The organism is Glycomyces xiaoerkulensis, from assembly GCF_002798405.1.
Classification (GTDB): Bacteria; Actinomycetota; Actinomycetes; order Mycobacteriales; family Micromonosporaceae; genus Glycomyces; species Glycomyces xiaoerkulensis.
On record NZ_PGGV01000013.1, the window covers coordinates 1 to 56,783 of the forward strand.

Consider the following 56,783-nt stretch of genomic DNA (forward strand, 5'->3'; position numbering starts at 1 on the left):
TTCCGCAAGGCCCTGGAGGAGACGGGCCTGAAGGTGACCACGGCGACGACGAACCTGTTCTCCCATCCGGTGTTCAAGGACGGGGCCTTCACCCACAACGACCGGGACGTGCGCCGGTTGGCCATCGCGAAGGTGATGCGGAATCTGGACCTGGCCGCCGAGCTGGGCGCGAAGGTCTATGTGTGCTGGGGCGGCCGGGAGGGGGCCGAGTCCGGTGGGGCCAAGGACGTGCAGTCGGCCATGGCCCGTCTCAAGGAGGCCTTCGACGTGCTCGGCGACTACGTCACCGAGCGGGGTTATGATATCCGGTTCGCGATCGAGCCGAAGCCCAACGAGCCGCGGGGGCATATCCTGCTGCCGACGATCGGGCACGCGCTGGCCTTCATCGGCCGGTTGGAGCGTCCGGAGTTGGTGGGGATCAATCCGGAGGTGGGTCATGAGGAGATGGCCGGGCTGGATTATGCGGCCGGGGTGCGGCAGGCGCTGTGGCAGGGCAAGCTGTACCACATCGATTTGAACGGGCAGACCGGTCCGCGGTATGACCAGGATCTGCGGTTCGGTGCCGGGAATGTGGGCGGTGCGTTCTGGGCGGTGGATGCGGTCGAGGAGGGGATCGCGGCCGGGCAGTATTCGGGGCCGATCCATTTCGATTTCAAGCCGCCGCGGACCGAGGACGACGACGGGGTGTGGGTCTCGGCGGCGGCGTGTATGCGCAATTACAAGATCCTGCGCGAGAAGGTCAGGGCGTTCCGTGCCGATCCGGAGGTGCGGGAGGCGCTGGCGGCCGCGCGGGTCGACCAACTCGCGGTGCCGACGTTGGCCGAGGGTGAGACCGCCGCCGACCTCAAGGATCTCCGGGTGGATGTGGATGGTCTGGCGGCGAAGGGGATGGCCTTCGAGCGGCTCGACCAACTCGCCCTCGAACACCTCTACGGCATCCGCTAGCCCCGGACCGCAGTCGCCTGCGGCCCCGAGCCGATCTCCGGGGCCGCAGGCACCCCTCCGCGACGGCACTCCCAGAGCTTGACTCGCGATCGCCGGGCTGTTGGAATACCAAACACATCGAAACATCCATGGAAAGCGAACCTCTAATGGCCGAAACTTCCACAGACAGCCGGATCAGGGGGCAGCGGGCGGCCGACGCCACGCTCACCCTCACCCTCGACGGCCGGCCCCTGGCCGGACGAGAAGTCGAACTGGAGCAGACGCGCCACAAATTCCTCTTCGGCTGCATCGGCTTCGACCTCATCGACCACGCCAACGGCACCTCCGCGGACCCGGAGGCCGACGCCCGCAACGCCGAGCTGTGGGAGGGCCTGTTCAACTTCGCCACGCTCCCGTTCTACTGGGGTGTCTTCGAGCCCGAGCGCGGCAAGCCCGACACGCAGCGGCTGCTGAAGACCGCGCGGTGGTTCGCCGACCGCGGCCACCCGGTCAAGGGCCACCCGCTGGCCTGGCACACCGTGACCGCCGACTGGCTGCTCGACCTTGACAACGAGGAGATCGCCCGCGTCCAGGTCGAGCGGATCAAGCGCGAGGCGGGCGACTTCGCCGGCGTCATCGACATGTGGGACGTCATCAACGAGGTCGTCATCATGCCGATCTTCGACAAGTACGACAACGGCATCACCAGGGTGTGCCGCGATATCGGCCGCATCCCGATGGTGCGCATGGTCTTCGACGCCGCACGCGAGGCCAACCCCAAGGCCACGCTGCTGCTCAACGACTTCGACATGTCAGCCGCCTACGAGTGCCTGATCGAGGGCGTCCTGGAAGCCGGCGTCCAGATCGACGTGCTCGGGCTCCAGAGCCACATGCACCAGGGCTACTGGGGCGAGGAGAAGACCCTCGAGACCATCGAGCGCTTCTCCAGGTACGGCCTGCCGATCCACTTCACCGAGACCACGATCCTCTCGGGGCACACCATGCCCGAGCACATCGTCGACCTCAACGACTACCGGATCGACTCCTGGCCCAGTACGCCCGAAGGCGAAGCCCGCCAAGCGGACGAGATCGAGCGCCACTACAAGACCCTGCTGTCGCACCCGTCGGTGGAGGCGATCACCTACTGGGGCATGAACGACGCCGGGATGTGGCTCGGCGCCCCGGGCGGGCTCGTCCGCACCGACGGCACCCCCAAGCCCTCGTACGACCGCCTCCACCACCTGGTCAACGACGAATGGGGCACCGCGCCGACGAGGAAGGCGACCGACGCCGACGGCAGGCTCCGCTTCAACGGTTTCCTCGGCGACTACAAGCTCGCCGTGGACGGCCGGGAAGCGACCTTCAGCCTCGACCGGGCCGGATCGGCGGACGTCACGGTCGCATTTTAGCGTTCGCGGGCGAACAGTCCCCGGACGGCGCCGTAGGCCTGCTTGGGGCGGCGGTACTCGTCGAGGACGCCCTTGTCGTTCATGCTGCGGGGGCGGCCGAGGAGCATGTCCTTGGCGTCGGTGGTCCGGAAGTCGCCGAGTACCCAGATGCTCAGTCCGCTGATCCGGTCCTGCCCTTCGTCCAGGTGCTCGATGACGGTCCGCAGCAGCTCGGCCTGGTATTCCTCGGTCCACATGCCGTGGTGCGCGTCGCGCCACCCGGGCACGGCGCCGGCCCCGATCTCGGAGATGATGAGCGGCTTGTCCTCGTGCCCGGATCCGTCGACGTGCGCTGCGATGCGGTCGAGTTCTCCGGGAATGTCGGCGAGACCGCCCTCGTACCAGCCGGGGTAGCAGTTCACCGCGACCACATCGACCAGGTCCAGAGACAGGTCCTCGTAGACGTGGTTGGAGGCGTAGGTGACCGGCCGCGACGGGTCGAGGACCCGCAGCTCGCGAAGCAGCTTCTCGTAGGCGGGTCGGTTCTCGGGCTCGTGGCTCGGGCTCTCGTTGAGCACGCCCCACATGATGATCGACGGGTGGTTGACCGCCGCGGCGACCATTTCATCGATGTGCGCCAGTTGCGCGGCGATGAAACTCGGATCGGTGAGCCGCTCGGCCGGGTACTGCCACCCGATCGACTCGCTCCATACGAGAATCCCGAGCTCGTCGCACAGGTCGAGGAACAGCGGGTCCTGCGGATAGTGGCTGCCCCGCACGAAGTTGCAGCCCAGGTCCCGGATCTGCTCCAGGTCCGCGACCAGCAGGCCGGGCGGCTGGGCGTGTCCGAACTGCGGGTGCGACTCGTGCCGATTGACGCCTCGGAGCGTCAGCGGCTCGCCGTTGACGGCCAGTCGCGCGCCTTCGACGCCGACCCGCCGCAGCCCGAACCGCTCGACCATGTCGTCCTCGCCGAGCCGCACCGAGACCAGGTGCAAGGCCGGGCTCGACGGCGACCACGGTTCGGCCCCAGGCAGCTCGAAGGACCTCTCGATCCTCCCCGAAGCCTCCACGTCCACCGACCCGTCGACCACGGTCCGCCCTCCGCACTCGACCGTCAGCCGAACCCCTCGGGCCGGTTCGGTCGCGCTGTAGTCGACCGCCAGCGCCACCCGCCGCGCCTCGACGTCCTCGGTGAGGACCCGCAGCCCGTCGATCCGCACCTCGCCGAGCCGGTGCAGCTCGACCCCTCTGGTGATCCCGCCGAAGTGGTACCAGTCGAAGTAGTCCAGGTGCAGCGGCGATCGCGAGTCGTCGAACCGGTTGTCGACCAGCACCACGACCTCGGCCCACCCGGCCTCGGCGTCTTCGACCTCGGCGAAGAACCGGGTGAAGCCCCCGGCGTGCTCCCGGACGGGACTGCGGTCCCAGTACACCCGGCACCAGTGGTGGACCCCGTCGAAGACGAGCCGGTACCGCCCGGGATCGGTGACCCGCATCCGGGTCCGGTACGCGACCAGCCCGCGTCCGCCGGCGTGCCCGGGCGTGGCGTCGAAGCAGCCGGGCACGGCCATGACGTCGTCGAACACGATCGATCCCGGATCGACCCGGTCCGGGTCGACGTCGCCGAGGAACGCGAAGTCCCAGACACCGTCCAGATCCCGTACCTCGCGCCGCTCATGCTGGATGAATCTGCGGACCACGGCCGCCTCCCGTCGTCAACTCGGCCTGACGAACGAACCCTATGCCAGACGCTTGCCTCTCATCCGTCGCCGCCCGGACGGGCTGGACCACTCGCGCGACCATGTGTGTCGAGAGTCGATCTGTGACACCGTGTCCGTATGGCTCTCCGCATCGAGGACTACGGGTTGATCGGCGACCTGCACACGGCCGCGCTGGTCGGCCGCGACGGCTCGATCGACTGGTTGTGCCTGCCGCGGTTCGACTCGCCTTCCTGCTTCGCGGCGCTGCTCGGTGACGACCGCGCCGGGTTCTGGCGGATCTCGCCGTCCGCCGGCGGGATGTGCACGCGGCGGCGCTACCGCGGCGATTCGCTGATTCTCGAGACCGAATGGGACACGCCTGAAGGGAGCGTGCGCGTCATCGACGCGATGCCGCCTCGCCCGCAGACCGCCGCCGACGTCGTCCGCGTCGTCGAAGGGCTGAGCGGGCGCGTTCCGATGGACATGACGATGCGGATCCGCTTCGGATACGGCAAGATCGAGCCCTGGATCCGGCGCTTCGACGGCCATCTGTCTGCGGTGGCCGGACCCGATGCGGCCTGGCTCGACTCCGACGTGCGTGTCGGAGGCGACCACCGGATCTCGAGCTGCGAGTTCCCGATCGAGGCGGGCGAGCGCGTCTCCTTCGTGCTCACCCACGAGCTGTCCCACGAGCCTCGCCCCACCGCCTCCGACCCCGATGCCGCGATCGCCGAGGCCGAGCGGTTCTGGCACGAGTGGATCCAGCGCATCGACTACAAGGGCCGCTGGCCCGAGGCGGTTCGCCGCTCCCTGATCACCCTCAAGGCGCTCACCTATGTGCCCACCGGCGGCATCCTCGCCGCTCCCACCACCTCGCTGCCGGAGCACATCGGCGGGGTCCGCAACTGGGACTACCGGTACTGCTGGCTGCGCGACGCCACCTTCACCCTGCAGGCACTGCTCGGCACCGGCTACATCACCGAGGCCCGGGAGTGGCGCGAGTGGCTCCTGCGCGCGGTCGCCGGCGATCCGTCGGACCTCCAGATCGTTTACGGCCTCGACGGCTCCCACTGGATGCCCGAGTACACCGCCGACTGGCTCAGCGGCTACGAGAACTCGGCCCCGGTGCGGATCGGCAACGACGCCTCCGGCCAGTTCCAGCTCGACGTCTGGGGCGAGATCCTCGACGGCCTGCACGTGGCCAGGTCGGCGGGCCTGGAGGTCGACCAGGACGCCTGGCGCTTGCAGCAGGCGCTGCTGCACTTCCTGGAAGGGAACTGGAGCGAGCCCGACGAGGGCCTGTGGGAGGTGCGGGCCCAGCGCCGCCACTTCGTCCACTCCAAGGTGCTGGCCTGGGCGGGCTTCGACCGGGCGGTCCGGGCGGTGGAGCAGTTCGGGCTCGACGGTCCGGTCGACAGGTGGAGAACCCTGCGCGACCGGATCCACAGCGAGGTGTGCGAGCGGGGCTTCGACGCCGACCGCGGGACCTTCACCCAGTTCTACGGCTCGGACGGCTTGGACGCGTCGCTGCTGCTCATCCCACAGGTCGGTTTTCTGCCTTGGGACGATCCGCGGGTGGTCGGCACGGTCGAGGCGCTGCAGCGGGAGCTGTGCCGCGAGGGGTTCCTCCAGCGGTACGATCCGTTCGCCGACGGCGGCGTGGACGGGGTGCCCGGCCATGAGGGTTCGTTCCTGGTCTGCTCCTTCTGGCTGGTCGACGCCCTCGGCGGCATCGGGCGCCGCCGGGAGGCGGTCGAGCTGTTCGAGCGGCTGCTCGAGGTCCGGAACGACCTGGGCCTGCTGGCCGAGGAATACGATCCGGCGGTCGGCCGGCAGCTCGGCAACTTCCCGCAGGCCTACAGCCACGTCGGCCTGGTCAACGCGGCCCGCCGGCTGAGCGAGTCCGAGCCGTCCGGCCGGGACGTGCGCGCCGGGGGCGACTGAAGGGTCATTCCCCGGGAGGGTCGGCCCGCATGGCCCGCACCAGCGCCGGCAGCCCCTTGGCCAGGCCGTCCCGCTCGTCTTCGGTCATCGCCGCGATCCACCCCAGGTAGCGCTCGTGGAGATTGGCGCCCATCCGGCGGTGGAGCCGCCGTCCCTCGTCGGTGATCTGGAGGCGGTAGAGGCGCCGGTTGGCCGGATCGCGCTCGCGCACCAGCAGGCCGTCCGATTCCAGGTCGGCCACGAGGCGGCTGACGGTGCTCTTCTCCAGACCCAGCAGCTCGGCCAGTTCCCGCTGCGAGAGCCCGGTGCCGCCGTCGAGTTCGTGGAGGGCGAACAATTGCGACGGCGACACCGGATGTTCGGGCGAAACCCGGTCCATCAGCGCCACTCCGGCGCTGCGCACCAGGTCCATGAGCAGATGGTGCAGGTGATGTGATTCCACGGACCCTCCGGTCAAAGAGTTGTAGCCGTCAACCGTATACCGTAGACTCAAGGAAAGGTTGCATAATACAACTATTGGAGGGATCGTGAACCACCGGCATCCGGGCCATCACGGCGCTTTCGAGGGCCGTTCGGCCAAGCGCTACCGCTTCCTGGCCCACCGCCTCCTGCGCGGCCTCTACCGCCGGATCGCCCGGGACCTGTCGGCCTCGGCCGAACCGGACGCCCGCGTGCTCGACGTCGGCACCGGGCCGGGGGTGCTCCTGGCCGAACTCGCCCGCGCCCGCCCCGACCTGCGGCTCACCGGCATCGACCTGTCGGCCGACATGGTCGCCGAGGCCGGGCGCGACCTCGGCGGCCGCGCCACGGTCCTGACCGCCGATGTCGGCGCCCTGCCCTTCGGCGAGGGCTCCTTCGACGTGGTGGTCTCCTCCTACAGCTCCCACCACTGGGACGACCCGGCGGCCGGGGCCGCCGAGATCGCCCGGGTGCTGCGTCCGGGCGGCCGCCTGCTCGTCTACGACTTCGACCGCGCCCCGTTCGACGAACTGGGCGGCCCGGCCGGGCTCGAGGCGGTCGGCCGCTCCCGCTTCCGCACCGGCTGGATCCCGATGCGCAGCAGGCGGTTCGAGGCGGTCCGCTCCGGGGACTGAGCCGGTTGCGGCGGCCTTCTGGGATCGCTTCCACCCCGCCGTCAGGGAATCGAGTGGAATCGATAAGATCCGCCTAGCCAACAGTTCGATAGGAGTCGATGTATGCGACGCGGGTTGATCGCAGTTGCCGCCGTGGCGGCTCTGGCCGCCGCTGCCTGCGGCAGTGAGGAAGCACCTGACGGCCCCGAAGAGGGGTCGAGCGAATCCGAGGTCCCCCAAGCCACCGACCAGTGGGAATCGGCGGGGGAGCTGGACAACATGCCGCCCGAGGCCACCGCGGAGCTCGAACCGCCGGTCGCCCCCGAGGCGATCGCCGGCGCCTTCGGCGACGCCGGTCTGGGCGACGGCGAGGCGGCCGACCTGGGCACCGACGCCGAGTCCTGCGACCTGACCGACTGCGTCCGTGCCTTCGAGTCCGGGGAGACCACGGTCATGATCTACATGTCCGAGGAGATGGCCGCGGACGCATCGGAGGCACTCGAGGACAACTTCGTGTCCGGGCCGGTCATGCTCCACTACGCCGCCTCGGAGACCCCCGAGGACGCCCGCGGCGACTACGAGGCCGCGCTGGCCGACGCCCTGGAGTAGTCCCGGGACCGGGCGGGGTGAGCACCGCGACCGCGGCCGATACCGGGCGCTCAGGGCAGCTCGACGGTCACCGTGGCGCGGTGCTCTTCGAACCGCGAGACGCGCAGCGCGATCTCCAGTTCCCACTCGCCGGCCAGCGGCAGTTCGAGTTCGGCCAGGTAGGAACCGGGTTCGGTCCCCGCCTCCATCTCGGCCACTATCGGGCCGAAGTCCTGTTCGGGCAGGGTGGCGTGGACCGTCGGCGCTTCCTCGGGCTCGGTCGGGTGGCCGTCGGCGAGTTCGAGCGTCAGCGTGTTCGGGCCCGTCCGGGCGGGTGACAGGAGCACCGCGGCGGTGTCCGGACCGAGCTCCAGCTCGGTCGCGAACTCCTCCGGTGCGGCTTGAGGTTCGGTCTCCGGTGCCGCCTGGTCGGGACTGAGGCTCACCAGCGCGCCGGTCAGGGCGATCACCAGGCCGACGGCCGCGGCCTCGGCGGCGACGAGCCGCCGCAGACGGCGCAGTCCGGCCCGTGCGTCCCCGGCGCGTTCGATCATCGGGACCAGCCGAAGCCGGTTCCACGCCGCCGGGGCCAGCGCCGCGCCCACCAGCCCCAGCTTCACCAGCAGGAGTCGGCCGTGGTCGCTGCCGAACAGGCTGCCCCAGTCGCGGTGGATCATGAACGCCATCGCCAGGCCGCTCGCGCCCAGCACGGCGACCGTGCCGCCGGCCCAGGCCGAGAATCGGGCCACCACCGACGCCGGCCCGGTCGCGTCGCCGCCGTGCCGGTGCACCCCTCGGAGCAGGATCAGCAGGCCGGTCAGGCCGCCGGCCCAGATCGCGGCGGTGAACAGGTGCAGGACGTCGGAGCCGACCATCAGCCACTCGGGACCGAACAGCCTGGAGTGTCCGATTAGAACTGGAGCGGCCAGGGCGGCCGCGGCGGCGGTCAGTGCCGCGGGTCCGGACCACGATCGCCGGATGCGGGTGTGGCACCACCAGGCCGCGCCCACGCCCAGCGCGGTGACGGCCGCGATCGCCACCGAGGCCGCCTGCGAGGAATCGCTCCAGGCGCCGAGGTCGAGTACCCGGCTCAGCGGTAGGCCGAGGCGGTCGAGCGCGCCGATCGGCACCGCGGCGGCCGCGGCGGCGACGGCGGTGACTCCCGCGATGCCGAGCACCCGGTGGCGCGGGTGCGGCAGGCGCTGCTGGCGTGCGATCGCGACCCGGAAGAACACCAGGCCGGTGAACACCAGCAGCCCCAGGTAGTGGAGCGCGTCGGCGGCCATGACGGGGGCGCGCCCGCCCGAGTCCGGCTCGACGGGTACGACCGGATCGGCCGGTTCGACCGGTTCGCTCGTCTCGGCCGGTTCGGCCGGTGCCGGGCCCTGGTCGACCGAGAACGAGACGGCGCCGGCGACGGGGTGGCCGTCGGCCGAGACCACGCGCCAGGACAGGGTGAACCTGCCTTCGCCGAGTCCGGGCGGCAGTTCGAGGACCACGTCGTCGTCGGCGGCCGTCGCGGTCACCGGGTGTTCGCCGCCGTCGGCGTCGACCAGGCGGGCGGCCTCCTCGACAGGCGAGACCGGTTCGTTGAAGTGCAGCGTGACCGCGCTCGGCGCCTCGTCGAGCTCGGCGCCGTCGGCGGGGTCGGTCGACAGCAGCGAGGCGTGCGCTCGCGCCGCCGTGGCCGGCAGCACCGCCAGCAGGAGGCCGAGCGCGAGCAGCGCGACCGCGTAGGCCGGTCGCGCCGCCCGCGTCCGGGGAGGGGTGGCCGGGGAGGTCACGGGTTCCGACGTCCTCTGAGGAGGCCGAAGCCGCCGAGCAGCACGCCGAGGGCGCCCAGGGCGAGCGCGACATAGGTGAGCGTGCCGCCCGAGGACTCGTCGGCGGCGTCGTCCGCGGCGGTCTCGCCGTCGTCGTCAGCGGCCGGCTCGGCCTCCTGCGCGGCCTGGCCGGGGGCGGTGACCTCGATGAAGGGCGCGGGCTCGTCGAGTTCGTCGGGGTCCTGGCCGTCCTCGGCGATCTGGATCCAAGCGTGCTCGCCTTCGGGGCAGGACTGGACCACCGGGAAGTGGAGCGTCTGTCCGGCGGTCTCCTCCGGCAGGCGCAGCGAGAGCTCGAAGACGTCCCGGTAGCCGTCGGGCAGGGGGTCGTCGGTCGTGTAGATCACCTGGCCGACCCGCTCGGTCACCTCGTTGCCGTGGCTGTCGGCGACCGGTTCGTCCAGGGTGGTGTCGACCTTCTCGATCTCCCAGCCGGCGTTGACCGTCGGCGACACCGACAGGATCGGTTCGGGGATCTCGATGGCGACTTCGTTGGTGGGTTCGTCCTCGCAGCCGTGGCCGATGCTGAAGGTCAGCACGGTGTACGTCCCGGCAACGGTGTTGTCGGTTTTCACCGTGGCGTGGGCGGACGCCGGGGAGGACGGTCCCGCGATCGCGGCGGTGGCGGCGAGGCCGACGACGGCGGCGCGGGCGAGGAGTCGTTTGGGATTGCGTTGCATGTCGGTTTCCTGCTTTCGGGAAGTGTCTGAGGGCGCGGTGGCCCAAGGTGATGGGGATGGGAGGGCCGGGCCCGCCGGGCCCGGTCAGCGGGAGTGCGTCTGCGGCCAGCGGGGAGGTCCGCGTCGGCCCACTGCACCGATCGGGCCGATCAGCGCCTGCGGCAGGCGTCGGCGGGCGAGGCCGGTCGGCGTCGGCGGCCGCGGGGGAGCGGCCTCGAAGGCGGGCGCGGCGCCGACCCGGGGCCACAGGCGGTCGGCCAGATGAGGGAGGGCCGGTTCGATTCGCGCCGCCCAGAGTGCGGCGGCGCCGGCCGCGGCGAGGTGGAGCAGAGCCATCGGCACCGGCCGGTGCTCCATCTGGGCGCTGTGGACGGCGTCGCCGTAGGAGAAGACCAGGTGCATGCAGCCCTGGGCGAGGGCGACGGCGGCGAGGAGCCGGGATGACCCGCCGCCGGGCCGAACCGCGAACCGGTGGACCAGCACCGCGATGCCCGCGCCGAGCAGCAGCGCCGCGGCCGAGGGCGCGCCACCGCCGCCCCAGGTGTGCGCGACCGCCGAGGCCGGGACGAGGACCAGGGCGAACACCACTGCCCGGAGCGCCGTACCGGGCGCCTCCTTGATGAACACGCTCCCATGTTCCCAAAAGATTTAAAATTATCAATACTTATGAGGGTCTCATTTCGTACCGATCGGGCGAGACGCTCATGTCCGCTTGCGGCCCCAAGCCTGGAACAGCACCGCCGTCGTCGGCGTCCCGACCATGCGCACCGCGCTCCTGCGGCCGAAGATCCAGGCGACGAAGTCGGCCACCGACGGCCGGATGCCGCGCAGGGCCGGGTCCACACCGCCTTCGGCGCAGCACCGGACCAGCTCGGCCCGGTCGACCAGGAGCGCCGGGTCGTGGACACCCCGGGTCGCCACCCGCGGGATCCGCTCGGCGAGCACGATCGCGAGCCACCGGCACAGCCGGGTCGCCGCCAGCGTGTCGACCACGAGCAGCCCCCCGGGCCGCAGCAGCCGGCACGCCTCGGCGACCGCGCCGGGCAGGTCCGGCACGTGCTCGAGGATCTCGCCGGCCACCACCACGTCCGCGCACCCGTCGGCCAGCGGCACGGCCGCCACGTCCCCCCGCACCCCGGACACGCCGTGGTCGGCGGCCTGCCGCAGCGCCTCGGCCGACAGGTCCACCCCGAGGTGCCGGTAGCCCTTCCCGGCCAGGTGCGGTGCCAGCAGCCCGGCTCCGCAACCGAGGTCGACCAGTACCGCCTCCGGCCGCGGCGCCTCCGGCACCAGTTCCGCGCGGGCCGCCGCGAGCCAGTGCAGCATCGCGAACACGCCCCGCGGCCGCCACCACTGGTCTGCCAGCCGGTCGTAGAGCGCGGGGTCGCCCCGCTCCAGTCGGTCCCGCGACCGAGCCGTGAAACCGCGCATGGACCGAGAATGGCACACTGGCAGCCGTGAGCCAGTCGTCGGCGACCCGGGCAATGCTGCGGGCCTCCCATCCGCTTCCGGCTCTCGCCGTCACCGCCGTCGCCGCCGGACTGGCCCTCGGCACCGGACGCCCGGCCGCGGCCATCGCGGTCCTGGCCGCCGCCGTGCTGGCCGGCCAGCTCTCGGTGGGCTGGCTCAACGATCTGGTCGACGCCCCGCGCGACGCCCGAGTCGGGCGCCCCGGCAAACCCGTCGCCACCGGTGAACTCGCGCCGGGGACCGTGCGAGGCGGCGTCGCGGCGGCCGCGGCCGCCGCCGTGGTCCTGTCGCTGTTCTCGGGCGCGGCCGCCACCGGCGCCCACCTCGCCGCCCTCGCCTCGGCCTGGGCCTACGACCTCGGCCTCAAGTCCACCGCCGTGTCGGTGCTGCCGTTCGCCGTCTCATTCGGACTCCTGCCCGCCTTCGTCGCCCTCGGCTCGCCGGGCGCGCCGCTGCCACCGGTCTGGCTGACGGCCGCGGCCGCCGCGCTCGGCAGCGCGGCGCACTTCGTCAACGCCGTCCCCGACCTCGCCGACGACGCCGCCACCGGCGTGCGCGGCCTGCCGCACCGCCTGGGGCCCTTCGCCGGCAAACTGCTGGCAGCGGTGCTGGTCCTCACCGCCTCGGCGCTGCTGGCGGTCGGCCCGGCCGGACCGCCCGCACCACTCGCGACCGCCGCCGTCCCGCTGTCGGCGCTCGTCCTGGCCGCCGGACTCCTGCTGGACCGGCGCCCGCGCTCCCGCGCGGCCTTCCGCGCGGTCATGCTCGTCGCCATCCTCGACGTCGCGCTCCTGCTCCGAACCGGAGTCCCGACCGGCTGACCCGAACGGGCCTTGTTTGCCGGGCCCGTTGCGGGGACACTGTCCGGAAGGCGGCCAACGCACCCCGGCGTCCCGGCAGGAGGAGTGAACGCCAGTGGCAGAACCAGAACAGCACCCCGACGGCGACCGCGCACTCGCCCTGGCGCGGGACCTGGCGCCCGGCCTCGCCGAGCGCGCCGCCGCCCACGACGAACGAGGGCGCTTCCCCGAGGACGACTTCGCCGACCTCCGCGCGGCCGGACTGCTGGGACTCATGACCCCGGCCCGGCTGGGCGGATTCGGCGCCACCTTCGCCGACTACACCCGGGTGGCCGCCGAACTCGCCCGCGGGTCCGGCTCCACCGCCCTGATCTACAACATGCACGCCTCGGTCACCGGCGCCCTCGCCCAGACCCCCGACGACCTGGTCCGGCAACTGGGCGCGCCCGAGCGCTACTTCGCCGCCCGCGACAAGGCCCTCGCCGCGGCCGCCGAGGGCGCCCTTTACGGGGTCGCCATGAGCGAGCGCGGCAGCGGATCGCGCCTGTCGCGCACCCGGACCGCCTACCGCCGCACCGAAGGCGGGTACCGGATCACCGGCGGCAAGGCGTTCGTGTCCGGCGCCGGACACGCCGACGCCTACCTGGTGACCGCCCGCGACGCCGAGGCCGCCGAACCGCTGGTGTCCTACTTCCTGGTCCCGGCCGCCGACGGCATCGGCGTCGAGGAGACCTGGGACTCGCTCGGCATGCGCGCCACCGGGAGCCACGACGTCCACTTCGATGTGGAGGTCGGCCCCGACGCCCTCCTCGGCGGCATGGAGGGCCTGACCCTGCTGCTGGCCGAGGCCATGCCGCAGTGGCTGGTGGCCTCCTACGCCGCGGTGTACGCCGGCGTCGCACGCGCCGCCGTCGACGCGGCCGCCGAGCACCTCGGCGACCGCGGGCTCGGCCGCCTCGCCGCCGCACGCGCCCGCCTGGGACGCGCCGACGCCGCCGTCGCCGCCGCCGAACTGACCGTCGCCGAAGCCGCCGAGCGGATCGACCGCGCCCCGGGCGAGGACGACACCAACCGCTGGGTCTGGCGCGCCAAGCTCACCGCCGGCGACACCGCCGCCCAAGTGGCGTCCTCGCTGCTCGAAGCGGCCGGAGCCTCGGCGAGCCGGCGCGGGAACCCGCTCGAGCGGCTCTACCGCGACGCCCGCTGCGGCGCACTGCAACCGGCCACCTCCGACGTCTGCGCCGACTGGCTCGGCCTGGCCGCGCTCGGCGACGACCCCGACAACGACGCCGAGGTGCCGCGGTGGTGACCGCCAGGATCGCCGGGACCGGCGCCGGACTGCCTCCCTCCTACAGCCAGGACATGCTCTGGTCGACCTTCTTCCGGAGCCACTTCAACGGCAGCCCCATCGCCCGGCGGATCTTCGACGGCGCCGGCGTCGCCAGCCGCCACTCCGCCACCGACCCGCGCAAGTTCGAGGTCGTCCCCGAGTGGTCGACCGGGCTGCGGATGCGGCGCTACGGCGAGCAGGCGCCCCGGCTCGGCCTCCGAGCGGTCCAGGAGGCGCTGGCCGAGGCCGGCACCGAGCCCGGCGAGATCGGCATGCTCGCGGTCGCCTCCTGCACCGGCTACGGCACACCGGGAGTCGACGTCGAACTGGCCCGGTCGCTCCCGCTCAGCCCGGATGCGCGGCGGCTGCTGGTCGGGCACACCGGATGCCACGCGGCCGTACCCACCCTCGCCGCCGCGAGCGACTACGTGCGGGCGAACGGGCGGCCGGCGGTGGTGCTCTGCCTCGAACTCACCTCGCTGCACCTCCAGCCGGCCACCTCCGAGGTCGACCAGATGGTGGCGCACTCGCTGTTCGGAGACGCCGCCGCGGCGCTGGTCCTGCGACCCGACGACGCCCCGGCGCCCGGCCTGCGGGTGGTGGACGTCGCCGCCCGCACCGACACCGGCAGGCGCGGCCAGATGACCTGGGACGTCACCGATCTGGGATTCCGCATGGGACTGTCCCCGGAGGTGCCCGACGCCCTCGGGGAGCAGATCGGCCCGATGGTGAAGGACCTGCTGGTCCGCCACGGTCTCGACCTGTCCGACGTGCGCGGCTGGGCGGTCCATCCGGGCGGACCGCGCATCCTCGACGCCGTCCAGGAGGGCCTCGGCCTGGACCCGGAGGCGCTGTCGACCTCGCGCGCGGTCCTGGCCGAGCACGGCAACTGCTCCTCGGCGACGGTCCTGCTGGTGCTGCGGGCGATGCTCGGCGCGGGCGAGCCGTCGGGGCCGGTGGTGGCGGCGGCCTTCGGGCCCGGCCTGACCCTGTACGCGGCCCTGCTCGAACCCGCCCCGCCTACTTGATCCCGGTCGTGGCCACGCCCTTGACCAGGAACCGCTGCCCGAACAGGAACACCAGGAACATCGGCAGCAGGGAGACCACGCTCATGGCGAACATCGACCCGTAGTCGGAGCTCGACTGGGCGTCGAGGAATCCCTTCAGTGCCAGCGAGACCGGCCACGACTCCGGCAGCCGCAGGTAGACCAGCGGCCCGAAGAAGTCGGCCCACGTCCAGATGAAGGTGAAGATCGCGGTCGTGGCGAGCGCGGGCACGATCAGCGGCAGGACGATCTGGAGGTAGGAGCGGAAGTGGCCCGCGCCGTCGATGCGGGCGGCCTCGAAGATCTCCTTGGGCAGCCCGCGGATGAACTGGACCATCAGGAACACGAAGAACGCCTCGGTGGCGAGGAATTTCGGGGCGATGAGCGGCAGGAACGTGTTCAGCCATCCCAGTTCCTTGAAGATCAGGAACTGCGGCACCATCATCACCTGGAACGGGAGCATGATCGAGGCGAGCATGATCGCGAAGAACACGTTGCGTCCGCGGAACCGCAGGCGGGCGAAGGCGTACGCCGCCAGGGAGCAGGAGAACAGGTTCCCCGCGATCGCCCCGAAGGCGATGATCGAGGAGTTGAGGAGGAACACGCCGAACGGGAACTGGAGGTCGTTCCAGCCGTTGGCGTAGTTCTCGGTCGTCAGGTCGAGGGTGAAGATGCTGAGATCGCGGAAGATCTCGCTGTTGGGCTTGAAGCTCGACACGAGCAGCCAGATGAGCGGGTAGATCATCACCGTCGACCCCGCGATGAGCATGGCGTGCCGACCGAGCGACCGCGCCGTCCGCCACCGGGACCGGGGGTGCCGCCGCACCGGTGCCTCCAGCGGGGCGGCGGTGGTATCAGTCTTTGTCGTCATAGAACACCCAGTACTTCGAGAGCCAGAAGTTGAACGCGGTGAAGGCGGCGACCACGAGCACCAGGAACCAGGCCATGGCCGAGGCGTAGCCCATGTTGAGCTCGTTGAACGCCTCTTTGTACAGCAGGAGCGTGAAGAACATGGTCGAGTCGGCGGGTCCTCCGGTGCCGCCGGAGACGACGTACGCCTGCGTGAACGCCTGGAACGCGAAGATGATCTGCAGGACGATGTTGAAGAAGATGATCGGCGTCAGCAGCGGGAGCGTGACCGAGGTGAACTTCCGGATCGGTCCGGCGCCGTCGATCGAGGCGGCCTCGTAGAACATGTTCGGGATCTGCCGGAGCCCGGCCAGGAAGATCACCATGGGCGATCCGAACGTCCACACGTTCAGGACGATGAGCGTGCCGAGCGCGAAGTCGGGGTGCCCGATCCACCCCGGACCGTCGACGCCGAACCAGCCGAGCACGCCGTTGATGAGGCCCTCCTTGCCGAACACCTGGCGCCACAGGATCGCGATCGCGACCGACCCGCCCATGAGGCTCGGCAGGTAGAACACCGAGCGGTAGAACGAGAGCGCCCTCATGCCCTTGTCGAGCACCATCGCCAGGCCCAGGGCCAGGGCGAGCAGGATCGGGACGCCCCCGAGCACGTAGACGACGGTGACGCGGAAGGAGTTCCAGAACCGCTCGTCGCCGAACATGCCGGTGAAGTTGTCCAGGCCGATCCACTGGGGCGGCTGCAGCAGGTTGTACTCGGTGAACGACAGGTAGAGCGAGGCCGCCATCGGGCCGATGGTGAGGCCGAACAGGCCGAGCAGCCAGGGGAGCAGGAAGAGGTAGGCCGCCTTGTTGTCGGGGTATTTCTCCTTGGCGCGGGCCTTGCCCTTGCGTCTGCGCACCGCGAGGTTGCGCAGCTCGCCGAGACTGCTCATGGGGACTCCTAGCTCTCGTGACCGCGGGATCGGGGGGAAAGCGGTTGCACGACTGCGTCGATTATGACCGCTGGCAATCCGTTCGTCAATCGGTTGCGAGCCGAAAATATTCGGAGCTGATTCGAAAGTTCCGGTGGCCCGCACCGGCATCCACCTGGTGCGATGGGAGCGCTCCGCTTCGGCAAGCCGTTGACAAGCATCGGATGTGGTGCTAGCTTTCCGGAAAGCGGTTGCAACTTTCGGCTGCCCCGGCCCAGTCCCCAGCGACCGCCCCGGACGGCCCCTCACACGTCCGTATCAGTGGCAACACGGTGGTTTCGCCACCGACGACACACGAAACGAGGCGCAATGACGCGTAGGACACGTTCGCGTGCCGCCATCGGATCCGTCGCCGCCGCGACCCTCCTCCTCTCCGGATGCTTCGGCTCGGACGACGGAACGGCAGGGGAGTACGACCCCGACGAGGAGATCGAACTCGAGATCTCCTGGTGGGGCGACGACGATCGCGCACGCCTCTTCGCCGAGGTCATCGACCTCTTCGAAGAAGAACACCCCAACATCACCGTCGTCGAGACGCCCGTGGGCGCCCCCGACGACCTCTTCAACCGCCTCGCCACCGACTTCGCCGGGGGCGGCGACACCGCCCCCGACGTCTTCGCGCTCGGCGGCGCCAAACCCCAGGAATACGGCGAACTCGGCGCCCTGCTCGACCTGTCCACCGTGAGCGACCAACTCGACCCCTCGGACTACCCCGACTTCTCGCTCACCAACGCCATCGTCGACGACACCCTCTACGGCCTGCCGACCGGCGGCAACGCCACCGCCGCGTTCATCAACTCCAAGATCTTCGAGCAGGCCGGCGTCCCCCTCCCCGAAGCAGGCTGGACCTGGGACGACCTCGTCGACGTCGCCGGCGAGATCGGCAACGCCGACCTCACCAACGAGGCCGGCAATCCCATCTACGGCATCGACCTGCGCATCCAGGACATCATGGGCACCTATGCCGCCCAGGTCAGCGAGGTCGGCATGTACGACTGGGACGGCAAGCTCGGCGTCGACGCCGACCAGATCGCGAGCTGGTACGAGATCGAGCAGGAACTGCTCGACGCCGGCGGCCTGCCCGACCCGTCCATCGTGACCTCCAACTGGCAGCTCCCGCCCGACCAGCAGCCCTTCACCATCGGCCAGGCCGCCATCACCTTCGGATACACCAACCTCATGTCGGCCTACAGCGCCAACGAGGAAGTCGAAGTGCAGATGATGCTCCCGCCCACCGACACCGACCTGTCGGGCATCGCCTTGCTGCCCTCGGCCTTCTGGTCGGCCAACGCCGCGAGCGAACACCCGCAGGCGGCGGCCATGCTCATCGACTGGTTCCTGCACGAACCGGCCGCCGCCGAACTCATCCTCGACACCCGCGGCGTGCCGTTCAACCCCGACACCCTCGAAGTCGTCGCGCCCCTGCTGGAGGGACCCTCCCAGACCGCGGCCGACTACGTCGAGATCATCCTCGACGAGGGCGTCGTCGCCCCACCGCAGCCGTCGGGCGGCCAGATCATGAACGAACTCTCCCAACGGATGGAAGCCGAAGTCCTCTTCGGCCGCATGACCCCCGACGAAGCGGCGACCCAATGGGTCGAAGAACTCGGAGCCGCACTCGAATAACCGCATGGGAGGCGGGCCGGGACACCGGCCCGCCTCCCCGACACCGACACGGGGACACCATGACCGGAGCGATCCGAGCAGCGCTGACCCGACTCCGCACGAGCGACCCGCCCGCCCGCGCCGGCATCCAAGGCACCGGCCTCGGCGACGAACTCGCCCGGACCGCGGTCGCCTTCGCGGCCGTCGGCGGCCCCCTCACCGAACGCTGGCACCGGGCGCTGACCGAACTCGCCCAATGCGTGCGCCCCCTCGGCGGCAGCGCCCCCGTCCTCAACGAGGGCGGCGTCTACGCCGGAACCTGGATCGAGAGCACCGGCACCGTCAACACCGAAGTGCTCGCCCGCTTCGCCCCCCGCATCGCGCGCGACACCCACCTGCTGTTCGCCGAGCACCAGCGCGACGACGGCATGATCCCGTACAAGATCGCCGACACCGGCCCCGGCTTCAGCCAGATCCAGATCGTCACCCCGCTCGCGCGCACGGTCTGGCACCACCACCGCCTCACCGGAGGCGACCGGCCCTACCTCGAGACCATGTACCGCGCGATGACACGGTACGACCACTGGCTCGCGCGATTCCGCGACACGCGCGGCACCGGCGGCGTCGAAGCCTTCTGCACCTTCGACACCGGCCACGACCTCTCCCCCCGGTTCTGGTTCGCACCCGACCGCGCATTCCGAGGCGACGCCCGCCGATGCGACCCCGACTCGCCGACCCTGCCCTATGTGGCACCCGACCTCACCGCCAACGTGGCCTGCCAGCGGTCCTATCTGGCCGTGATCGCCGAGGAACTAGGCGAGGACGGGCAACCGTGGCGGAGCAAGGCCCGCGCCTCGACCGCGGCGCTGTACCGCCAATGCTTCGACGAGGCCGACGGCACCTTCTACGACCGCGACCGCTCGGGGGAGCACGTCCGGGTGCAATCGGATGCGCTGCTGCGCGTCCTGGCCTGCGAGACCGGCGACGAGGGGTTCTTCGCGCGCTCCCTCCGCGAATACCTGATGAACACCCGCAAGTTCCTGGCGCACTACGGCTTCACCTCCCTCGCCCTCGACGACCCCCGCTTCGACGCCGACGCCTCGCGCAACTCCTGGGGCGGCCCGGTCAACCTCCTCAGCCTGATCCGCGCGCCCCAGGCGTTCGAACACCACGGCCACGCCGCCGAACTGGCCGCGGCCACCGCACCGGCGCTGGCCGCGCTGGCCGCGGCCGACCGCTTCCCGCAGTGCCTCGACCCGTGGTCGGGCGCGGCCGGGTTCACGTCGGTGTACTCGCCGTCGATCCTCTGGTTCCTGGACACCGTGGAGCGGAGTTTCGGCGTGCTGCCGCGGCCCGACGGGGAGCTGTGGTTCACCGGCATGCCGCCGACGCGGCTCGGCCACGGTGCGGCCGCAGAGGCGACCGCCTACGCGCGGCGCGCGGGCGGGGTCCACTACGAACTCGCGGCCGACGACGAACGCATCGAGGTGTACCGCGACGGCGCGCTGCGGTTCGCCTTCCCGCGCGGGTGGCGGCTGGTGACCGACGCGGCGGGGGAGGTGCGGGCGGTCGTGGGACTGAGCCCCGCGACCGTCCGGGGCGAGCTCGAGATCCACGGCGCCGCCGGCGGCCCCGAGCACCTGACGCTGGAGGTCGACGCCAACGAACGGGTCGGACTCGATCCCGGGGGCCGCATCCGCGACAGGTCGGCGGTGCCGTTCGTCCCGCCCACCGCCGGCCGCTGACGGGCTCGCCGCTGAGGGACGTCCATTTGGGTTCAGCGCAGCGCGAGGCCGTCCGGACCCTCTTCGACCTCGATGAAGCGGGCCCGCTCGTCGGGCGTCTGGTTCGGCTGGTGCAGCGCCAGCAGCAGCCGTCCCGAGGCGTCCTCGAAGAGCATCCCGTGCCCGCCGTCCCGCGGCCACAGCGCCGCTTTCTCCTGCCGCCACGGTCCGAGGACGCTCCCGGTCTCGGAGGTCGCGACCCCGAGGGCGTAGCCCGACTCGCCCATGCTCGACCAGAGCATCAGCAACCGGCCGTCGGTGTTCCGGTGCAGGAACGGACCGTCGGTCACGTACGCGGTCGGCCCCGGCCGGTCGAGCGGACGCGCCCACGGCGCCTCCGAGGCGGTGAACAGCAGGGAGGTCTCGCCGGCCGTGCCGCGCAGGTCCGGCGTCAGTCGCACCGCCCGGATCTCGCCGTCGCCGACGTCCTTCCACTCGTGGCAGAACACCATGTACGGGACGCCGTCCTCGACGTGCAGGGTGCCGTCCAGGCACTCCCAGTCCCGCGGCGTCAGCGGCCCGTCCGACCAGGGCGCGTACGGTCCTTCGGGGCGTTCGGCGCGCAGCACCTGGGTGCCTCTCCGGTGTCCCTCGGCGGTGAAGGTGGCGAACATGTAGTAGGCGCCGTCGTGGCGGTGGACCTCGGGGGCCCAGAACTGGGTGTGCGACCAGAAGTCCGCGCTGGGCCGGAACGCGGGGACGGGGCCGTGCCATTCGGCGAGGTCGCTGCTCCAGTAGGTGTCGAAGCCGGTCGCGGGGCCGCGCCAGATGTCCGGGTCGGTGCTGCCGAAGAGGTAGAAGCGGCCCTCTTCGGGGACGCGGAGCACGAACGGATCACGGATCTGGATTTCGTTCAGGGCGGGCATGGTCGTCCTTCCGTCGGCTGCACGCCATTCTGCCCGGACGATCGGAGCCGCCCGGAGGAGGCGCCACGGTGGTGTCCGGCCCGATCATCGGGTGGGTGGCCGCCTTCGATCCGGGGAGCTCATCTTGTTGTTCCGTAGCTGCGGCCGAAATGATACTCGAACGCAATTCTTCTTCGAGACCTCCTCGGGTTCATGCGGGCCGAGGCGTATATCCATACAGGAGTATGAGCGAATTGGTCCTCACCGAACACCGGACCCTGCGGAGGAAATTCGCCCCGGGACGTCGGTCGGTGCCGGCCCGGGATGTCGGCCGAGCGGGCGCGCCGCGTCGGCCGAGGTGAGACCGGCCGGAGCGCCGCGGAGACGGGCCTGCATGACTGCTCATTTCAGTATAAATCACTGCAAATCATCCCGAATCGAGTGACTTCAACCATACGCCCCGGCGGTCATCAGGCGTCCGGCCAGGCCAAACGGTCATTTGTGAGTAAGTTTTTCCGGGCGGGCCGGTTACAGACGGCCGAAAATTCCTGTAAGGTTCAGGAGTCGCTCCGATTCGGTATGGATCGAAGAGGCGAAGCGCCAGTAATGGCGGCAATATCAGGCCATATGACGGAAGAGCACAACTAGGCTTAAATCCCCTGGAAGGCACGGCCGCCGGTCTGAGCATCAACATCGCAAGGATATTAAGTAATGGCGCAAGGCACCGTTAAATGGTTCAACTCGGAGAAGGGCTTCGGCTTCATCGCTCCGGAGGACAACGGCCCGGACATCTTCGTCCACTTCTCCGCGATCGCCGGAGACGGCTACCGTTCTCTCGATGAGAACCAGCGGGTAGAATTCGACGTCGAGCAGGGCAACAAAGGCCCGCAGGCCACTAACCTGCGCGCTCTCTAAGCCCCGGCTCTGAGAACACGAAGCCGCTGCCCTTCAGCGTGAAGGACAGCGGCTTCTAGCGTGCCCGGGCCCGCTCGATGAAACCGCACCCCGGCGGCCCTCCCCGAAGCGGTAGTCTCTCGGCTGTGGTGAACGATGAGATGCGCCGGAACTGGAGCGACGGAGCCGGCGGATGGGTCGCCAACGAGGCGATCTTCGACTCGGTGTTCGCGCCGGTGACCGCGGCGGTCATCGAAGCCGCGGCACTGCGGCCCGGACACCGGATGCTCGATGTGGGATGCGGCTCCGGCACGCTGCTGGCCGCGGGCGTCGAAGCCGACGCACGGCCCGTCGGGATCGACATCTCCCCGGGTATGGCCGAGGCGGCGCGGCGCCGCGTCCCGGAGGCGACCGTGGCCGTCGCCGACGCGCAAGTCGCGGACCTCCTCGCCGAGGCGCCCGGTGCACCGTTCGACCGCGTGGTCTCCCGGTTCGGCGTCATGTTCTTCGACGATCCGGCGGCCGCCTTCGCCAATGTGCGACGGGCCTGCGACCCCGAGGCCCGGATGGCCTTCGCCTGCTGGCGAGACCTGGACGAGAACCCCATCTTCACCCTCGGATCCACCGTCCTCACCGAACGGCTCGACCCGCCGCCGGAGGTTCCGGAGCCGGGCGCCCCCGGCCCCACCGCTTTCGCCGATGCCGACCGCCTGTACCCGCTGCTGCAGGAGGCCGGCTGGGGACCGGTCTCGGTCGATCCGCTCGACTTCCAATGCGACTACGGCGCGGCCGGCGGCGACGGGATCGAAGAGCGGCTGGCGACCATCCTCGGCTCCGGCACCGGGCGGCTGGCCCGGGAGCGGCTCCTGCCCCGACTCGGCCCCGACGGCTGGGAGGCGCTCCTGGACGACGTCCGAGCCGAACTGCGCCGCCACCTGGTGGAGGGCACCGTCCGGTTCCCCGGCGCCGCCTGGCTGGTCACCGCGAGCAACGCCGCCCGATAACGGCGCCGCGGGACCGGCGTCGGTCCCCGCCGGTGCGCCGCCGAGGGACCGCAGCGCGGTCCCCGAGAGCCGATAGCCGACCCATTCGTCCATCGGGAGCGCGCCGAGCGAATCGTAGAACGCTATCGAGGGCGCGTTCCAGTCCAGCACCGACCAGTCGAGGCGCCGGTAGCCGTTCGCCACGCACGTGCGAGCCAGCTCGCGCAGGAGCGCGGCACCGTAGCCGCGTCCGCGAAAGGCCGGATCGACGTAGAGGTCTTCGAGGTAGATGCCGTGCCTGCCGGTCCAGGTCGAGAAGTTGAGGAACCACACCGCGATGCCGGCGATGCGGCCGCCGACTTCGACGACGTGCGCGTACACCGCGGGGTCCGGCCCGAACAGGGCCGCCTTGAGATCGTCGACGGTAGTCTCGACCGCATCGGGTTCGCGCTCGTATTCGGCGAGGTCCCTGATGCACTGGAGCATCCCGGGCAGATCACGGGGTTCGGCGCGGCGCAGGATCGCGCCCTCGGCAAGGACGATGTGCTCGCTCATCGCGGACGAGTCTATAGCCGGTGAAACTGCATCGGGCCGTCAGCGCCCTTCGAGCAAGCCTCGTACGTACGCGGCCTGGCCCGCGTGCTGCTGGTTGTCGTTGATGACGCTCACCAAGCGGACCCCGAGGCTCACCGGCGGGTCCCACCCGGTGTCGACGATCCGGTCCAGGTCCGGTGCGGTCAAGCCGCCGACGAAATCCAGCGTCCGCGCGTGGACCGCGTCGTAGTAATCCAGCAGCGCCGCACCCGACACGCCTCGCACCCGGCCGACCTGTTCGGCGGTGTGGCCGTACCCGACGTCCCGGTCGTCCAGCGCCAGACCGAACCGGTCGTTCCATCCGTGCGCGAGCCATACCTGCTCGTGCCCGGCCGCATCGGAGATGTGGTCGTCCTGGATGCGGGCGATGTGCCAGACCAGCCAGGCGATCGGGTTCGCCTCCGGCCCCGGGCGCTCCTCCAGGTCCCGCTCCGGCAGACCGTCCACTACGGCGTGGACCCCCTCCTCGATCCGGCCGAAGGCGTCGCTCAGGAATGCTCCGAACTCCATAATTCGGCCATGTTCCCACAGCGGGGCGTGCCCGCACGCGTCATCGGCGCATTCGACCCCGCCGCGCGAGATAACGCGCCGCCGCGGCTGCGCCGAGGCCGACGACGGCGCCGGTGAGCAGGCGGCCCGCCACCTTGCCGTCGGCCGGGCGGGGCGCGGCGCCGCCCTCGCCGGACGCCGGATCGAGTGCCTCGGCGAGGTGCACGGCCTGCCGGCCGGTCCCGGCCTCGATCTGGGTCCGGCAACTGAAGCCGTCGGCCAGCACCAGCGTGTCGGGGCCGGTGTCTCGGACAGCCGGTAGCAGCGCCTGCTCGGCGCAGTCCATGGAGATCTCGTAGTGGCCGCGTTCGAAACCGAAGTTGCCGGCCAGCCCGCAGCAGCCGGATCGGAGCACCTCGGCGTCCAGTCCGGCCTTGCCCATCACCTGGAGATCGGTCTGGAAGCCCATGACGGCGTGGTGGTGGCAGTGCTTCTGGACCACGGCGGCCCGCCCGAGAGCGGGCGGATCCCAACCGTCCGGCGCGTGGTGCAGCAGCGCTTCGGAGAACGTCCAGAACCGCTCCCGCAGCCGCTGGACGCCCTTGCTCTCGGGCATGAGCTCCGGGGCATCGGCCCGGAAGACCGCCGTGCAGGACGGCTCCAGGCCCACCACGGGGGTCCCGGCCTCGATCCACGGTCGCAGACGGCCGATCGTGCGGCGCAGCACGTTCTCGGCGGTCCGCAACTGTCCAGTGGAGATCCAGGTCAGCCCGCAGCACACCGGCTCCTCCGGAACCGCCACGCGGAATCCGGCCGACTCCAGCACGCGCACCGCGGCCCGGCCGACGTTCGGCTGGAATCGGTTGGTGAAGGTGTCGGGCCACAGCAGCACCGTGCGCGGATCGGCGGGATCGGGCTGGGCGCCCCGCTCGCGGCGCCACCAGGCCTGGAGCGATTCGGCGGCGAACGGCGGGGCCTCGCGCCGGCCGGTGACGCCGGCGAGGCGTTTGCCGGCGGCGGCGATGCCGGGCGCGTGCAGCAGCGCGTTGGCCGCGCGCGGCAGGCGTTGCGCGGCGCGGGCCAGCAGCGGCAGCCAGCCGAGGCTGTAGTGGGCCATCGGTCGCAGGCGTCCGGCGTAGTGGTGGGACAGGAACTCGGCCTTGTAGGTGGCCATGTCGACGTTGACCGGGCAGTCGGATTTGCAGCCCTTGCAGGCCAGGCACAGGTCGAGCGCGTCGCGGACCTCGGTGGACCGCCACCCGTCGCGGACCGGGGAGTCGGCGTGGCCCTGGAGCATCTCGAACAGGAGCCGGGCCCGGCCGCGAGTGGAGTGCCGCTCCTCGCCGGTGACCTGGTAGGAGGGGCACATGACGCCTCCGTCCGGGTCCGGGCGGCGGCATTTGCCGACACCGACGCAGCGCATCACCGCGCGGTTGAAGCTGTGGTCGTCGTCGGGGTAGGCGAAGCGGGTCTCGCTCTCGCGCGGACGCCAGTCGGCGCCGAGCCGCAGGTCCTCGTCGAGGCGGCCGGGGTCGACCACCTTGCCGGGGTTCATGCGTCCGGCGGGGTCGAACAGGGACTTCAGCTCGCCGAACGCCCGGATCACCTCGGGACCGAACATGCGGTCGAGCAGTTCGCCGCGGGCCTGGCCGTCGCCGTGCTCCCCGGAGAGCGAACCGCCGTAGGAGACGACGAGATCGGCGGCGCGCTCCATGAACGAGCGGAAGTCCCGGACGCCCTGGGCCGATTCGAGGCGGAACGGGATGCGCACGTGGACGCAGCCGTGTCCGAAGTGGCCGTAGAACGAGGGGTCGTCGAGACCGAACTCGTCGAACAGGCCGCGAAGGTCTCGCAGGTAGCGGCCGAGATGCTCGACCGGCACCGCCGAGTCCTCCCACCCGGGCCACGCGTCGGGCATGTCCGGGGCGCGGGTGCTCGCGCCGAGCCCGGACTCCCGCGTCGCCTGGAACCGCCGCTGCTCGCCGACGCTCCGGGAGAGCCGCACCGTGCGGTCCTCGGGGCCGCGGCCGAGCCCGTCCAGCAGCCGCCGGGCCCGATCGCGCGCCTCGTCGGCGGTGGCGCCGCCGAGCTGGACCATCAGCCAGCCCCCGCCGTCGGGGAGCAGTTCGATCGAATCGGGGTGGAGGCCCTTGGCGCGCATGAACCCGACCATGCGGTCGTCGAGCGCCTCGACCTGCAGCGGCTCTGCGTGCTCCAGGATGGCCGGCACTTCCTCGGCCGCGGCGATGATGTCGGAGTACCCGAGGACGGCCGTGGTGGTGTGCTCGACCACCGGCAGCAGCTCCAATTCGGCCCGCAGCACCGTCGCCAGCGTCCCCTCGCTGCCGGCCACCAACCGGGCCACGTCGAAACCCTGTTCGGGAAGCAGCGCGTCGAGGTTGTAACCCGAGATGCGGCGCGGTATGTCGGGGAACCGTTCGCGGACGGTGCCGCCGTACTCCTCGCGCAGCCGCCGCAGGCCCTCGTAGAGGCGACCGCGCGAGCCTCCCTCCGCGATGATCCGCTCCAGCTCGCCGTCCGGCGTCGGACCGACCCAGCAGCGCAACCCGTCGTAGGTGAGGATCTCCAGGCGCCGGACGTTCTGAGCGGTGGTGCCGGTGCGCTGCGCGGTCGCCCCGCACGAATTGTTGCCGACCATGCCCCCGACGGCGCATTGCCCGTGCGTCGACGGCCGGGGTCCGAACTCGAGCCCGTGCCCGGCCAGCCGCCGGTTCAACTCGTCGAGCACGATGCCGGGCTCGACCACGCAGGTGCGATCCTCCGGATCGACCGAGACCAGCCGGTCGCAGTGCTTGGTCCAGTCGATGACGATCGCGGTGTTGGTGCATTCACCGGCCAGGCTGGTGCCGCCGCCCCGCGACAGCACCGGCGCGTCGTGCTCGCGGCACACCTCGATCGCGGTGGCGGCCGCCTCCACGGTGTGCGGCACGACGACGCCGATGGGCACCTGCCGGTAGTTGGAGGCGTCGGTGGAGTAGGCGCTCCGGCTTCCGGCGTCGAACCCGATCTCGCCGTCGACCCGCTCCCGCAGGGCGGTTTCCAAGGCTTCCACGGCGCTCGAGGGCATTGAAGTGCGATCTGCGGTCACTGGGGTCGGGTCCTTCCGTTGGCGTGGTGCGGTCAGCCGCATCGGTCCGGTCGAACAGGAGCGACTGGATCCGATTGTGGTAGAAGAACCATTCGGTGTGGCGGAAGCCGGGCCCCTCGGCGCCTACCGGCTCCCGGGCGTCATCTCCTGCGATTTGGTCTTCACACCCTGAACGAACAGGTGCCACGCGTTCGGGTCGCCCTTCAGCAGGGCCTCGGTGGTCGACCTGATCTGGTCGAGGGTGGCGTGCGGCGGGATCGGCGGCACCTCGGGATCGCAGTGGACGTCGAGCACCACCGGCCGCTCGGCCGCCAGCGCCCGGTCCCAGGCGGCACCGAGACCGCCGGGTTCGTCGACGGCGATCGCGTCCAGTCCGAGGGCGCGGGCCGCCTCCGCGTAGGAGACCTCGGGGATGTCCTGCGACTCCTCGAACTTGGGCGTGCCGCTCATCGCCCGCAGCTCCCAGGTGACCTGGTTGAGGTCGCCGTTGTTGAACACGCAGACCACCATCCGCGGATCCTCCCACCGGGAGTGGTACCTCCGGATCGTGAGCAGTTCGGCGAGGCCGTTCATCTGCATGGCGCCGTCGCCGACGAGCGCTACGACCGGACGCTCCGGATGGGCGAACTTGGCGCCGATCGCGTACGGGACGGCGGGTCCCATCGTGGCCAGGGTGCCCGACAGGGAACCGCGCATGCTGCCGCGCATCTTGAGGTTGCGGGCGTACCAGTTGGTGGACGAGCCGGAGTCGGCGGTGACGATCGCGTTGTCCGGGATGCGGCTGGAGAGTTCCTGGACCACGCGCATCGGGTTGATCGGCTTGGCGTCGACCATCGCCTGCTTCTCGATCGTGTCCCACCAGCCGGCCACGTTTCCCTCGACCGTCTCCCGCCACGATCGGTCGCGCTTGCGTTCTAGCTTCGGGATGAGCGCGGCGAGCGCGGCCGCCGCGTCGCCGACGAGATTGACTTCGGTGGGATAGCGCATCCCGATCATGGAACCGTCGAGGTCGATCTGCACCGCCCGAGCCTGGTCGAGATCGGGCAGGAACTGCGTATAGGGCAGATTGGAGCCGACGATCAGGAGCGTGTCGCAGTCGCGCATGAGTTCGTAGCTGGGCCGGGTGCCGAGCAGGCCGATCGCGCCGGTGACCCACGGCAGTTCGTCGGAGAGAACGTCCTTGCCCAGCAGCGCCTTGGCGACGCCGGCGCCGGTGGCGTCCGCGACGGCCTCGACCTCGTGGGCGGCGCCGCGCGCGCCCTGGCCGACCAGGATCGCGACCCTCTCTCCGGCGTTGAGGACCTCCGCGGCGCGGTCGATGTCCTCATCGGGCGGGACCAGGAGCGAATGCGGCAGGTCCGGCGGACTGGAGGGCACGTGCTGGAACTCGTGCTCGGGGGCGTCGTAGGCCTCCTCCTGGAGGTCGGCCGGGATGATGACCGCGGTCGGGGCGTGCCGGGCCTCGGCGGTGCGGAAGGCCCGGTCGAGCGCGTTGGGAAGCTGCTCGGAGACGTTGACCTCGGTGAGGTACTCGGAGGCCACGTCCTTGAACAGCGCCTGGAGGTCGACCTCCTGCTGGTAGTGCGCGCCCATGGCGCTGCGGGCGGTCTGGCCGACGATGGCGACGACCGGCACGTGGTCGAGCTTGGCGTCGTAGAGGCCGTTGAGGAGGTGGATCGCGCCGGGCCCGGAGGTGGCCAGGCACACGGCGGGGCGCCCGGAGAACTTGGCGTGGCCGACCGCCTCGAACGCCGACATCTCCTCGTGCCGGGACTGGATGAACTGCGGCCGGTCGTCGGCCTCGTCGAAGGCGGCGACGATGCCGTTGATGCCGTCGCCGGGGTAACCGAAGACCTGTTCGACGCCCCATTCGCGGAGCCGCTCGAGGACGTGGTCGCCGACTGTATTCGCCATGGCTGTCTCCCTGGATCGCTGCGCGGACACAAGATCCCCGGATTACCCTCGGGCGGCGCGCTCAATCCTCGGGTCCTCGCGCGTTGAGGAAGGCGAGTCGGCCGCGTCAGCTCCGCTCCGGCGGCGGAGGCGGCGGGTTTTCGGGGGACGGCGCCGGAATGAGCAGGGTGAGCAGGGTGTCGACGACGCTGACGTCGGCGGGCAGCCGTTCCTCGGGGGTGCCCACATAGCGCTGCACGGCCCTCTGGTGTGCCACGCCGATGATGATGAGGGCGATCGCACGCAGGTCGGCGGTGTCCCGCACCCGGCCCAGAGCCTGCTCGGCGGTGAGGTAGTCGACCACGGGGATGAGCGCGCGGTGCGGCCCGAAGTCGGCGTTCCGGGTCCGCTCGATGAAGGCCGAGCGCAAGACCGCGTCCGCCTGGATCGCCACCACGGTCGGCATGATGTCGAGATAGAAGGTCTCCAGCGTCTCCAGGAGCGCCTCGAGGTTGGCGCGGACGGTGCTGCGGCCCGCGCGGCGGGCCAGGTCCCGGGCCGCGGTGGTGTACTGGGGCAGCCGCATCGTGATCACCGCCTGCAGCAGCCCCAGCCGGTCTCCGAAGTGGTAGAAGATGCTGGACTCGGCGACCCCGGCGCGGTCGGCGATCCGCCTGGTCGACAGGCGGGCGATGCCGGACTCGGCCAGGACCGCCTCGGCGGCCGCCAGCACCCGCTCCCGGACGCCGGTGCGGGGCCGCCCCGGTTTGGCCGCGCCGGACGGCCGCCTGGCCGAGGCGTCGGGCCGGTCGTCGTCCTCCACGATTCAGCGCCGCTCCTTAGCTCCGATGCCCGTATCGTGTACCATTTACTGAGTATCTGGTCAATAATACCGTGCAGGAGAAGACCTCCATGAGCACATCGGCCGCTGCAGACCAAGACCGCACCCGCACGAACACCTCCACCGCCGGCCGCGTCCTGCTGACCGCGGCCCTGGTCGCGACGCCTGCGGCGCTCGCGATCTTCCTGTTCAACGCGGACCACGCCTTCAATTCCCAGTGGCACCCGCACGCCCGTTTCCACGGGGTGCAACTGGCCGGGTTCGGGATCACCATGTCGCTGCTCGGGCTCTGGCTGCTATGGCGCAGGTCGGCACAGCCGTGGGTCAACGCGGCGACCGGAGCCGCGACCGTGCTCCTACTGTGGATCGCCGAGTTCTACGCCTTCGCCGTGCCCGGAACGGGTCCGGCCCCGGATCCGGACGAGCCCAACACCATCGATCTGCTGGGCGCCACGATCTACGGCAACCTGCTGTTCGCGGGGCTGATGGTCGGCCTGGCGGCGATCGGATACGGACTCATCCTCCGCCGCGGGCGGCTCGCAGACGGCTCGGCGGGCGGCCGTACTCGGTGATCCGCGGGGCTCAGGGGCGGTCGAAGCCGACCTCTCCGGCGAGCTCGTCCAGCCGGTTCACCGCCGCCGTCGGGAACTCCCTCCCGGCGGCGTAGGCGCGGAGTGCCGCCAGGTCGGCGAAGTCCTCCTGCAGCAGGTCCTTGAGGACCTGTCGGGCCTGCTCGGCGTCGGCCACCGGCGCCCAGCCATCGTGGCCGCACCCGATCAACTGTTCCAGTCGCCGGTGGACCTCGGCCGGGTACGCGTCCGTCACCTCGCCGCGATCGAGGTTCAGCGCGTTCGCGTCCCGGGCCCATCCGGAGACGGGGAAGTCGGGTGCCTCGACCACGCACAGCGGCCCGTCCGCCGCCAGACGCGCGGCGAGTTCGAGCTCTCCGGCCTGCGGCAGATAAGCGAGTACGGGTCCGGTCCCCGGTGCCACCCCGCCGCGTGCGAGCGGCGTGATCCGCATGTCCTTGCCGCGCAACCGCTCGAACGCCCGGGCCGACGCCTCGGTCTTGCGGTCGGGACTGAGAACGACGGCCGGAAGTTCCAATGTGTTTGCGCGTCGGATGATCCAGGCCGTCGCGGACGCCGCGGCCGATTCGGGGTCACGGGCCGACTCTGCCGGCACCCACGCGGCTCGGTGGACGGTCTCGGTCTCAGGCGCCCCGTCGCCACCGGCACGCTGCCGCGATGGGAAATCGAGCTGCGGGAGGTCCGAATTCGGAACCGGCGCCTCGGGATCGGCCTGCAGAGTCTCAAGGCGCTCCATCAGGGTCTGCACGAACAGTGGCGGCAGCGCCAGATCCTGGTCCTCGGCGAGCTCGGCCGCCGCCTCCTCCGCGGTCATCCGCCCGGAGCGGACGGTGTCCAGCGCACGGTGAACCCGATGCTGCGTCCCCTCCGTATCGATGACGCCGCGAAGGCTGTCCAGGACAGTCCAATCGAGGGAGCTGAGAGAGGTCATGACCGCCTGAGTTCCCGTTTTCAGGCGGAGTATGCCTCAGACCCGACATCCGGGCGGCCCCCGGCGCGACTGCTCGAGCCGCCACAAGGTTCGCCGTCCACCGTGAACGGCACCGAGCGCGACGGTCGCTCGATCCTGGGTCTACTATGGTGCCATGGGTTTCCGCCGCGTCGCCGCTCTCCTTGCCGCCGTGTCGCTGACCGCCTGCGGATCCGATGCCGACGAGCCGGACGCGCTCGCCGACGACCGGTGGACCGAGTTGTCCCCGGCACCGGCCGAGATCTCCGAGGTCGCCGCGGCCGCGCTGGACGACCGTATCTGGGTGGTGGGCGGGTTCTCCGGCTCCAGCAGCGCCACAACGGGAACGTACGTGTTCGATCCCGCCTCGGATTCCTGGGAGTCGGGGCCGGACCTGCCCGCGGCGGTCCACCACTCCGCGGCGGCCGCCGATGAGGAGCGGTTGTGGGTGGTCGGCGGCTACGGACCTGGCAACAGTCCGACCGATGCGGTGTGGACGATCGAGCCCGGCGGCGACTGGGAGGCCGGTCCGGCGCTGCCGGAACCGCGCGCCGCCGGCGCCCTGGCCTGGGACGGCGACCGCCTGGTATACGCCGGAGGCGTGATCGACGGTGAAGCCACCGACCAGGTGCTGGAACTGGTGGACGGGGCCTGGGAACCGCTGGGGCGGTTGACCGAGGCCCGCGAACACCTGGGCGCCGCCTCGGACGGTGCGGGCTCGGTCTGGTTCCTCGGCGGACACGTCGGCGCACTTGACACCAACATGGGCACGGTCGACTTGGTCACCGGTGAAGAGATCGCCGAAGTGGGCGAGATCCCCACGGCCCGCGGCGGTGTGGCAGGCTTCTACGCCCCGGGGCTCGGCGGCTGCGCGGTCGGCGGCGAGGCCGACACCGGCACCTTCAGCGAGGTCGAGTGCGTCAGCGCCACGGGCGAGACCGCGGAGCTACCGGAGTTGGCGATGCCGCGGCACGGGCTCGGTGCCGTCGTGGTCGACGGTGCGGTCTACACACTGGTCGGCGGACCCGAGCCGCTGCTGTCCTACAGCGACTCGGTCGAAGCGCTCCGGCTCGGCGGCTGATCGTCACCGCTGTCCGAGGTTGCAGCGACCGGGTCGGGATTGGTTTGGAAGGTCGTGGCGGTTACCGTTGTGGCGTGCGGAAACTTCCTGGGCAGTCGCGAATCCGCCTCGTGCCGGCTTGGTAACGGCCGGACTCCGGCGGCTCAGGCGGCCCCGGATTCCCAGATCGCCGCGATGGGGATCGCCTTCATCTTGGCGCCGAACGGCAGCGTCTTGTCGCCGGTGTACAGCACAGCCCCCATCAAGAAGTCGTCGCCGAGCCGGTCGGCGAGGTGCCGCGGACCGTTGCCCCGGCTTTGATTTCGAAGGCGACCACCTGGCGTCGCGGGGTCTCGAGCACGATGTCGACCTCGAGCTTGTCCTTCGTCCGGTAGTGAAACACGGATGCTCGCTGCTCGGACCAGGTGAGCTGGCGCTGGAGCTCCATGGCGACGAATCCTTCGAGAAGCGGCCCGAGTGCTGGGTCCTGGCGGGCGAGCGAGCGGGCGTCGGCCTGGACCTGATGTGCGGCCACGCCTGAGTCGACCAATGCGACCTCGGAGGTCTTCACCGCTCGTGAACCGAGGCTTCGAGTGAACGCCGGAATCCGCTTGAGGGAGTAGACCTCTCGGCGGCTCGCCGGGGAGGATCAGGAAACGTGGGGATCGCGGTAGGCGACTCCTCGGCTCGGTCTACCGACGCACACGTCTGGTCGACAAGGACACGCATCCTTAATCGTATGAGTTGAGCATGATCAGACGGAGAATTTCGCCGTCAACGTGCAATATAATGGCCTAAACCACCTAATATGACGAATTGTACTCAGTACTCGACGGCATGAAACGCATGTTTAGCCGCACCCACCGCAACGTTGACGGTCGCGATGAACGCCGCGGTCCGCGACGAGCGCGATCGCGGCGGTCCATCTCAATGCGGTGGTCATCCTGGCGACGTGAGACCGGCGCCGCTTCACAGCTTGGTCCGTTCGCCGGTGAGGCGGGTGACGACGTCGCCGAGCATCGCCGCGCCCATGACGTGGTCGCTCCCATCGGTGACCAGGGCGACGTGGGTGGTCTCGGCCTGCATGGCGGCCAGTACCCGGTCGAGCGGCGTGGCGCGGTCGAGCCTGACCAGCGGCCGGATCTCGTGGTTGGGCAGCAGTCGGTCGGCTGGGTGGTCGAGCAGGTCCTTGATGTGGGCGTATCCGATGATCTCGCCCGTTTCGGTGACGGGGAAACGCGAATACCCGGTCTCCACACACAGTCGCTGCAGATCCCCGACAGTCGCGTCGGTCGCGGCGCTGACGAGGTCGGGGCTCGGCACCATGATCGACTCGGCGGTGTCCTCGCCGATGGACAAGGCCCCGCTGATCAGGGCGTGGGCCTCGGCGTCGAGCAGGCCTTCCCGTCTGGACTCGGCGATGAATCCGGCGACCTCGTCGGCGGTGAACGCGGAGGCGACCTCGTCCTTCGGTGCGACCTTCAGCAGCCGCAGCGTGTGGTTGGCGATCCAGTTGACCACCACCAGCAGCGGCCTGAACACCGCGACGATGACGTACAGGGGCGGTCCGAGGATCAGCGCCGCGCGCTCCGGTGAGGCGATCGCGATGTTCTTGGGCACCATCTCGCCCACGGTCATGTGGAACGACAGCACGATCGTCAGCGCGATGGCCAGTGCGATCGGATGCAGCCAGGCGCCTGGAACGCCGAGGGCGCCGAGGGGTCCTTCGATGGCGTGGGCGATGGCGGGCTCGGCAACCGCGCCGAGGCCCAAGGAGCACATGGTGATGCCGAGTTGGGCGCCGGCCATCATCAGCGACACCCGCTCCAGGGCGCGCAGGGTAAAGCGGGCGGCGCGCCCGCCGGCGGCGGCGCGCGGCTCGATCTGGGTGCGCCGTGCCGAGATCAGCGCGAACTCGGCGCCGACGAAGAAGGCGTTGCCGAGCAGGAGCGCGATGCCGACTGCCAGTCCGGTCCAGTCCATTACCGCCGGTTCCCTTCAACGGTCGCCGCGTCGTCCGATGCGGGCGCGGCGGTGAGGTGGACGCGGGCCACGCGGTGTCCGTCGATCGCGGTGACTGCCAGTCTCGCCCGCACCGACGTGGGCAGGCCGTCCTCGTCGAGGCGGCCGGTGTCGGTCGCGTCGAGGGCGATCGCGTCGCCGACTTTGGCGAAGCGGCCGAGTTCCTCGGTGATCATGCCGCCGATGGTGTCGGTGTGTTCGGCCTCGGGGAGGGCGACGCCGGTGACGTCGCCGACCTCATCGGGGCGGATCAGGCCCGGCAGTGACCAGGAGCCGTAGCCGAGGCGGCGTGGACGACCCGCGGGCCGGTCCTGCTCATCGTCGATCTCGCCGAGGACCTCTTCGGCGAGGTCTTCGAGGGTGACGATGCCGTCGGTGCCGCCGTACTCATCGACCACGACCGCCAGTTGGAGGCCGCCGCGCAGTTGGGGAAGTACGTCATCGAGCGTCATCGTCGCCGGCACCGCGCTGATCGCGGTCATGATGGCCGTGGCCCGCACCTCACCGCGGCGGTCTTCGGGGACGCCGAGCGCGGCCTTGAAGTGGACGGCGCCGACGATCTCGTCGACCGAGGAGTCCTGGACGGGGAAGCGGGCATAGCCGGTGCGCGTGGTCAGATCGAGGATCCGGGCGGCGGTGGCGTCGGCGTCGACGAAACGCACCCGGGGCCTGGGGGTCATCACATCGGCGGCGGTGAGCTGGTCGAATTCGGTGGCCTGGGTCAGTCGCGTAGCCGCCTCCCGGTCGAGCAGACCTTCGGCCGCCGAGCGGGTCGCGAGCACGGCCAGCTCGGGTGCCGAGCGGGCCGAGGCCAACTCCTCGCGCGGCTCGATGCCGAGGCCGCGGACCATGGCGTTGGAGGCACCGTTGAGCACGACGATGAGCGGGCGGGTCGCTGCGGTGAAAGCTCGCTGCGCCCCGGCTACGGCGCGGGCGATGCGCACCGGCTCTGAGATGGCCCAGTTCTTGGGGATGAGCTCGCCGAAGACCATCTGTGCCACGGTGGCGATGATGAACGCCGCGGTAAGGGCGATGCCGAGACTCGTCGCCTCACCGAGCCCTGCGGCCCCGATCGGCACGGCCAGGAGTGTCGCGATCGAGGGCTCGGCGATGAAGCCGACGACCAGGCTGGTGATGGTGATGCCCAGCTGCGCGCCCGACAACTGCGTCGACAGCGATCCCAGGGCCTTGCGAACCGAGTCGGCGCGCCTGTCGCCGGATTCGGCGGCGCGGGTGATGTTGGGGCGGTCGACGGTGACGAGCGCGAACTCGGCGGCGACGAACAGCGCGTTCAACGAGATTAGGACGACGGCCAACACGACCAGCAGCGATGCCGCTATCACTGCAGGAGGCCCTCCTGCGACGGTGACAACGGGCCGGATCTATGCGCGCCTGAGTCCATACTCACGCAACCTACCGGATCGGCGCCGCACTCGGCCACGCGGTTGCGGCCGCGATCACGGGTCTACGGGTTCGCAGGGCCGGTGGAGGACCGGATCGCTGAAGTGGACAATCGGCCACCCGGCCCCGCTCGCGACAATGCCTTGCGGTGGACATAGAGGTCGTAGCCGATCGCGGGCACCTCGGCGGCCCGCTCCCAGCCCAGACGGCGGTAGGAGCCGGGTGCGTAGCAGTCGGGGCGGGTCCGCGGCCACACCGTGCCGTAGTCCTCGCGGACCAAAGCCGGGAGCTTCGCTCCAAGACCCTGCCCGCGAGCGGCGGGGTCGATCATGACTTCGACGACCTCGAACGGAGTCTCGGCCCACAGCGCGCCGGTCGCCTCCGGGCCGAGGGATCGGCGATCGCTCGGTCCATCAACCGGTCGGGGACGCGCTCAGCGGCGGGCCGCCCGTACGCGAGGCCCGGCACCGATCCGTCCTCGCCGGTGCCGTCGACGCCCGTCGCGCCCGGCCGATCGAGATGCCAGGAGGGACTCCTCGGTCGAGCGGCGCGGCTCGCGCCAGGGCGGGGGCGGTGAAGCAGGTGTTTCTACACCCCAGTCCAGCCCGTGGCGCGGTCGCGCACTGCGGCGGGGTCCAGGTCTCCCAGCCGCGGCACAGCTCGGGCCAAGCTCGTCTCCACCGGCGGGTCCCCCCACTCATCGAAGCACTATCGCCAATAATTTACTATTGCCATATATTTGCAATAAGAGCATGGAGCCCTGGCGTGCCTACCGTCTCGAGCCGCGACCGCCGAACGCGGATACGGGCGTCGAGCGGGCGGGGGATAGGCAAGCCCTGGCTGATGCAAACGAATGGCACGAGCAACTCTTGGCGTCAGGAACCCTGTGCCGCGATCGAAGGAGACCACTTGCATGACCGCCTACACGCTTCCGGACCTGCCCTATGACTACGGCTCGCTGGAGCCGCACATCAACGGCCACATCATGGAACTCCACCACGACAAGCACCACGCCGCGTATGTCAAAGGCGCCAACGACACCCTCGAACGCATCGCCGAAGCCCGCGACCAGGGCGACTTCACCTCGATCGTGGGCCTGGAGAAGACCCTCGCGTTCAACGTCTCCGGCCACGTCCTCCACTCCCTGTACTGGGAGAACATGAGCCCCGACGGTGGCGGCCGCCCCGAAGGCGACCTCGCCGATGCCATCGACGAGCACTTCGGGTCGTTCGAGGGTTTCCACGGCCAGCTCTCGGCGGCGACCACCCTCGTCCAAGGCTCCGGCTGGGGCGTGCTGTCGTACGAGCCGACCTCCAAGCGCCTCATCGTCGAGCAGGTCTACGACCACCACGGCAACGTCGCCCGGACCTCGGTCCCGCTGCTGGCCTTCGACGCGTGGGAGCACGCGTACTACCTCCAGTACAAGAACGTCCGGCCCGACTTCGTCAAAGCCATGTGGGAGGTCGTGAACTGGCAGGACGTCGCCGCCCGCTACGCAGCCGCCACGAGCGCCTGACCGACTTCGCCGTGTCCACATAGACGTGGAGGGCGCCGGTCGTCCTCCTCGACACCGTCACCGGAAGGTGGGGGTGTGATTCCAGGACGGGCCCGGCCGGACCTGAACAACCCGGCCGGGCCCGTCGCCGTCAGCAGCCTCGGACTCCCCGACGGGTCTCGAACGACTTCCGTCCGTGGTGCTCCGTGCTCGGCCGCGGGGAATTCACCGAGGATCGCGGGTATTCGGCATGTGCAACATCGTGGGCCGGGCTTGTCGCATTCGGTGCGGTTCAGCGCGGGAGTTCGGCGATGGCCCGCTCTGGCTGGTCTTGGGACCTTCGATCTCACCGGTTCACGGATGTGCGCCGACCGGTCGTCGCTCAGTAGCCAGGGGTAACTGAAGTTATACGACTGTGACTTGCGTCTGTGATCCAGGCGGACTAGAGTTGCGCAAAACGCTTTGCCAAAGCGCTTTGGAACTAGAAGGGCCTGGACTCGATGGTCTCGATCGCGGATGTCGCAACACTCGCCGGCGTGAGCCCCACGACGGTCTCGCACGCTCTCAGCGGCAAACGGAAGGTCAGCGCGGACGTGCGGGAGCGCGTGTTCGCGGCGGTCGAGGAACTCGGGTACCACCCGGGGCGCTCGGCACAGAGCCTCGCCAGCGGCCGGACGCGGATCCTGGGACTGATCGTGCCCGACATCGGCAACGGCTACTTCGCCGAACTAGCGCAGGGAGTCGAGCAGACGGCCACGGTCGGCGGATACAACGTGCTGCTGTGCACGACCGGCTTCGACCACGAGCGTGAGAAGCAGGCCTTCGAGATGATCCGGTCGCGGGCGGTCGACGGCGTGGTCTACGCCGCCGGATCGCCGCCGAGCAATTCCGAACTCGCCCGCCTGCTCGGAGACCTCCCGCTGGTGCTGGTCGACGAGGAGGTCCCCGGAACCGATGCCACGGCGTTCATCTCCGACAACTACGAGGGCGGCCGGAACGCGGCCGAGCACCTGCTCGGACTCGGTCATCGTGAAGTGCTCGTCCTCCAGGCGAACGCCGACCTCATCAGCAGCCGCGAACGCGTCCGAGGCTTCACTGAAGCATGGGCCGCCGCCGGTGCGCCGGAACCGCGGCTCGCCAGCGGCGGCTTCACCCATGAAGGCGGACGCGCGGCGATCGAACCGTTCGTCGAGGCGTTCGCGAATGGCGATCTCTCCGGTGTTTTCGCGGCCAACGACCTGATGGCGCTGGGCGCGATCGACCGCCTCAACTCCGCCGAAGTGGAGACACCGCGGGACGTCTCGGTCGTCGGTTTCGACGACATCGTCCCGGCCCGCTATGTCCGCCCGCGCCTGACGACGATCCGGCAGGACGTGGCGGGCCTCGGAGGCTCGGCCGTCCAGGCCTTGGTCGCGGCGCTGGACCAGGACATCCGCCTCGACGGCCGACGCCACGTGTATCCCGTCGAACTGATCGTGCGCGACTCCACCGCCGCGCCGAGGACGGCCTCGACCATCGACGCCGACCTGAGATTGGAGGCCAGTTGATGGCGAAGATCATGATCGATTCGGTCTCGAAGGAGTTCCTGACGGCGCGCAAGCGCACCGTCGCGCTCAACGAGACTTCACTGACCATCGAGGATGAGGAGATCGTCTGCGTCGTCGGCCCCAGCGGCTGCGGTAAGACGACCCTGCTCAACCTCATCGCGGGCTTCATCCGCCCCTCCTCGGGGACCATCATCCTCGATGACAGGGAGGTCGCCGGCCCCTCGGCGGAACGCGCGGTCGTGTTCCAGTCCGATGCGGTCTTCCCCTGGCTGACGGTGGCCGACAACGTCGCTTTCGGCCCCCGCATGCAGGGCATGCGGGGGAGCCGGCGCGCCGAGCGCGTCGAGCGGTACCTGGATCTCGTCGGCCTGTCGGATTTCGCGGGCACCTATCCCAAGGAGCTGTCCGGCGGTATGCGCAAACGGGTCGACCTGGCCCGCGCCTACACCAGCGGACCGGACGTGCTGCTGCTCGACGAGCCGTTCGGGGCGCTCGACCTGTTCACCAAGGAGAACATGTGGACGGCGCTCAAGCGGGTGGCCGAGGCCGAACCGAAGACGATCGTGTTCGTCACCCACGACATCGAGGAGGCGCTCTTCCTCGGCCACCGCGTCGTCGTCATGACGCCCAGGCCCGCCCGAGTGCACAGCGTCGTCGACGTGCCGTTCGGCGCCGACCGGGCACTCGACCTGCGTGCCGAGCCCGAGTTCCAGGCCCTCCGAATGCAGATCGCCCACTCGCTCAGGGAGGTTCACGATGGCGCGGCTTGATGCACCGAACCCGCCGGTAGCCGACGCATCGCCGCCGGGAACGTCGAGGCTCCCGGCGTCCGACCGCAACTTCGGGCCGCTGATCAGCATCGGCGTCGTCGCGTCGCTGCTCGTCGCGTGGTGGGTCGTGACCACCGGGACCGAGACCGTCACGCAACTGTACCTGCCCTCTCCGGAGTCGCTGTGGACGGCGATTACGACGCTCAACACGCAGTTGCTCGCCGACGCGGGAGCGACGCTCGGACGCGTAGTCGCCTCGTGGATCGGCGGGTCCGCCCTCGGCGTCGTGGTCGGCCTGGCTATGGCCCGCGCCCGCTGGCTCATGTACGCCCTGAACCCGATCATCGAGGCGGTGCGACCGGTGCCGCCGGTCGCGCTCATCCCGTTCGTGATCCTCTGGTTCGGGATCGGCGACACCGGCAAGCTCTTCCTCGGCGCGCTCGCGTGCTTCATGGTGATGGTCGTCAACACGACCATCGCGGCCGGCAACGTCCCGCCGGTCTACCTCCGTGCGGCCCGCTCGCTCGGTGCGGACGACGGGAACGTCTACCGCTCGGTCGTGCTGCCGGCCATCGTCCCGGAGATCCTGTCCGGCTTCCGGATCGGCAGCGCCCTGGCCTTCGCGGTCGTCGTGGCCGCCGAGTTCCTCGGTGCCGACGCCGGCATCGGCCGGCTCATCATGCAGGCCAGCCGGACGCTCAACACCTCGGTCGTGCTGCTCGGCACCGTCTGCATCGCGCTCATGGCCGTGATCCTCGATCAGGTCATCTCGCGGATCAGCGCCTATGTGACCCGTTGGGCGGCGCAGCACTGACCGAACAAGACCACCACATACGTCACTCCAACGACTTGAGCACTCGCCGCGCCCAGGAGACGGCACCGATCGAAAGGAACGCACGATGAAGACCGTGAAGCGATACGCGGCCATCCCGGCGATCGCCGTCATGGCCCTCGCCGGCTGCGCGGGCGGCGCCGACACCCTGGAGGAGGGATCCGACGGGCTCACCGAGATCTCCATCGGCATCTCACCGTTCCAGGACACCTACCTGCCGATCATCGGAGAAGAGCAGGGCTGGTTCGAGGAGGCCGGACTCGACGTCGAACTCAAGTCGCTGGCCTGGAACGGGATCACGCCCGCGCTCGTCTCCGGCGATGTGGACATGGCGGTCAACAACACCACCGGCGTGGTCTCGACCGCGAACTCCGATCCCGACATCGTCTACGCGTACGGCTGGAACCCGTTCACCGAGGGCTCGGCGCTGATGGTCCGCGACGACGGCTCCGTCAAGACTATCGACGAGCTCGAATCGGAGCTCGGCGACCGCGAAGCGGCCCGTACCGCCATGATCGAGTCCCTTGAAGGCAAGACGATCGTGACGACGCTGTCGACCGACATGGGCAAGCAGCTCAACGACGCACTGGCGTCCGTAGGGATGGACGAGCACGACGTCGAGTTCGTCGACATGGACCCGGACGCGGGCCTCGCGGCCTATCTGTCCGGCACCGGCGACGCCTATCTCGGCGGCGTTCCGCAGCGCTCGAAGGCGCTTGACGAAGGCATGGTCGTCGCGCTCGCGGGGACCGAGCTCGCACCGCCGCCCATCAACGGACTGATCACCAAGCGCGGCTATGTCGAGAACAACGAGGAAGAGCTGCTGGCATTCGTCAACGTCATGCACCGCATCATCCGCTACTGCAATGCCGAGACCGACGCCTGCGGGACCACCGTCACCGACCGGCTGAACGAGGAGACGGCAGCGGGGCTGACCCTCGACGGCTTCAAGGAGTACTGGCAGAACCTCGAGCTCTACGCGGGCAACGCCGCCGAAGCCGAACAGATGATCCTCGACGAGGACGGCGTGGCCTATTGGAAGGACACCTGGGACAGCGACAACGCCTACCTCGTCGAGACCGGCGCGATCCCGGCCGAGGTCGATGCCTCGGAGCACTTCCTCATGCCGGAACTCTGGGACGCCTATGCGGCCGAGTACGGCGAAGACGAAAGCGACTACTAGGAGAGGCGGGGACGACGATGAGCGTCAAGATCCACCACATCGTGACCGGTGAGCTCGAGAGCTCACTCGCGGTGTCGCTGTTGAACGCGGGGGCGCATCCTGACCTGCCCCCCGAGGAGCGGCAGCCGTACGGCTACCGGCACGACATCGTCCGCCGCGACGGCTCCGTCCACGAAGGCGTCATGGTTCCGGTGCCGGTCTGGCTGATCGAGAACGCCGAACGCACCATCCTCGTCGACACCGGCCTGGGCGACATCGACGAGGTCTCGCGCATGCAGAGCCGCTACGGCGTCGATTTCGTCGCCTCGCGCTCAACCAATCAGGATCTCGTCGCCGGCCTGGCCGAGCACGGAGTCGAGCCGGGGGACGTCGACGTGGTCGTGCTGACGCACCTGCACTTCGACCACGTCGGCAACAACGAGCTCTTTCCCAACGCGACATTCGTCGTGCAGCGCGACGAACTGCCGCAGGCGACCGATCCGCCGAGTTTCTGCATGTTCTATTACCCCGAGTACGCCTACAAGGTGAACGCCGTGCGCGACAGGCTCCACCTGATCGAGGGCGACCATCAGCTCGATCCGGCGGTGCGGCTGGTCAAGATCGGCGGCCACACCCCGGGGTGCATGGTCGTCATGGTCGAGACCGATGTCGGGACGGTCTGCCTGACCAGCGACGTGATGTACAACTACCGGAACCTCGAACTGAACTGGCCCATGGGCTCGTTCTGGGACCTGCCCGACCTCATGGCCGGCTACGACCGACTGCACCGCGAGGCCGACCTCATCGTCCCCGAACACGATTGGAAGTTCGTCGAGCTGTTCCCCTCCGGGACCATAGGCTGAGAGGAGCTCACTCATGAAGAAGGCACTGCTGGTCGGCGAGTCGTGGACGACCCACATGATCCACCAGAAGGGGTTCGACAGCTTCACCACGACCGAGTACGTCGAAGGCGGCCAGGAGTACGTCGCTGCGCTGCGAAACGGCGGGTGGGAGGTGACGCACCTGCCCGCCCACGCCATCGAGACCTCGTTCCCCGCCGAGCCCGGCACGCTCGGCGGATACGACCTCGTGGTCATCAGCGACGTGGGGGCCAACACCTTTCTGCTCTCCAAGGCGGTGTTCAATACCAGCGCCAGCGAGCGCAACCGGCTCGAGCTGATCCGCGATTACGTGCTCGGCGGCGGCGGACTGCTCATGGTGGGCGGATATCTGTCATTCTCAGGCATCGACGCGAAGGCCGCGTATGCACACAGCCCGATCGCAGATCTGCTGCCGGTGCGCGTGCTGGAGGTCGACGACCGTGCGGAGCACCCGGAGGGGGCGACGATCAAAGTCCTCAGTCCCGAGCACCCGGCTCTCGGACCGGTCGGGGACTCGTGGCCGGACCTGCTCGGCTACAACCGGACCGAACCGAAGGGCGACGCCGAACTGCTGGCCGAAGTGAACGGCGATCCGCTTGTCGCGGTCACTGCGGCCGGTGAAGGGCGGACCGGGGTGTTCACCTCGGACATGTCGCCCCACTGGGCTCCTCCGCCGTTTATGGAGTGGACGGGCTACGCGCCCATGTGGCGCGCGCTGTCGACCTGGGTCGCCGGCGTTTAGAAGGAGGAGAGCGGGGTGGAGGCGTGAGCGCGCCTCCGCCCCGTGTCCAACCGCTCGATCGGCAAGAAAGCAGCAGACCATGACCAGCAGCGGTGCTCCGCGCCCCCGAGTCGCGGTGGTCGGATCGGTGAACGTCGACCTCGTCTTCCGCGTCGACCGGCACGTGCGACCCGGAGAGACCATGCTCGCATCCGCATACGCCGAGGTCGTCGGCGGCAAGGGCTACAACCAGGCCGTCGCGGCCGGTCGACGCGGCGAATCGCACCTCATCGGCGCCATCGGCAACGACCGGTTCGGCACCGACGCGATCGAGCAAGCCGAGCGCCGGGGCGTCCTGACCGGCGAGCTGACGCGAACCGGCACACCGACCGGCCGGGCGTTCATCAGCGTGAGCCCCGGCGGCGAGAACAGCATCGTCGTCGCCCCGCTCGCCAACCGGGAACTGACGCCTGAACAGGTGAGGACCGCACTCGAGCGGATACGTCCGATCGCGGTTCTCGCGCAACTGGAGACGCCGATGGACGCGGTGCTCGCCGCGGCCCGCTGGTGCGCGAGCAACGGCGGGCGCTTCATCCTCAACCCGAGTCCCGTCGCCGCCATGCCCATCGAGTTGATCGCCGCCGCCGACCCGCTCATCGTCAACGAAGGCGAATCAGTGGCGATACTGGAACAACTCCGTCCCGGCGGCGACGTCGACGTCGCCGATCATCGGGCGGCCGCTGACGCGCTCGCCGGTTTCGTCCGCTCAGCGGTCGTAACGGCCGGTGCCCGAGGCGCGACGTACGCCGCGTCGACGAGCCGCGGGCACGTGCCGGCCACGACCGTCGAGAGCGTCGTCGACACCGCCGGAGCGGGGGACGAATTCGCCGGAACGCTCACGACCGCCCTCGCCGGCGGCATGCCGATCGATGCCGCCGTCAGGCGGGCGAGCCACGCCGCATCGGCTCTCGTGGCAACGAGCCGATCCGATCGCTGAGGTTCCGAGGACCTTCGCCGTCACCACCGACTCAAAGCAGTGGTCCCGTGCGGCAATGCCGCACGGGACCACTGCGGGGAGTGCCGGGTTCAGGCGGAGCCGCCGAGATATGAATCGTCGATGTACGCCGCCGGGTCGAAGCCGGAGGCGTCCGTTCCGGAGACCTCGCTGCCGATCCGCGCGATGTTGAGCAGCCCTTCCTCGTTCGTGGACAGGTCGGGAGAGAAGATCTCGTTGGTGTGGATGAATTCGTACGCGGCCCGCGCCGGACCCTCCTCGACGCCGGAGTAGTCCTGGAGCACCCGCACCGACTCGTCCTCGTTGGCGCCGTCGGCGAAGTATCGGGCCGCGTCGGCCAGGCCCTGGGTCAGGCCGGTGGCGGCCCCGGTGTTCTCGCTCGCCCATTCTCGGTTCACGATCAGCGGCGTCTCCAGCCAGTGCTGGTCGTACCAGCCGAGCATCGTCGCCCCGGCCTCCTCGGCGACGGTGTCGAACGGCGGGATGAGCAGCGCCCCCTGGACCTGCCCGTTCTCCATCGCCACGACCCGGTCGCTGGAGTTCGCGATCGCCACCGGCGTCAGCGACTCCGGATCGACCCCGGCCTCCTGCAGCATGTAGACCAGCAGCTCGTAGGTGCCGCCCTCCACGGCGCCGGCGGTGACCTCCGTGCCTTCGAGGTCGGCGATCTCCTCGATGCCCGGTGCGCCGTAAAGGCGGAGCGCCGCCTTCTGCAGCAGGGTTCCGACGATCGTGATGTCGGCGCCCTCGTCGACCGCGTTGATCACATTGTCGCCCAAAGCAATACCCGCGTCCGCCGAGCCGGAGGCCACGGCCTGGACCAGGGCACTGGAGTTCTGGACCTGGACGTCCTCGACCTCCACGTCGTGGTCCGCGAAGAAGCCCTGGTCCTTTGCGATCGCGTGCAGCCACTGGAGCGAACCGGGGCCGAGTACGGCCACCCGCACCTTGGCCGAGCCGTCGGAGCCGCAGGCCGCCAACGATCCCGCCAGCGCCACCGGGACCGCCGCTGAGAGCAATGTCCGTCGTGTCGTCATGTTGTCTTCCTTTCAGGGGTTGTGGTTCGGTCCCTCGATGTCACGACAGCCCCAGGCTGCCTCTGACCTCGACTTCGATGAGGGACCAGATGTGGTCGACGATCCGGCCGAACGGGTCGGTCCGTTTCAGGGAGAGCTCTCGGGGCCGCTCGAAGTCGACCGGCACGATCTCGCGCACCGTCCCCGGACGGGCGGACAGCACCACGACGCGGTCGGCGAGGTACACCGCCTCGTCGATCTGGTGGGTGATGAAGACAACGGTCTTGCGGTCGGTCGACCAGATCCGCAGCAGCTCGGCCGACATGATCTCGCGCGTCTGCGCGTCCAGCGCCGCGAACGGCTCGTCCAGCAGCAGCACCTGGGGGTCCACCGCCAGCGCCCGCGCGATGTTGACGCGTTGGCGCATGCCTCCCGAGAGCTCCCGCGGATACTGCCCGGCCGAGTCGGCGAGGCCGACCAGTTCCAACTGCCGCAGGGCCGCCTGCCGGGCGCGGGAGCGCCGCATGCCGCCGAGGGTGAGCCCGTAGGCGACGTTGTCGATCACGGTCGACCACGGCAGGAGGTTGTCGGACTGGAAGACCATCGCCCGGTCCCGGCTCGGTCCGGCCACGGGCGCGCTGCCGGAGGTGATGGTGCCCTTGGTGGGCGTCAACATGCCGTCGAGCAGGCGCAGGAGGGTGGACTTGCCCGAGCCGGAGGCGCCCACGACGCAGACGAATTCCCCGGGTTCGACTTCCAGGTCGAGGTTCTCGAGCGCCACCACCGGGTCGCGCCTCGCCGGGGTGAATACGAGGTCGACGTCGTCGACGACGAGGCGTCCGGCCTCGTTCGGTCCGTGATTCATGACTCCTCCCTCCATGGGGCCAGTCGCCGCTCCAGCGCGGTCAGGCCGATCGATGCGAGAAGGCCGATGAGGCCCAGGACCACGACGTAGCCGAGCAGGCGCGCGGTCTGGTAGGACTGCGCGGCGGCGGCGATGGCGAAGCCGACGCCGGAGACCGCCCCGAAGAACTCGGCGACGATGACGCCGACCAGGCCCCGGGCGAACGCGACGCGGACACCGCTGATGATGAACGGCACCGAGTGGGGGATGGTGACCGTCCGCAGCACCTGCAGCCGGGACGCCCCGTAGGAGCGCGCCGTCTCGATCAGGGCCGGTTCGGCGCTGCGCAGGCCCGCATCGGTGTTGGTGATGACCGGGAAGATCGCCATCAGGATGACGATCGCGACCTTGCTGGCCACGCCGAAGCCGAGCCCGGCGGTGAACAGCGGCGCCAGCGCCACGATCGGCAGCGAGTACATGGCCGTCAGGATCGGGTCGAGCGTCTGGCGCACCGGCTTGCTGCCGGCCAGGATCGCGCCGATGACGAAGCCGCCGAACACGGCCAGCGGGAACGCGATGGCCAGCTCGAGGACGGTGGTGTACAGGTTAGACGCGAACGCCCCGTCGGCGATCTCGTCGACGAGCGCCGCCGCCACCTCGGTGAACGGCACCAGCAGGAGCCGGTTGTCGACCAGGTACATCGCCGCGACCTGCCAAGCGACCAGGAACAGGCCGATCGACAGCACCAGGCGCGACCACGACGCGCCCCTGGTCGGGCCTCCCAGCCACGCGAGGAACCCGCCTCGCTTGGTTCCCCGGCTCATCGCCGACCGACCGGTTGCTCGGCTCGGCGGCTCTGCGTCCCGGAGCCGGGCTCGCCGACGACCCTGCCGTCCTTGAAGACCGTTGTTCCGCCGACGAAGGTGCGGACGGGGAGGCCGGTGTAGGTCTGGCCGGCGTAAGGGCTGTAGCCGATCTTGCTGAGCACTTCGGAGTCCTCGATCCTCGCGGACGTGCGGCGGTCGACCAGGACCAGGTCGGCGTCGGCTCCGACGGCGATCGTGCCCTTGCCGGGGAGGCGGAAGAGCCGGGCCGGCTCCGAGGAGGTCAGTTCGACGACCCGCTCCAGGGAGAGTCGGCCGCAGTCGGCGGCGTCGAGGAGCATCCGGGAGTAGAACTGGGCCGAGGGCGTGCCGGTGTTCGCGGCCCAGCCGTCGGTCCAGCCGACCTCCTTTTCCTGACCGGTGTGCGGGGCGTGATCGGTGGAGACGAGGTCGAGGGTGCCGTCGCGCAGCCCGTCCCAAAGCGCGGCGACGTGGTGTTCGTCGACCCAGTAGGACAGGGCGTAGGAGCCGAGCCGCTCGATGTTGTCCCAACGGTGGCCGAGGAACAGCGCCCACGGGTTGACCTCCGCACTGACGCGCTGGCCGCGCGCCTTGGCCTGGGCGATGAGTTCGACGCTGCGTTCGGTCTGCACGTGCAGCAGGTGGAGGTGGACACCGGTGGCCTCCTGGAGGCGAAGCAGCGTGGCGATGGCGCTGTCCCAGACCAAGCCGTTGTGGGCGGCGTAGGCATTGGCATAGGCCAGGGCGTCGCGCTCACCGCGGTCCCAGAACCCGCGCTCGATGTGGTCCATAAGGGCCTGGTCGTGAGGGTGGACCATGAGCGGCACGTCAACCACTGCACACGCTTCCATGATCGCCATGAGCTTGCCGTGGTCGTGGACGCCGATGCCGGGCATGTGGGGGTAGTCGCGGCCGGTGTCGACGACCATGAAGACCTTGAACGCCGCGATGCCCATGTCGGCCAATCCGGGGATCTGCTCGACGTCGGTGCCCGCGGCGTTGACGTTCCAGTTGACGATCGCCGAGCGCCGGTAGAGGGCGAACATGTCCTCGAGGGCCTCGGTGGTGTTGGGGACGGGGTAGACGTTCGGCATCGCAAAGGTGGTGGTCACGCCGCCGGCCGCGCATTGAGCTGTGGCGGAGGCGATGTCCTCTTTGTGGGTGAATCCGGGTTCGCGGTGGTGACTGTGGACGTCGACCAGTCCGGGCAGCAGGGTGAGTCCGGAGGCGTCGACGGTCTCGACCGCTTCGAGCGGTTCGCCGGGCAGCGTCATTGCGGTGATCCTGCCGTCGCGGACGGCGATGTCAGCGCTGTGGACGCCGCCGGGCGCGGCGACCTCCGCTCCGGTGATGACGGTGTCAAAGACCATTGGCGTGTGCTCCTAGCTGGGTGTTCGCACGGCTCGTGCGACCGATGCTAGAAACGCTATATGCCGAATATGTTAGAACAGTATTCATGAGCGATCCGATTTCCGTATCAGGTGATGTCGCCTTCCGCGATCTTCAGACGTTCGTCTCGGTGGCCACGACCGGAAGTTTCCGCGAGGCGGCCAAACGGCTGTACACCTCTCAGCCGGCCGTGTCGCGCGCCATCGGGCGTCTGGAGCGCGCGGTCGGTGCCGAGCTCTTGGAGCGGGGGCCCAGGGGAGCGCGGCTCACTTCGGCCGGTGCGATCGTCACCGACCACGCCCAGCGGATCGCTGGCTCGCTCACGGCGATGCGCACCGACTTGTCCGAGGGGCTGCGCTCGCGCATCCGGCTCGGCGCGGCCGCCACCGCGGCCGGCTCCTACCTGGCGCCGTTCCTGGCCGAATGGATACCGGCGCACCCGACCGTGCGTGTCGAGGTCATCGAGGACGGCGCGGCGAAACTGCGTGAACGCCTCGCCGCCGGCGAATGCGACCTGGCGATCGTGTCACTGCCGGTCAGCGGCGATCTGGAGGCGATCCCACTGGCGCACTTGACCGTGCGGGCCTACTTCCCCCGAGGGCATGCGCTCGACGACGGCCGGTGGGACATCTCGGTCGAGGAACTCATTCCGCAGCCACTGGTGCTCAACGACACCAACTTCATCGCCGGCCGGCTGTTCGTGCAGGAATGCGAGGCGGCCGGGTTCTTCCCGCGGATCGTTTACCGGTCCAATGTGGGCCAGACGCTAGCGGCGCTCGCCGAGGCCGGACTCGGGGTTGCGGTCTTCGGCGACACGGTCGACCTGCGCGGCTACGACCTGGCCTCGCGCGCGCTCCACACCCACGAGGGCCGGCCGCTCGGCCGCGAGCTGGCGGTGGCCTGGCACCGCACCGAGACCCCGAAGTGGATCCAGCAGTTCGGCTTCGAGCTGGCCGACTTCCAGCGGGAGCGGCACGCGGCACAAGGGCGGTAGCGCAGTCTGGAGTAGGCGATGGTGACAATCCGGTCGTACTGCGTCGGCGTCGGGTTCAGGGAGGATGGGCAAACGAAGCCCTTGCGATCGAGATTCTCTGTGTCGCAACGAGAAGCATCCAGCTATTCCGGCCGCCTCCCGCCGACTGCCACGGTTCGGGCGCGCCCGTGGACGTGCGCCGTGGCTCACCGGCGAATCGGAACGACTCGCGGTGCGCCCGTGCCGGGGTCCGCTTCGACCGTGACGGGCTGCTGGTAGACCTCGCTGAGGCGCTCGGCGTCGAAGACTTCGACCGGTTCGCCGCAGGCGGCGAGGCGGCCGTCGGCGAGGAGCGCGCAGCGGTCGGAGTAGGCGGCGGCAAGATCGAGGTCGTGGACGACGAGGACCACCGCCCTGCCTTGTTCGGCCAGCTCACGGCAGACGCGACCGACCATCTCCTGGTGGCGCAGGTCGAGGGCGGCGGTCGGTTCGTCGAGGAGGATCAGTCCGGCGTCCTGGGCGATGACACGCGCGAGCATGACGCGGGCCTGTTCGCCCCCGGACAGCGAGGTGAACGACCGCTCGGCGAACGTTTCGGTCTCGGTGAGCGCCATGGCCATCCTGACCATGGACTCGTCCTGCGCGGATGCGGGCGTGCCCGCCCAGGGAGCGCGGCCCATCTCGACGATATCGCCGACGCCGAATGGGAAGGACACGTGGTGCGCCTGAGGCAGGACTGCCCGTCGGCGGGCGACGGCTCTGGGGCTCCAGGCGCTGACCGGAAGGCCCCAGAGCTCGATGTCGCCGCCGGCCGCGTCGAGGTCGCCGGCGAGCACAGAGAGCAGCGTAGATTTTCCGGCTCCGTTGGGTCCCACCAAGCTCAGGACCTCCCCGGCGCGTGCTTCAAGGTCCACGTCGCGAAGGACATCCTTGCCGCCGAGCCTGACGCGGAGGTCGGTGGCGGCGGCGGGAAGGTCGGAGACGGGTGCGGGCGGCCGGTGTCCGGGACGCAGTCGCATCAGGCCCAGCCTCCTTGGCTTCGACGGGTGCGGCGCAGCAGCCAGAAGAAGAAGGGGCTACCGACCAGCGCGGTGAGGACGCCGAGAGGGACCTCGGCGGGCGCGGCTACGGTGCGCGCTGCCAGATCGGCCCAGACGAGGACGGCGGCACCGCCGAGAGCGGAGAGCGGGATGAGGGAACGGTGTCCTGGGCCTGCGCTCATACGCAGCAAGTGCGGGACGACCAGGCCGATGAAACCGATGACGCCGGAGACGGCCACGGCTGCGGCGGTCAGGAGGGCGACGACGACGATGAGGGCTATGCGGAGGCGCTCGACGTCGACGCCGAGGTGGCGGGCGGGCCGCTCCCCGAGCGCGAGGAGATCGAGCAGTCTGGCGTAGCGGGGAGCGAGGAGCAGCCCGATCACGGCGAGCGGGGCGACCGCGGCGACCTTCTGCCAGGTGGCCTGGGCCAGACTCCCCATCTGCCAGAAGGTGATCTCGGTGATCTCGGCGTTGTCGGCGAAGAAGATGAACAGGCCGATCAGGGCGCCGGCGAGGCCGTTGACGGCGACGCCGGTGAGGACGAGCGTGACCACCTCGGTGCGCCTCCCCGACCTCGAGAGCAGGTACACGACGGTGACGGTGGTGAGGCCGGAAGCGAAGGCGCACAAGGGGATGGTCCAGTTTCCAGCGAAGGTGAACCCAGCCGCGATGGCGCCCACCGCTCCGACGGCGGCCCCGGCGCTGACGCCGATCACGCCGGGTTCGGCCAGCGGGTTGCCGAACATACCCTGCATGAGCGTGCCGGCGCATCCCAGGCAAGCGCCGACGACCGCGGTCAGGACCAGGCGAGGGAAGCGGATGTTCCACAACACGCTTTCACCGGCGCCTTCGATGGGCGTCCCGCCGAGGCCGAGCCGGTGGGCGATGGAGCCGGCCAAGTCGTCGAGGTGTAGCTCGAAGGCCCCCGACGAGCCCGAGACGAGTAGGCCGAGACCGAGGATCGCGGTGAGGACCGCGATCAGGCCGGTGACGCGCGTGGCCCGGGAGGGCGACGTCGCCCGGCGTGCAGCGAGGGCGGTCACGCCGGGTCCCGGTGGAGCTGCTCGGCGAGTTCGGTGACGACGTCGCCGGTGCGGGGGCCGTAGGACAGCATCATGCCGTCCGGCAGGTGGGCGATGCGTTCGCTCTGCCCGGCCGGGGTCTGCGCCACACCGGGAATCTCGACGAGCCCTTCGACTCCGCCGACGGATTCGAGACCCTTGTCCATCACGAGGATCACGTCGGGCGCCACGGCGGCGAGGGCTTCGGGCGTGAGCGGCACGAAGTCGCCCTCGAGGACCTCGGCGCCGGCGTCGATGCCGCCGGCCGCCTCGATGAGGGAGGCCGCCCCGGAATCGGAGCCGCCGATCAGATAGACCGACGCGGTGCCGCGCAGGTAGAGGAAGGCGACGCGGGGTGCCTCGGCGGCATCGAGTCCGTCGGTGGCGGACTTGATCTCGACGGTGGTGCGCTCGACGAGATCGGCTCCGGCCCGGTCGAGGCCGAGCGCGGTGGCGACGCCGGTGATGCGGTCGTCGACGTCGTCGAGTCCGGTCGCGGGCTCGAAGACGACCACGGGGACCCCGGCGGCGCCGATCTGGTCCAGAGAGGCCTCGGGCCCCGAGGTGGTCTCGGCGAGGACTAGGTCCGGTTCGAGGGAAAGGACGCCCTCGGCGGAGACGTCGTGGCCTCGGCTGACGACCGGCAGGTCGGCGGCCTGCTCGAAGGTGGCGGTGATGTCCCGGGCGACGACGTTCTCCCCGAGCCCGAGGGTGAACACGATCTCAGAAAGCGACCCCGACAGCGGCACGATCCGATCGACGGAGGTGACGGTGGTCCGGGCGCCGGTGGCGTCGGTGACGGTGAGCGGCAGTTGCGGGACCGGGGCCTCGGCGATCGGCTCGACCCGGTCGACCAGGGCGCGGTCACCGCCGGTCTCGACGGCCTCGGTCGTGGTGCATGCGGAGAGGGCCGGGAGCACGACCGCTCCGATCATCGCGGCGGCTCGGAGGAGTCGGCGTGGCGTCACGGGAGGTCTCCAGTTCTGTTCTCGGAGGGAAACCGATCGAGCATGAATTAGGGTTGCCTAATAATTATTAGCATCCCCTATGTTCATCGTCGATGGTTTAGGTTAGCCTTACCTTCGATCCAGTCAAGAGGGAGGTTCATCGACATGCCCCGTGGCAACTTTGGAGGAACCGGATCGCGGGTCGACGCACGGTTCCGCCGACTCGTCGCAATCGGCGCGGTGACCGCGACGGTCGCGACGTCGCCCGTGTGGACCGCCCCGGCGAACGCCGACGAGGCCTCGGGCGGCCGGCTCGACTGGGGCGTCAAGGAGTCCTTCCGCGGCTACATCACCGGACCGATCGCCCAAGGCGAGGTGACGACCGGCGACGGCGCCTCGACCGTAGGCGGCGCCTACCGATTCCACTCGGCGGCGGGCGAATACGACCCCGAATCGGGCACAGCCTCGATCGCCTACTCCGGCTGGGTCCACTTCCGGGGCCACGACGGCGAACTCGACGTGACCTTCGCCGATCCGTCCATCGAGTACACCGGCGACGAGGGGATCCTGTATGTCCACGTCAACGGCACCCGCACCGACTTGGCCGCCCTGAGCGGCCCGTCGATCACGGGGGTCTCGGGCACGCTCGCGGTAGAGGGCGCCTCGGCGTCGCTGACCGCGAACGGGTCCGAAGCGTTCGCCGGATACTACGAGGCCGGCGAGGCGCTCGACCCGGTGAGCTTCACCGCCGACCTCGTCGCCCCCGGCCCCGAGCCGGAGGCGCCGACGCCATCCGGCGAAGCGCCCGAGGCCGAGCCGACCGGGAAGGCCGGGATCGGCCGTGGGGTCCTGGACTGGGGCGTCCGCACCTCCTGGCGCGATTACGTCAGTGGCGACATCGCCGCCGGCTCATGGGAGGCGACCGGCGGCGCGCTCGACGGCGGAGCGGTCTTCCGTTTCGTCGACGGCGAAGGCAGGACCGACGGTGATGACTTCGAGCTGGCCTTCAGAGGCGCCGTCACCTTCACCGGCACCGACCTGGACCTGACCATCGCCGATCCGACCGTGACCGCCGCCGACGGCCAAGGCGTCCTGTCGGCGACGATCGACGGCGAGCGCACCGATCTCGTCGGCTTCGAAGCCGAACTGAGCGAACAGGGCGACCTCCTGGTCGCCCAGGACGTCCCGACCGTGCTCACGACCGAAGCCGTCGACGTCTTCGCCGGCTTCTACCAGGCGGGCAGCGAGATGGACCCGCTCTCGATCGCCGTGCCGCTCACCTCGGACGCCGAACTTCCCGCGCTGCCCGACCTCGGCTCCGAACCCGAAGCTTCCCCATCGACGGTCGAGACCGACACCGCATCGACCGAATCCGGGACGAACCCGCTGATCCGGATCGCCCCCGCCGCGGCTGCGCTGCTCCTGGCGGCCGCCGCGGCGATGCTGGCCGTCCACCGCCGCAGGCGATCGCGCGCCGCCGCGGCTGCGGCGCGAACCGAACCGACCGACCCACCCGAAGCCGCGTCCACCGAGGACGACGGCGGTCGGCAAACCCCAGAGGCGTCGTCGACCGACGACCCCGCGACCACGAAGGAGTGATAACACCCGATGAATTCCCCCACCCGAAAGCGGTTCGCCGCACTTGCGGCGACCGCGGTCGCCGCAAGTGCGGCCGTCAGCCTCACCGCCGCCCCGGCCCAGGGACAGCCCTCAGAGTTCCCCATTGTGGACGGCACGATCAGTTGGGGCGTCAAGGAGTCCTTCCGCAACTACATCGTCAGCCCGATCGCGGACGGCGAGATCACCGTCGCCGACGGCGCGACCCAGAACGCGGACGGCGCCTTCGATTTCCCCGTGACCGGCGGCACCTACGACATGAGCTCCCACGACACCGAGAGCCGGTCGGAAGGCAGCGTCCACTTCACCGGACACGGCGGCGAACTGGACCTCGCATTCGCGAACCTCCGTATCGAGACCAACCACGGCGCCGAGACCGGCATCCTCTACGCGGACGTCACCGACCACGGCACGATCTCCGACGACGTCCCGTTCGCCGACCTCGAGCTCACCGGGTCGTCCTGGGAGCAAGGCGAGTACGCCACGATCACCGACGTTCCCGCCGCCCTGACCGCCGAAGGCGCGACGGCGTTCGCCGGATTCTACGAAGCCGGCCAGGAACTCGATCCGCTCACCGTCGCGGTCAAGGCCGAACCGCCGAACCCGGACGACGAGGAGACCCCGACCGACGACCCAACCGAGGACCCGACCGACGACCCGAGCACCGCCGAACCCGACCAGGGCGACGGAGTCCTGGACATCGTCGACGGCCGAGCCGACTGGGGTGTCAAGACCTCCTTCCGCAACTATGTGACCGGTCCGATCGCGAACGGCGAGATCAGCGTCGCCGACGGCGCGCTGGACCACGGCGGCTCGTTCCGATTCCCCGACGCCACCGGCACCCTCGACACCGACACCGGGACGCTCGAAGCGGCCTTCGTCGGCACCGTCCACTTCTCGGGCCACGACGGTGAACTCGAGCTCGGCATCACCGACGTCAGCATCAAGGGCGATGGCGACGACCTCGCGCTCTACACCGGATCGACCGAGCTCGCCGACCTGGAGACGGCCGACCTGACCGCCGCCGACGGCGCCCTGGTCGCCGACAACCTGGCCGCCACGCTGACCGACGACGGCGCCGACTTCTTCGCCGCCGACGTCAACGGCCAGGAGACCCGGTTCTACGAGGAAGGAGAGGTACTCGACCCGGTCGGCTTCGCCCTGGTCTTCGACGAGGATCTCGACCTCCACGACCTCACCTCGGCGCCGACCGACACCGGCGCTGGCCCAGGGAGTCCGCAACTCCCGACCACCGGCTCGCCGCTGATGGCCGTGCTGGCCGCGGCCGGCGCACTCCTCGCGGTCGGCATCGGCTCGATGATGCTCGCCCGTCGGCGCTCCCTCGCCGGATAAGAGCCTCGCACGCGAAGGGTGTCGCCCCGACCACAGGGCCGGAGCGACACCCTTCGCGTTCCTGTCTTCAGAAGAAGGCCGGAGTCTTCCCACGGCCCGAATCGGTCGCGCAGCGCTCCTCAACGGGTGATTGCGGCGACGGAACTGTACTGTTGCAAAAAATTTGCATTAAACCGGGAGCGCGGTACCCAGAGGAGCCGGGCCGGGCGGTTCATGGTGGGAGAACCGCTCCGGCCCTGACCGAAACGGTCTTTCGCGCGGCCGGGCGAACGCTCGCGATAGGAGCCTACCGGTCGGCATCGCCGACCGTAGTGCAGTGCCCCTCGAACCGCAGTGAGCGCTCTCCGATTTGCGGCCCTGCGCCGCTCGACGGCTCCCGGATTCAGAGGTCCGGATCGGAACAGCAGAGTCCATACAGGCTCGAACGGCCACCGTCGAACGACTCCTTGACCATCGTGATCTCCGCAGCGCCGATCGCACCGACAGCGGCCGGCCAGAGGATTGGAGCCGAATTGCGACGACAGATGGAGGCTTGTCGGAGGAAACTGCACGAATTGGTCTCGCTTCTGGAGAAAAGGCAAACCAATCAGAGGCGATTGGTCCTGGTTCGGAGTCCAATCGATATCCAGAATTGGTCCTCAAATGCCTAGGATGGCGCACACCGAGAGGAGATCAATGATGATCAGCAGGAGCCTGCGAGGGGCATCGCTGGCGGTGATCACCACCGGCGCACTGGTACTGACGGCGTGCTCCGGTGGCGGGGACGGCGAGGCCGGATCGGGGGCGATCACGTTCGGCAACTGGCAATGGCTGGAGACCGGTCGCGGTGACGCCATGTGGGAGGCCGTCACCGAGTTCGAGGACAGCGAACCCGAGATCCAGTTGGAGAAGTCCGAGACCCCGTTCGCCCAGTACGCCGACAAGCTGAACACCGAGATCGGCGCCGGAGCGGGCCCGGACGTGTTCGTCGTGCTCGACCGCCAGTTCGCCACCCTCGCCGAGGCCGGACTCCTCGAACCCCTCGACGACGCGGTGGCCGACGCCGACCTCAACGCCACCAACGACAACCTCAACATCGACGGCCGGCAGCTCGGCGTCACCTGGGAGCAGGTCAGCTATGCGCTCTTGGGCAACCGGACCGTCCTCGAGCAGGCCGGCGTCGACCAGCTCCCGACCACCGTCGAAGACCTCATCGCCGCCGGGGAGCAGGCCGGGGAGGCCGGGCTCGACGGCTTCGCCGTCCGCCACCAGATGAATGAGTACAACGGCTGGGCCTACGACTTCCCAAGCTGGACCTACGGCTACGGCGGCTCCTGGTCGGACGGTGAGCGCTTGACGATCGACTCCGAGGAGAACATCGCCGGCGTGACCGCCTACAAGGACGTCTTCGATTCTGGCATCGTCCCGGTCGGCGACGACGCCTCGACCTTCCGATCCAAGTTCAAACAGGACCAATTGGCCATGATCATCGACAACAGCGGCACGGCACTGTCGCTGGTTTCCGATGGCCAACTCTCCAGCGAGGACCTCATCTCGGCCCCGCTGCCGTTCCCCGAGCCCGGGGCCCACCAGAAATTGGTGCTCGCGGTCAACGCCAACGGCG

General features: G+C 70.0%; 50 protein-coding genes and 2 pseudogenes (1 of these 52 running past the window's edge). 26 read left to right on the forward strand and 26 right to left on the reverse strand.

The annotated features are described in order from the left end of the window. Positions 1 to 945, forward strand: a 945-nt coding sequence (gene xylA, locus CUT39_RS03840; protein ID WP_100444653.1) for a xylose isomerase, incomplete at its 5' end; no start/stop codon positions are given. Positions 946 to 1,091: 146 nt separating this feature from the next. Beyond that, on the forward strand, positions 1,092 to 2,333 hold the full coding sequence (locus CUT39_RS03845) for an endo-1,4-beta-xylanase (protein ID WP_100444654.1): 1,242 nt from the start codon (positions 1,092 to 1,094) through the stop codon (positions 2,331 to 2,333). On the opposite strand, the gene CUT39_RS03850 is transcribed toward CUT39_RS03845, so the two are convergent. Further along, a complete protein-coding gene (locus CUT39_RS03850) occupies positions 2,330 to 4,015 on the reverse strand; it encodes a glycoside hydrolase family 2 TIM barrel-domain containing protein (protein ID WP_100444655.1) in 1,686 nt (561 codons plus the stop codon). The two genes, CUT39_RS03845 and CUT39_RS03850, sit on opposite strands and share 4 nt — an antisense overlap. Positions 4,016 to 4,153: 138 nt before the next feature. On the opposite strand from CUT39_RS03850, the gene CUT39_RS03855 reads away from it, so the two are divergent. Further along, positions 4,154 to 5,959: a glycoside hydrolase family 15 protein gene (locus CUT39_RS03855; RefSeq protein ID WP_100444656.1), complete on the forward strand. Its 1,806-nt coding sequence runs from the start codon at positions 4,154 to 4,156 to the stop codon at positions 5,957 to 5,959. Positions 5,960 to 5,963: 4 nt separating this feature from the next. Here the strand turns inward: CUT39_RS03855 and CUT39_RS03860 are convergent, their stop codons facing one another. Continuing rightward, positions 5,964 to 6,401, reverse strand: a complete 438-nt coding sequence (locus tag CUT39_RS03860; RefSeq protein ID WP_157930464.1) for a MarR family winged helix-turn-helix transcriptional regulator — start codon at positions 6,399 to 6,401, stop codon at positions 5,964 to 5,966. A gap of 85 nt (positions 6,402 to 6,486) precedes the next feature. On the opposite strand from CUT39_RS03860, the gene CUT39_RS03865 reads away from it, so the two are divergent. Then, positions 6,487 to 7,053 carry a class I SAM-dependent methyltransferase gene (locus CUT39_RS03865; RefSeq protein WP_157930465.1) on the forward strand — a complete coding sequence of 189 codons (567 nt, stop codon included), beginning with the start codon at positions 6,487 to 6,489 and terminating at the stop codon, positions 7,051 to 7,053. Positions 7,054 to 7,155: 102 nt separating this feature from the next. Further along, the gene (locus CUT39_RS03870) at positions 7,156 to 7,641 is read left to right on the forward strand and encodes a hypothetical protein (RefSeq protein WP_157930466.1); all 486 of its coding nucleotides are present in this window, start codon (positions 7,156 to 7,158) and stop codon (positions 7,639 to 7,641) included. A 50-nt stretch (positions 7,642 to 7,691) separates the two neighbouring features. On the opposite strand, the gene CUT39_RS03875 is transcribed toward CUT39_RS03870, so the two are convergent. From CUT39_RS03875 to CUT39_RS03890, 4 genes are all read right to left on the reverse strand, one after another. Beyond that, positions 7,692 to 9,404 (reverse strand): copper resistance CopC/CopD family protein, encoded by a 1,713-nt coding sequence (locus tag CUT39_RS03875; RefSeq protein ID WP_100444660.1) that lies wholly within the window; start codon positions 9,402 to 9,404, stop codon positions 7,692 to 7,694. Then, positions 9,401 to 10,123 (reverse strand): YcnI family copper-binding membrane protein, encoded by a 723-nt coding sequence (locus tag CUT39_RS03880; RefSeq protein ID WP_100444661.1) that lies wholly within the window; start codon positions 10,121 to 10,123, stop codon positions 9,401 to 9,403. The genes CUT39_RS03875 and CUT39_RS03880 overlap by 4 nt, the downstream gene beginning before the upstream one ends. An 84-nt stretch (positions 10,124 to 10,207) precedes the next feature. Continuing rightward, on the reverse strand, positions 10,208 to 10,750 hold the full coding sequence (locus tag CUT39_RS03885; protein WP_100444662.1) for a hypothetical protein: 543 nt from the start codon (positions 10,748 to 10,750) through the stop codon (positions 10,208 to 10,210). A 75-nt stretch (positions 10,751 to 10,825) separates the two neighbouring features. Further along, entirely contained in the window at positions 10,826 to 11,554 is a 729-nt protein-coding gene (locus CUT39_RS03890) for a methyltransferase domain-containing protein (RefSeq protein WP_100444663.1), read from the reverse strand. 26 nt (positions 11,555 to 11,580) lie between these two features. Here CUT39_RS03890 and CUT39_RS03895 point away from each other — a divergent pair, with 26 nt between their 5' ends. From CUT39_RS03895 to CUT39_RS03905, 3 genes are all read left to right on the forward strand, one after another. Next, positions 11,581 to 12,414, forward strand: a complete 834-nt coding sequence (locus CUT39_RS03895) for a UbiA family prenyltransferase (protein ID WP_198586858.1) — start codon at positions 11,581 to 11,583, stop codon at positions 12,412 to 12,414. 94 nt (positions 12,415 to 12,508) lie between these two features. Then, the gene (locus CUT39_RS03900) at positions 12,509 to 13,702 is read left to right on the forward strand and encodes an acyl-CoA dehydrogenase family protein (protein WP_100444665.1); all 1,194 of its coding nucleotides are present in this window, start codon (positions 12,509 to 12,511) and stop codon (positions 13,700 to 13,702) included. Continuing rightward, entirely contained in the window at positions 13,699 to 14,751 is a 1,053-nt protein-coding gene (locus CUT39_RS03905; RefSeq protein ID WP_232805573.1) for a type III polyketide synthase, read from the forward strand. The genes CUT39_RS03900 and CUT39_RS03905 overlap by 4 nt, the downstream gene beginning before the upstream one ends. On the opposite strand, the gene CUT39_RS03910 is transcribed toward CUT39_RS03905, so the two are convergent. Both CUT39_RS03910 and CUT39_RS03915 read right to left on the reverse strand, forming a co-directional pair. Continuing rightward, on the reverse strand, positions 14,744 to 15,640 hold the full coding sequence (locus CUT39_RS03910) for a carbohydrate ABC transporter permease (protein ID WP_100444666.1): 897 nt from the start codon (positions 15,638 to 15,640) through the stop codon (positions 14,744 to 14,746). The genes CUT39_RS03905 and CUT39_RS03910 overlap by 8 nt on opposite strands. Beyond that, positions 15,624 to 16,571, reverse strand: coding sequence for a carbohydrate ABC transporter permease (locus CUT39_RS03915; protein ID WP_100444667.1), 948 nt, complete (start codon positions 16,569 to 16,571; stop codon positions 15,624 to 15,626). The genes CUT39_RS03910 and CUT39_RS03915 overlap by 17 nt, the downstream gene beginning before the upstream one ends. A gap of 348 nt (positions 16,572 to 16,919) precedes the next feature. On the opposite strand from CUT39_RS03915, the gene CUT39_RS03920 reads away from it, so the two are divergent. Together CUT39_RS03920 and CUT39_RS03925 are read left to right on the forward strand one after the other, a co-directional pair. After that, positions 16,920 to 18,236, forward strand: coding sequence for an ABC transporter substrate-binding protein (locus tag CUT39_RS03920; RefSeq protein ID WP_157930467.1), 1,317 nt, complete (start codon positions 16,920 to 16,922; stop codon positions 18,234 to 18,236). 59 nt (positions 18,237 to 18,295) lie between these two features. Further along, positions 18,296 to 19,960 (forward strand): MGH1-like glycoside hydrolase domain-containing protein, encoded by a 1,665-nt coding sequence (locus CUT39_RS03925; RefSeq protein ID WP_100444669.1) that lies wholly within the window; start codon positions 18,296 to 18,298, stop codon positions 19,958 to 19,960. A 32-nt stretch (positions 19,961 to 19,992) separates the two neighbouring features. Here CUT39_RS03925 and CUT39_RS03930 read toward each other — a convergent pair whose 3' ends face one another. Beyond that, entirely contained in the window at positions 19,993 to 20,865 is an 873-nt protein-coding gene (locus CUT39_RS03930) for a glycoside hydrolase family 43 protein (RefSeq protein WP_100444670.1), read from the reverse strand. A gap of 690 nt (positions 20,866 to 21,555) precedes the next feature. On the opposite strand from CUT39_RS03930, the gene CUT39_RS03935 reads away from it, so the two are divergent. Further along, positions 21,556 to 21,759 carry a cold-shock protein gene (locus CUT39_RS03935; protein WP_100444671.1) on the forward strand — a complete coding sequence of 68 codons (204 nt, stop codon included), beginning with the start codon at positions 21,556 to 21,558 and terminating at the stop codon, positions 21,757 to 21,759. 125 nt (positions 21,760 to 21,884) lie between these two features. Then, positions 21,885 to 22,742, forward strand: a complete 858-nt coding sequence (locus tag CUT39_RS03940; protein ID WP_232805574.1) for a class I SAM-dependent methyltransferase — start codon at positions 21,885 to 21,887, stop codon at positions 22,740 to 22,742. 36 nt (positions 22,743 to 22,778) lie between these two features. Here the strand turns inward: CUT39_RS03940 and CUT39_RS21635 are convergent. The 5 genes and pseudogenes from CUT39_RS21635 to CUT39_RS03965 form a co-directional block, all read right to left on the reverse strand. Further along, positions 22,779 to 23,243: pseudogene (locus tag CUT39_RS21635) on the reverse strand (N-acetyltransferase family protein); the annotation flags it as partial. A 72-nt stretch (positions 23,244 to 23,315) separates the two neighbouring features. Continuing rightward, positions 23,316 to 23,825, reverse strand: coding sequence for a mycothiol transferase (locus CUT39_RS03950; protein WP_100444673.1), 510 nt, complete (start codon positions 23,823 to 23,825; stop codon positions 23,316 to 23,318). Between the two features lie 40 nt (positions 23,826 to 23,865). After that, a complete protein-coding gene (locus CUT39_RS03955) occupies positions 23,866 to 26,892 on the reverse strand; it encodes an FAD-binding and (Fe-S)-binding domain-containing protein (RefSeq protein WP_100444674.1) in 3,027 nt (1,008 codons plus the stop codon). Positions 26,893 to 27,036: 144 nt separating this feature from the next. After that, positions 27,037 to 28,827 (reverse strand): thiamine pyrophosphate-requiring protein, encoded by a 1,791-nt coding sequence (locus CUT39_RS03960; RefSeq protein WP_100444675.1) that lies wholly within the window; start codon positions 28,825 to 28,827, stop codon positions 27,037 to 27,039. A gap of 106 nt (positions 28,828 to 28,933) precedes the next feature. Then, positions 28,934 to 29,629, reverse strand: coding sequence for a TetR/AcrR family transcriptional regulator (locus tag CUT39_RS03965; protein ID WP_100444676.1), 696 nt, complete (start codon positions 29,627 to 29,629; stop codon positions 28,934 to 28,936). An 89-nt stretch (positions 29,630 to 29,718) separates the two neighbouring features. Between CUT39_RS03965 and CUT39_RS03970 the strand changes: the two genes are divergently transcribed. After that, the gene (locus CUT39_RS03970; RefSeq protein ID WP_100444677.1) at positions 29,719 to 30,219 is read left to right on the forward strand and encodes a DUF6640 family protein; all 501 of its coding nucleotides are present in this window, start codon (positions 29,719 to 29,721) and stop codon (positions 30,217 to 30,219) included. Positions 30,220 to 30,229: 10 nt separating this feature from the next. Here the strand turns inward: CUT39_RS03970 and CUT39_RS03975 are convergent, their stop codons facing one another. Then, positions 30,230 to 31,051 carry a hypothetical protein gene (locus CUT39_RS03975; protein WP_100444678.1) on the reverse strand — a complete coding sequence of 274 codons (822 nt, stop codon included), beginning with the start codon at positions 31,049 to 31,051 and terminating at the stop codon, positions 30,230 to 30,232. Positions 31,052 to 31,322: 271 nt separating this feature from the next. Between CUT39_RS03975 and CUT39_RS03980 the strand changes: the two genes are divergently transcribed. Further along, positions 31,323 to 32,267 carry a Kelch repeat-containing protein gene (locus CUT39_RS03980; protein ID WP_100444679.1) on the forward strand — a complete coding sequence of 315 codons (945 nt, stop codon included), beginning with the start codon at positions 31,323 to 31,325 and terminating at the stop codon, positions 32,265 to 32,267. A 241-nt stretch (positions 32,268 to 32,508) separates the two neighbouring features. On the opposite strand, the pseudogene CUT39_RS03985 reads toward CUT39_RS03980, so the two are convergent. The 4 genes and pseudogenes from CUT39_RS03985 to CUT39_RS20135 form a co-directional block, all read right to left on the reverse strand. After that, a pseudogene (locus CUT39_RS03985) lies at positions 32,509 to 32,862 on the reverse strand (DUF4143 domain-containing protein); the annotation flags it as partial. Between the two features lie 353 nt (positions 32,863 to 33,215). Then, positions 33,216 to 34,229 (reverse strand): hemolysin family protein, encoded by a 1,014-nt coding sequence (locus CUT39_RS03990; RefSeq protein WP_100444681.1) that lies wholly within the window; start codon positions 34,227 to 34,229, stop codon positions 33,216 to 33,218. Beyond that, positions 34,229 to 35,611, reverse strand: coding sequence for a hemolysin family protein (locus tag CUT39_RS03995; protein WP_100444682.1), 1,383 nt, complete (start codon positions 35,609 to 35,611; stop codon positions 34,229 to 34,231). Before CUT39_RS03995 ends, CUT39_RS03990 begins: the two co-directional genes overlap by 1 nt. A gap of 122 nt (positions 35,612 to 35,733) precedes the next feature. Further along, positions 35,734 to 36,000 carry a GNAT family N-acetyltransferase gene (locus CUT39_RS20135; protein WP_157930468.1) on the reverse strand — a complete coding sequence of 89 codons (267 nt, stop codon included), beginning with the start codon at positions 35,998 to 36,000 and terminating at the stop codon, positions 35,734 to 35,736. 582 nt (positions 36,001 to 36,582) lie between these two features. Between CUT39_RS20135 and CUT39_RS04000 the strand changes: the two genes are divergently transcribed. From CUT39_RS04000 to CUT39_RS04035, 8 genes are all read left to right on the forward strand, one after another. After that, entirely contained in the window at positions 36,583 to 37,185 is a 603-nt protein-coding gene (locus CUT39_RS04000) for a superoxide dismutase (RefSeq protein WP_100444683.1), read from the forward strand. 479 nt (positions 37,186 to 37,664) lie between these two features. Continuing rightward, positions 37,665 to 38,711: a LacI family DNA-binding transcriptional regulator gene (locus tag CUT39_RS04005; protein WP_100444684.1), complete on the forward strand. Its 1,047-nt coding sequence runs from the start codon at positions 37,665 to 37,667 to the stop codon at positions 38,709 to 38,711. Further along, entirely contained in the window at positions 38,711 to 39,481 is a 771-nt protein-coding gene (locus CUT39_RS04010; RefSeq protein ID WP_100444685.1) for an ABC transporter ATP-binding protein, read from the forward strand. Before CUT39_RS04005 ends, CUT39_RS04010 begins: the two co-directional genes overlap by 1 nt. After that, a complete protein-coding gene (locus CUT39_RS04015; protein ID WP_100444686.1) occupies positions 39,468 to 40,295 on the forward strand; it encodes an ABC transporter permease in 828 nt (275 codons plus the stop codon). The genes CUT39_RS04010 and CUT39_RS04015 overlap by 14 nt, the downstream gene beginning before the upstream one ends. A gap of 85 nt (positions 40,296 to 40,380) precedes the next feature. Beyond that, positions 40,381 to 41,496, forward strand: coding sequence for an ABC transporter substrate-binding protein (locus tag CUT39_RS04020; RefSeq protein ID WP_100444687.1), 1,116 nt, complete (start codon positions 40,381 to 40,383; stop codon positions 41,494 to 41,496). 17 nt (positions 41,497 to 41,513) lie between these two features. Further along, positions 41,514 to 42,338, forward strand: coding sequence for an N-acyl homoserine lactonase family protein (locus CUT39_RS04025; RefSeq protein ID WP_100444688.1), 825 nt, complete (start codon positions 41,514 to 41,516; stop codon positions 42,336 to 42,338). Positions 42,339 to 42,351: 13 nt separating this feature from the next. Beyond that, entirely contained in the window at positions 42,352 to 43,098 is a 747-nt protein-coding gene (locus CUT39_RS04030; RefSeq protein WP_100444689.1) for a glutamine amidotransferase, read from the forward strand. Between the two features lie 79 nt (positions 43,099 to 43,177). Further along, a complete protein-coding gene (locus CUT39_RS04035; protein WP_100444690.1) occupies positions 43,178 to 44,074 on the forward strand; it encodes a ribokinase in 897 nt (298 codons plus the stop codon). A gap of 89 nt (positions 44,075 to 44,163) precedes the next feature. Here CUT39_RS04035 and CUT39_RS04040 read toward each other — a convergent pair whose 3' ends face one another. The 4 genes from CUT39_RS04040 to CUT39_RS04055 are packed head-to-tail and all read right to left on the reverse strand — an operon-like array spanning position 44,164 to position 48,167. Beyond that, on the reverse strand, positions 44,164 to 45,129 hold the full coding sequence (locus CUT39_RS04040; protein ID WP_100444691.1) for an ABC transporter substrate-binding protein: 966 nt from the start codon (positions 45,127 to 45,129) through the stop codon (positions 44,164 to 44,166). 40 nt (positions 45,130 to 45,169) lie between these two features. Beyond that, the gene (locus CUT39_RS04045; RefSeq protein WP_100444692.1) at positions 45,170 to 45,973 is read right to left on the reverse strand and encodes an ABC transporter ATP-binding protein; all 804 of its coding nucleotides are present in this window, start codon (positions 45,971 to 45,973) and stop codon (positions 45,170 to 45,172) included. Then, positions 45,970 to 46,776: an ABC transporter permease gene (locus tag CUT39_RS04050; RefSeq protein ID WP_100444693.1), complete on the reverse strand. Its 807-nt coding sequence runs from the start codon at positions 46,774 to 46,776 to the stop codon at positions 45,970 to 45,972. Before CUT39_RS04050 ends, CUT39_RS04045 begins: the two co-directional genes overlap by 4 nt. After that, complete coding sequence (locus tag CUT39_RS04055; protein WP_100444694.1) at positions 46,773 to 48,167, reverse strand: dihydroorotase; 1,395 nt, start codon at positions 48,165 to 48,167, stop codon at positions 46,773 to 46,775. Before CUT39_RS04055 ends, CUT39_RS04050 begins: the two co-directional genes overlap by 4 nt. A gap of 86 nt (positions 48,168 to 48,253) precedes the next feature. Here CUT39_RS04055 and CUT39_RS04060 point away from each other — a divergent pair, with 86 nt between their 5' ends. Then, positions 48,254 to 49,180 (forward strand): LysR family transcriptional regulator, encoded by a 927-nt coding sequence (locus tag CUT39_RS04060; protein ID WP_198586862.1) that lies wholly within the window; start codon positions 48,254 to 48,256, stop codon positions 49,178 to 49,180. Positions 49,181 to 49,365: 185 nt separating this feature from the next. Here the strand turns inward: CUT39_RS04060 and CUT39_RS04065 are convergent, their stop codons facing one another. From CUT39_RS04065 to CUT39_RS04075, 3 genes are read right to left on the reverse strand one after another with little or no spacing between them, the layout of a single operon-like run. After that, entirely contained in the window at positions 49,366 to 50,178 is an 813-nt protein-coding gene (locus CUT39_RS04065) for a heme ABC transporter ATP-binding protein (protein ID WP_100444696.1), read from the reverse strand. Continuing rightward, a complete protein-coding gene (locus CUT39_RS04070) occupies positions 50,178 to 51,245 on the reverse strand; it encodes a FecCD family ABC transporter permease (protein WP_100444697.1) in 1,068 nt (355 codons plus the stop codon). Before CUT39_RS04070 ends, CUT39_RS04065 begins: the two co-directional genes overlap by 1 nt. Further along, positions 51,242 to 52,198: a heme/hemin ABC transporter substrate-binding protein gene (locus tag CUT39_RS04075; RefSeq protein ID WP_100444698.1), complete on the reverse strand. Its 957-nt coding sequence runs from the start codon at positions 52,196 to 52,198 to the stop codon at positions 51,242 to 51,244. Before CUT39_RS04075 ends, CUT39_RS04070 begins: the two co-directional genes overlap by 4 nt. 252 nt (positions 52,199 to 52,450) lie before the next feature. On the opposite strand from CUT39_RS04075, the gene CUT39_RS04080 reads away from it, so the two are divergent. The 3 genes from CUT39_RS04080 to CUT39_RS04090 all read left to right on the forward strand — a co-directional run. Beyond that, a complete protein-coding gene (locus CUT39_RS04080) occupies positions 52,451 to 53,809 on the forward strand; it encodes an HtaA domain-containing protein (RefSeq protein ID WP_198586864.1) in 1,359 nt (452 codons plus the stop codon). 9 nt (positions 53,810 to 53,818) lie between these two features. After that, positions 53,819 to 55,180 carry an HtaA domain-containing protein gene (locus CUT39_RS04085; protein ID WP_100444700.1) on the forward strand — a complete coding sequence of 454 codons (1,362 nt, stop codon included), beginning with the start codon at positions 53,819 to 53,821 and terminating at the stop codon, positions 55,178 to 55,180. 678 nt (positions 55,181 to 55,858) lie between these two features. Next, positions 55,859 to 56,783 carry the 5' portion of an ABC transporter substrate-binding protein gene (locus CUT39_RS04090; RefSeq protein ID WP_157930469.1) on the forward strand. Its footprint extends 323 nt past the window's final position, so only the first 925 of its 1,248 coding nucleotides appear in the window; the start codon lies at positions 55,859 to 55,861; its stop codon lies off the right edge, out of view.

What these genes read in the sequence shown, in the direction of transcription:
- CUT39_RS04005 (WP_100444684.1), top strand. Translation starts at nt 37,665, where the DNA reads ATGGTCTCGATCGCGGATGTCGCAACACTCGCCGGCGTGAGCCCCACG.
- CUT39_RS20135 (WP_157930468.1), bottom strand. Translation starts at nt 36,000, where the DNA reads ATGATCGACCCCGCCGCTCGCGGGCAGGGTCTTGGAGCGAAGCTCCCG.
- CUT39_RS04085 (WP_100444700.1), top strand. Translation starts at nt 53,819, where the DNA reads ATGAATTCCCCCACCCGAAAGCGGTTCGCCGCACTTGCGGCGACCGCG.
- CUT39_RS04060 (WP_198586862.1), top strand. Translation starts at nt 48,254, where the DNA reads ATGAGCGATCCGATTTCCGTATCAGGTGATGTCGCCTTCCGCGATCTT.
- CUT39_RS04035 (WP_100444690.1), top strand. Translation starts at nt 43,178, where the DNA reads ATGACCAGCAGCGGTGCTCCGCGCCCCCGAGTCGCGGTGGTCGGATCG.
- CUT39_RS03920 (WP_157930467.1), top strand. Translation starts at nt 16,920, where the DNA reads ATGACGCGTAGGACACGTTCGCGTGCCGCCATCGGATCCGTCGCCGCC.
- CUT39_RS04015 (WP_100444686.1), top strand. Translation starts at nt 39,468, where the DNA reads ATGGCGCGGCTTGATGCACCGAACCCGCCGGTAGCCGACGCATCGCCG.
- CUT39_RS03975 (WP_100444678.1), bottom strand. Translation starts at nt 31,051, where the DNA reads ATGACCGCGGAGGAGGCGGCGGCCGAGCTCGCCGAGGACCAGGATCTG.
- CUT39_RS04040 (WP_100444691.1), bottom strand. Translation starts at nt 45,129, where the DNA reads ATGACGACACGACGGACATTGCTCTCAGCGGCGGTCCCGGTGGCGCTG.
- CUT39_RS03880 (WP_100444661.1), bottom strand. Translation starts at nt 10,123, where the DNA reads ATGCAACGCAATCCCAAACGACTCCTCGCCCGCGCCGCCGTCGTCGGC.
- CUT39_RS03980 (WP_100444679.1), top strand. Translation starts at nt 31,323, where the DNA reads ATGGGTTTCCGCCGCGTCGCCGCTCTCCTTGCCGCCGTGTCGCTGACC.
- CUT39_RS03970 (WP_100444677.1), top strand. Translation starts at nt 29,719, where the DNA reads ATGAGCACATCGGCCGCTGCAGACCAAGACCGCACCCGCACGAACACC.
- CUT39_RS03845 (WP_100444654.1), top strand. Translation starts at nt 1,092, where the DNA reads ATGGCCGAAACTTCCACAGACAGCCGGATCAGGGGGCAGCGGGCGGCC.
- CUT39_RS03855 (WP_100444656.1), top strand. Translation starts at nt 4,154, where the DNA reads ATGGCTCTCCGCATCGAGGACTACGGGTTGATCGGCGACCTGCACACG.
- CUT39_RS04020 (WP_100444687.1), top strand. Translation starts at nt 40,381, where the DNA reads ATGAAGACCGTGAAGCGATACGCGGCCATCCCGGCGATCGCCGTCATG.
- CUT39_RS03935 (WP_100444671.1), top strand. Translation starts at nt 21,556, where the DNA reads ATGGCGCAAGGCACCGTTAAATGGTTCAACTCGGAGAAGGGCTTCGGC.
- CUT39_RS03950 (WP_100444673.1), bottom strand. Translation starts at nt 23,825, where the DNA reads ATGGAGTTCGGAGCATTCCTGAGCGACGCCTTCGGCCGGATCGAGGAG.
- CUT39_RS03925 (WP_100444669.1), top strand. Translation starts at nt 18,296, where the DNA reads ATGACCGGAGCGATCCGAGCAGCGCTGACCCGACTCCGCACGAGCGAC.
- CUT39_RS03910 (WP_100444666.1), bottom strand. Translation starts at nt 15,640, where the DNA reads ATGACGACAAAGACTGATACCACCGCCGCCCCGCTGGAGGCACCGGTG.
- CUT39_RS03890 (WP_100444663.1), bottom strand. Translation starts at nt 11,554, where the DNA reads ATGCGCGGTTTCACGGCTCGGTCGCGGGACCGACTGGAGCGGGGCGAC.
- CUT39_RS03930 (WP_100444670.1), bottom strand. Translation starts at nt 20,865, where the DNA reads ATGCCCGCCCTGAACGAAATCCAGATCCGTGATCCGTTCGTGCTCCGC.
- CUT39_RS04075 (WP_100444698.1), bottom strand. Translation starts at nt 52,198, where the DNA reads ATGATCGGAGCGGTCGTGCTCCCGGCCCTCTCCGCATGCACCACGACC.
- CUT39_RS04010 (WP_100444685.1), top strand. Translation starts at nt 38,711, where the DNA reads ATGGCGAAGATCATGATCGATTCGGTCTCGAAGGAGTTCCTGACGGCG.
- CUT39_RS04050 (WP_100444693.1), bottom strand. Translation starts at nt 46,776, where the DNA reads ATGAGCCGGGGAACCAAGCGAGGCGGGTTCCTCGCGTGGCTGGGAGGC.
- CUT39_RS04045 (WP_100444692.1), bottom strand. Translation starts at nt 45,973, where the DNA reads ATGAATCACGGACCGAACGAGGCCGGACGCCTCGTCGTCGACGACGTC.
- CUT39_RS04000 (WP_100444683.1), top strand. Translation starts at nt 36,583, where the DNA reads ATGACCGCCTACACGCTTCCGGACCTGCCCTATGACTACGGCTCGCTG.
- CUT39_RS04025 (WP_100444688.1), top strand. Translation starts at nt 41,514, where the DNA reads ATGAGCGTCAAGATCCACCACATCGTGACCGGTGAGCTCGAGAGCTCA.
- CUT39_RS04065 (WP_100444696.1), bottom strand. Translation starts at nt 50,178, where the DNA reads ATGCGACTGCGTCCCGGACACCGGCCGCCCGCACCCGTCTCCGACCTT.
- CUT39_RS04030 (WP_100444689.1), top strand. Translation starts at nt 42,352, where the DNA reads ATGAAGAAGGCACTGCTGGTCGGCGAGTCGTGGACGACCCACATGATC.
- CUT39_RS03915 (WP_100444667.1), bottom strand. Translation starts at nt 16,571, where the DNA reads ATGAGCAGTCTCGGCGAGCTGCGCAACCTCGCGGTGCGCAGACGCAAG.
- CUT39_RS03955 (WP_100444674.1), bottom strand. Translation starts at nt 26,892, where the DNA reads ATGCCCTCGAGCGCCGTGGAAGCCTTGGAAACCGCCCTGCGGGAGCGG.
- CUT39_RS04055 (WP_100444694.1), bottom strand. Translation starts at nt 48,167, where the DNA reads ATGGTCTTTGACACCGTCATCACCGGAGCGGAGGTCGCCGCGCCCGGC.
- CUT39_RS03870 (WP_157930466.1), top strand. Translation starts at nt 7,156, where the DNA reads ATGCGACGCGGGTTGATCGCAGTTGCCGCCGTGGCGGCTCTGGCCGCC.
- CUT39_RS03960 (WP_100444675.1), bottom strand. Translation starts at nt 28,827, where the DNA reads ATGGCGAATACAGTCGGCGACCACGTCCTCGAGCGGCTCCGCGAATGG.
- CUT39_RS03990 (WP_100444681.1), bottom strand. Translation starts at nt 34,229, where the DNA reads ATGGACTGGACCGGACTGGCAGTCGGCATCGCGCTCCTGCTCGGCAAC.